General features: G+C 66.0%; 53 protein-coding genes and 3 pseudogenes (1 of these 56 running past the window's edge). 14 read left to right on the top strand and 42 right to left on the bottom strand.

Annotation, left to right across the window (positions count from 1 at the left end; genetic code table 11):
• From Q7W02_26535 to Q7W02_26490, 10 genes are all read right to left on the bottom strand, one after another.
• Positions 1-736, bottom strand: the 5' portion of a protein-coding gene (locus tag Q7W02_26535; GenBank protein MDO8479688.1) for a tyrosine-type recombinase/integrase. 506 nt of this gene lie to the left of the window's left edge; only the first 736 of its 1,242 coding nucleotides appear in the window; its start codon is at positions 734-736; the stop codon falls past the left edge of the window.
• A 632-nt stretch (positions 737-1,368) separates the two neighbouring features.
• A complete protein-coding gene (locus Q7W02_26530; GenBank protein ID MDO8479687.1) occupies positions 1,369-2,145 on the bottom strand; it encodes an enoyl-CoA hydratase-related protein in 777 nt (258 codons plus the stop codon).
• Positions 2,142-2,609: a MaoC/PaaZ C-terminal domain-containing protein gene (locus Q7W02_26525; protein MDO8479686.1), complete on the bottom strand. Its 468-nt coding sequence runs from the start codon at positions 2,607-2,609 to the stop codon at positions 2,142-2,144. Before Q7W02_26525 ends, Q7W02_26530 begins: the two co-directional genes overlap by 4 nt.
• 12 nt (positions 2,610-2,621) lie before the next feature.
• The gene (locus Q7W02_26520; GenBank protein MDO8479685.1) at positions 2,622-3,815 is read right to left on the bottom strand and encodes a CoA transferase; all 1,194 of its coding nucleotides are present in this window, start codon (positions 3,813-3,815) and stop codon (positions 2,622-2,624) included.
• 50 nt (positions 3,816-3,865) lie between these two features.
• A complete protein-coding gene (locus Q7W02_26515) occupies positions 3,866-4,984 on the bottom strand; it encodes an ABC transporter substrate-binding protein (protein ID MDO8479684.1) in 1,119 nt (372 codons plus the stop codon).
• Positions 4,985-5,016: 32 nt separating this feature from the next.
• Complete coding sequence (locus Q7W02_26510) at positions 5,017-5,853, bottom strand: ABC transporter ATP-binding protein (protein ID MDO8479683.1); 837 nt, start codon at positions 5,851-5,853, stop codon at positions 5,017-5,019.
• Entirely contained in the window at positions 5,780-6,544 is a 765-nt protein-coding gene (locus tag Q7W02_26505; protein ID MDO8479682.1) for an ATP-binding cassette domain-containing protein, read from the bottom strand. The genes Q7W02_26510 and Q7W02_26505 overlap by 74 nt, the downstream gene beginning before the upstream one ends.
• Entirely contained in the window at positions 6,535-7,560 is a 1,026-nt protein-coding gene (locus tag Q7W02_26500; GenBank protein MDO8479681.1) for a branched-chain amino acid ABC transporter permease, read from the bottom strand. The genes Q7W02_26505 and Q7W02_26500 overlap by 10 nt, the downstream gene beginning before the upstream one ends.
• Positions 7,557-8,414 carry a branched-chain amino acid ABC transporter permease gene (locus Q7W02_26495; GenBank protein MDO8479680.1) on the bottom strand — a complete coding sequence of 286 codons (858 nt, stop codon included), beginning with the start codon at positions 8,412-8,414 and terminating at the stop codon, positions 7,557-7,559. The genes Q7W02_26500 and Q7W02_26495 overlap by 4 nt, the downstream gene beginning before the upstream one ends.
• Before the next feature lie 25 nt (positions 8,415-8,439).
• Positions 8,440-9,489: a glycoside hydrolase family 88 protein gene (locus Q7W02_26490; GenBank protein ID MDO8479679.1), complete on the bottom strand. Its 1,050-nt coding sequence runs from the start codon at positions 9,487-9,489 to the stop codon at positions 8,440-8,442.
• 242 nt (positions 9,490-9,731) lie between these two features.
• Here Q7W02_26490 and Q7W02_26485 point away from each other — a divergent pair, with 242 nt between their 5' ends.
• From Q7W02_26485 to Q7W02_26465, 5 genes are all read left to right on the top strand, one after another.
• Positions 9,732-10,256 (top strand): Lrp/AsnC family transcriptional regulator, encoded by a 525-nt coding sequence (locus Q7W02_26485; protein ID MDO8479678.1) that lies wholly within the window; start codon positions 9,732-9,734, stop codon positions 10,254-10,256.
• A gap of 637 nt (positions 10,257-10,893) precedes the next feature.
• Positions 10,894-11,793, top strand: a complete 900-nt coding sequence (locus Q7W02_26480) for a dihydrodipicolinate synthase family protein (protein ID MDO8479677.1) — start codon at positions 10,894-10,896, stop codon at positions 11,791-11,793.
• A gap of 113 nt (positions 11,794-11,906) precedes the next feature.
• Positions 11,907-13,301, top strand: coding sequence for an FAD-dependent oxidoreductase (locus tag Q7W02_26475; GenBank protein MDO8479676.1), 1,395 nt, complete (start codon positions 11,907-11,909; stop codon positions 13,299-13,301).
• A 244-nt stretch (positions 13,302-13,545) separates the two neighbouring features.
• Positions 13,546-14,622 (top strand): MaoC family dehydratase N-terminal domain-containing protein, encoded by a 1,077-nt coding sequence (locus Q7W02_26470; GenBank protein ID MDO8479675.1) that lies wholly within the window; start codon positions 13,546-13,548, stop codon positions 14,620-14,622.
• 150 nt (positions 14,623-14,772) lie between these two features.
• On the top strand, positions 14,773-16,017 hold the full coding sequence (locus tag Q7W02_26465) for a CoA transferase (GenBank protein MDO8479674.1): 1,245 nt from the start codon (positions 14,773-14,775) through the stop codon (positions 16,015-16,017).
• Between the two features lie 65 nt (positions 16,018-16,082).
• Here the strand turns inward: Q7W02_26465 and Q7W02_26460 are convergent, their stop codons facing one another.
• From Q7W02_26460 to Q7W02_26390, 15 genes and pseudogenes are all read right to left on the bottom strand, one after another.
• A complete protein-coding gene (locus Q7W02_26460) occupies positions 16,083-16,976 on the bottom strand; it encodes a carbohydrate ABC transporter permease (protein ID MDO8479673.1) in 894 nt (297 codons plus the stop codon).
• An 18-nt stretch (positions 16,977-16,994) separates the two neighbouring features.
• Positions 16,995-17,933 (bottom strand): sugar ABC transporter permease, encoded by a 939-nt coding sequence (locus Q7W02_26455; protein MDO8479672.1) that lies wholly within the window; start codon positions 17,931-17,933, stop codon positions 16,995-16,997.
• A 94-nt stretch (positions 17,934-18,027) separates the two neighbouring features.
• On the bottom strand, positions 18,028-19,326 hold the full coding sequence (locus Q7W02_26450) for an ABC transporter substrate-binding protein (GenBank protein MDO8479671.1): 1,299 nt from the start codon (positions 19,324-19,326) through the stop codon (positions 18,028-18,030).
• Positions 19,327-19,704: 378 nt separating this feature from the next.
• A complete protein-coding gene (locus tag Q7W02_26445; GenBank protein ID MDO8479670.1) occupies positions 19,705-20,538 on the bottom strand; it encodes an enoyl-CoA hydratase-related protein in 834 nt (277 codons plus the stop codon).
• A gap of 200 nt (positions 20,539-20,738) precedes the next feature.
• Positions 20,739-21,956 (bottom strand): CaiB/BaiF CoA-transferase family protein, encoded by a 1,218-nt coding sequence (locus Q7W02_26440; GenBank protein MDO8479669.1) that lies wholly within the window; start codon positions 21,954-21,956, stop codon positions 20,739-20,741.
• A gap of 18 nt (positions 21,957-21,974) precedes the next feature.
• Positions 21,975-22,427: a MaoC/PaaZ C-terminal domain-containing protein gene (locus Q7W02_26435; GenBank protein ID MDO8479668.1), complete on the bottom strand. Its 453-nt coding sequence runs from the start codon at positions 22,425-22,427 to the stop codon at positions 21,975-21,977.
• Between the two features lie 320 nt (positions 22,428-22,747).
• Entirely contained in the window at positions 22,748-24,454 is a 1,707-nt protein-coding gene (locus tag Q7W02_26430; protein MDO8479667.1) for an FAD-binding protein, read from the bottom strand.
• A gap of 48 nt (positions 24,455-24,502) precedes the next feature.
• Positions 24,503-25,330, bottom strand: coding sequence for an enoyl-CoA hydratase-related protein (locus Q7W02_26425; protein MDO8479666.1), 828 nt, complete (start codon positions 25,328-25,330; stop codon positions 24,503-24,505).
• 749 nt (positions 25,331-26,079) lie between these two features.
• A pseudogene (locus Q7W02_26420) lies at positions 26,080-27,378 on the bottom strand (IS1380 family transposase).
• A gap of 118 nt (positions 27,379-27,496) precedes the next feature.
• Positions 27,497-27,946: pseudogene (locus Q7W02_26415) on the bottom strand (CoA transferase).
• A 253-nt stretch (positions 27,947-28,199) separates the two neighbouring features.
• Positions 28,200-29,219 (bottom strand): ATP-binding cassette domain-containing protein, encoded by a 1,020-nt coding sequence (locus Q7W02_26410; protein ID MDO8479665.1) that lies wholly within the window; start codon positions 29,217-29,219, stop codon positions 28,200-28,202.
• Complete coding sequence (locus Q7W02_26405; GenBank protein MDO8479664.1) at positions 29,216-30,235, bottom strand: ABC transporter ATP-binding protein; 1,020 nt, start codon at positions 30,233-30,235, stop codon at positions 29,216-29,218. The genes Q7W02_26410 and Q7W02_26405 overlap by 4 nt, the downstream gene beginning before the upstream one ends.
• A complete protein-coding gene (locus Q7W02_26400) occupies positions 30,225-31,388 on the bottom strand; it encodes an ABC transporter permease (protein ID MDO8479663.1) in 1,164 nt (387 codons plus the stop codon). Before Q7W02_26400 ends, Q7W02_26405 begins: the two co-directional genes overlap by 11 nt.
• Positions 31,388-32,377, bottom strand: a complete 990-nt coding sequence (locus tag Q7W02_26395; protein MDO8479662.1) for an ABC transporter permease — start codon at positions 32,375-32,377, stop codon at positions 31,388-31,390. The genes Q7W02_26400 and Q7W02_26395 overlap by 1 nt, the downstream gene beginning before the upstream one ends.
• A 53-nt stretch (positions 32,378-32,430) precedes the next feature.
• On the bottom strand, positions 32,431-34,485 hold the full coding sequence (locus Q7W02_26390) for an ABC transporter substrate-binding protein (GenBank protein ID MDO8479661.1): 2,055 nt from the start codon (positions 34,483-34,485) through the stop codon (positions 32,431-32,433).
• A gap of 242 nt (positions 34,486-34,727) precedes the next feature.
• Here Q7W02_26390 and Q7W02_26385 point away from each other — a divergent pair, with 242 nt between their 5' ends.
• On the top strand, positions 34,728-34,973 hold the full coding sequence (locus Q7W02_26385) for a hypothetical protein (GenBank protein MDO8479660.1): 246 nt from the start codon (positions 34,728-34,730) through the stop codon (positions 34,971-34,973).
• Entirely contained in the window at positions 34,949-35,494 is a 546-nt protein-coding gene (locus tag Q7W02_26380) for a hypothetical protein (protein ID MDO8479659.1), read from the top strand. The genes Q7W02_26385 and Q7W02_26380 overlap by 25 nt, the downstream gene beginning before the upstream one ends.
• Before the next feature lie 694 nt (positions 35,495-36,188).
• Here the strand turns inward: Q7W02_26380 and Q7W02_26375 are convergent.
• The 6 genes and pseudogenes from Q7W02_26375 to Q7W02_26350 all read right to left on the bottom strand — a co-directional run bounded on the left by Q7W02_26375 (position 36,189) and on the right by Q7W02_26350 (position 41,424).
• Positions 36,189-36,458 carry a hypothetical protein gene (locus tag Q7W02_26375; protein ID MDO8479658.1) on the bottom strand — a complete coding sequence of 90 codons (270 nt, stop codon included), beginning with the start codon at positions 36,456-36,458 and terminating at the stop codon, positions 36,189-36,191.
• A 5-nt stretch (positions 36,459-36,463) separates the two neighbouring features.
• A pseudogene (locus Q7W02_26370) lies at positions 36,464-36,604 on the bottom strand (prepilin-type N-terminal cleavage/methylation domain-containing protein).
• A gap of 296 nt (positions 36,605-36,900) precedes the next feature.
• Positions 36,901-38,022: a CoA transferase gene (locus Q7W02_26365; protein ID MDO8479657.1), complete on the bottom strand. Its 1,122-nt coding sequence runs from the start codon at positions 38,020-38,022 to the stop codon at positions 36,901-36,903.
• 14 nt (positions 38,023-38,036) lie between these two features.
• On the bottom strand, positions 38,037-39,095 hold the full coding sequence (locus Q7W02_26360) for an acyl-CoA dehydrogenase family protein (GenBank protein ID MDO8479656.1): 1,059 nt from the start codon (positions 39,093-39,095) through the stop codon (positions 38,037-38,039).
• Positions 39,096-39,100: 5 nt separating this feature from the next.
• A complete protein-coding gene (locus Q7W02_26355; GenBank protein ID MDO8479655.1) occupies positions 39,101-40,249 on the bottom strand; it encodes an acyl-CoA dehydrogenase family protein in 1,149 nt (382 codons plus the stop codon).
• A gap of 11 nt (positions 40,250-40,260) precedes the next feature.
• Positions 40,261-41,424 carry an acyl-CoA dehydrogenase family protein gene (locus Q7W02_26350; GenBank protein ID MDO8479654.1) on the bottom strand — a complete coding sequence of 388 codons (1,164 nt, stop codon included), beginning with the start codon at positions 41,422-41,424 and terminating at the stop codon, positions 40,261-40,263.
• Between the two features lie 59 nt (positions 41,425-41,483).
• Between Q7W02_26350 and Q7W02_26345 the strand changes: the two genes are divergently transcribed.
• Positions 41,484-42,497: an LLM class F420-dependent oxidoreductase gene (locus tag Q7W02_26345; protein ID MDO8479653.1), complete on the top strand. Its 1,014-nt coding sequence runs from the start codon at positions 41,484-41,486 to the stop codon at positions 42,495-42,497.
• A 10-nt stretch (positions 42,498-42,507) separates the two neighbouring features.
• Positions 42,508-43,281, top strand: coding sequence for an enoyl-CoA hydratase-related protein (locus tag Q7W02_26340; GenBank protein ID MDO8479652.1), 774 nt, complete (start codon positions 42,508-42,510; stop codon positions 43,279-43,281).
• A gap of 27 nt (positions 43,282-43,308) precedes the next feature.
• Here Q7W02_26340 and Q7W02_26335 read toward each other — a convergent pair whose 3' ends face one another.
• From Q7W02_26335 to Q7W02_26310, 6 genes are all read right to left on the bottom strand, one after another.
• Positions 43,309-43,641 (bottom strand): type II toxin-antitoxin system prevent-host-death family antitoxin, encoded by a 333-nt coding sequence (locus Q7W02_26335; protein MDO8479651.1) that lies wholly within the window; start codon positions 43,639-43,641, stop codon positions 43,309-43,311.
• A gap of 59 nt (positions 43,642-43,700) precedes the next feature.
• Entirely contained in the window at positions 43,701-44,099 is a 399-nt protein-coding gene (locus tag Q7W02_26330; protein ID MDO8479650.1) for a VOC family protein, read from the bottom strand.
• A 204-nt stretch (positions 44,100-44,303) separates the two neighbouring features.
• The gene (locus Q7W02_26325; GenBank protein ID MDO8479649.1) at positions 44,304-45,626 is read right to left on the bottom strand and encodes an SIR2 family protein; all 1,323 of its coding nucleotides are present in this window, start codon (positions 45,624-45,626) and stop codon (positions 44,304-44,306) included.
• A gap of 157 nt (positions 45,627-45,783) precedes the next feature.
• On the bottom strand, positions 45,784-46,275 hold the full coding sequence (locus Q7W02_26320; GenBank protein MDO8479648.1) for a hypothetical protein: 492 nt from the start codon (positions 46,273-46,275) through the stop codon (positions 45,784-45,786).
• A gap of 82 nt (positions 46,276-46,357) precedes the next feature.
• Positions 46,358-46,966 (bottom strand): hypothetical protein, encoded by a 609-nt coding sequence (locus Q7W02_26315; GenBank protein MDO8479647.1) that lies wholly within the window; start codon positions 46,964-46,966, stop codon positions 46,358-46,360.
• A 378-nt stretch (positions 46,967-47,344) separates the two neighbouring features.
• Entirely contained in the window at positions 47,345-47,956 is a 612-nt protein-coding gene (locus tag Q7W02_26310) for a methyltransferase domain-containing protein (protein MDO8479646.1), read from the bottom strand.
• On the opposite strand from Q7W02_26310, the gene Q7W02_26305 reads away from it, so the two are divergent.
• Entirely contained in the window at positions 47,924-48,091 is a 168-nt protein-coding gene (locus Q7W02_26305; GenBank protein MDO8479645.1) for a hypothetical protein, read from the top strand. The two genes, Q7W02_26310 and Q7W02_26305, sit on opposite strands and share 33 nt — an antisense overlap.
• Before the next feature lie 57 nt (positions 48,092-48,148).
• Here the strand turns inward: Q7W02_26305 and Q7W02_26300 are convergent, their stop codons facing one another.
• The 4 genes from Q7W02_26300 to Q7W02_26285 all read right to left on the bottom strand — a co-directional run bounded on the left by Q7W02_26300 (position 48,149) and on the right by Q7W02_26285 (position 52,816).
• The gene (locus tag Q7W02_26300) at positions 48,149-49,012 is read right to left on the bottom strand and encodes an NAD(P)-dependent oxidoreductase (GenBank protein MDO8479644.1); all 864 of its coding nucleotides are present in this window, start codon (positions 49,010-49,012) and stop codon (positions 48,149-48,151) included.
• 16 nt (positions 49,013-49,028) lie between these two features.
• Positions 49,029-50,015, bottom strand: coding sequence for an aldo/keto reductase (locus tag Q7W02_26295; GenBank protein MDO8479643.1), 987 nt, complete (start codon positions 50,013-50,015; stop codon positions 49,029-49,031).
• Between the two features lie 14 nt (positions 50,016-50,029).
• Entirely contained in the window at positions 50,030-51,484 is a 1,455-nt protein-coding gene (locus tag Q7W02_26290) for an amidase (GenBank protein ID MDO8479642.1), read from the bottom strand.
• Positions 51,485-51,568: 84 nt separating this feature from the next.
• Positions 51,569-52,816 carry an MFS transporter gene (locus Q7W02_26285; protein ID MDO8479641.1) on the bottom strand — a complete coding sequence of 416 codons (1,248 nt, stop codon included), beginning with the start codon at positions 52,814-52,816 and terminating at the stop codon, positions 51,569-51,571.
• 119 nt (positions 52,817-52,935) lie between these two features.
• Between Q7W02_26285 and Q7W02_26280 the strand changes: the two genes are divergently transcribed.
• Genes Q7W02_26280 through Q7W02_26265 form a run of 4 tightly spaced genes read left to right on the top strand, consistent with a single transcriptional unit; the run spans position 52,936 to position 57,168 of the window.
• Positions 52,936-54,132, top strand: coding sequence for a CoA transferase (locus tag Q7W02_26280; protein ID MDO8479640.1), 1,197 nt, complete (start codon positions 52,936-52,938; stop codon positions 54,130-54,132).
• Positions 54,133-54,134: 2 nt separating this feature from the next.
• Positions 54,135-54,992: a MaoC family dehydratase N-terminal domain-containing protein gene (locus tag Q7W02_26275; GenBank protein MDO8479639.1), complete on the top strand. Its 858-nt coding sequence runs from the start codon at positions 54,135-54,137 to the stop codon at positions 54,990-54,992.
• A gap of 20 nt (positions 54,993-55,012) precedes the next feature.
• Entirely contained in the window at positions 55,013-55,987 is a 975-nt protein-coding gene (locus Q7W02_26270) for a hypothetical protein (protein MDO8479638.1), read from the top strand.
• Positions 55,984-57,168 carry a hypothetical protein gene (locus Q7W02_26265; protein ID MDO8479637.1) on the top strand — a complete coding sequence of 395 codons (1,185 nt, stop codon included), beginning with the start codon at positions 55,984-55,986 and terminating at the stop codon, positions 57,166-57,168. Before Q7W02_26270 ends, Q7W02_26265 begins: the two co-directional genes overlap by 4 nt.
• 43 nt (positions 57,169-57,211) lie before the next feature.
• Here the strand turns inward: Q7W02_26265 and Q7W02_26260 are convergent.
• A partial coding sequence (locus tag Q7W02_26260) for an OB-fold domain-containing protein (protein ID MDO8479636.1) occupies positions 57,212-57,371 on the bottom strand: 160 nt, incomplete at its 5' end.

Below are 57,371 nucleotides of genomic sequence, written 5' to 3'. Positions count from 1 at the left end.
GCGCCACGGGGCTGGGGCGATCACAGGCCTCGAGGATGCGCTCCACATCGGCATCCGGGAGGTCGCGGGGGAGCGTGGCCAGCCGCCACGTGGGCATCGTGGGAACGGCATCGACGAGGTCTGGCGAGCACCGACCGTGCGCGACGAGCCACCGCAGGAAGCATCGGACGATGGTCGTGACCCAGCCGGCCGACGCGGGCGCGTGCTGCCGGATGTACTCGAGCACGAACCGGCGCACGCCCGCGGCATCGAGCCCGGTGGGATCGTCGCCCACGGTGGCGAGCAGGGCCTGGACCACCGGCACCGAGCGGGCCATCGTCGTGGCGGCCAGGCCGCGCCGGTCGCGCATCCACACGCCGTACTCGGTCACCAGCGGCGGACGGGTCGCCTCCGGCGCGGACGTGGTCACGACGTCCGTGTCGCGCAGGTACCGCAGGAACGCGTGGATGCGGAACGGCACCCGCTTGTGGCCCCTGCGCTTGCTGCCGCGGCATCGGCACCGGGGCAGATGACGCACAAAACGCGCGAGCAGATCCTCGTCGAGATCCACGATGGCAACGCCCCGCCGCGCGGCCCACTGGCCCAGGTGGTCGGCGGCGTACAGGTAGACGCCGCCCGTCTCGGACGAGTAGCCGTCGGCGCACATGGACTCCGCGAAGCCGTCGAGAAACGGCCCCGCAGGCCCGCTGCGGAGACGGTGCAGAGTGAGGGGGTTCTTGAAGCAGCGCTCGAGCACGGTGTCCGCCTTGGGCCGAAGCCCGGTGAATGGGGACCCCAGCGTGCCCGAATTATGCGGCCCGGGTCATCCCCTCCGAGGTGGCCGAAGCCGCGGCATTCTCAGCGTTCCTCCCGACCACGTGGGCGCCGGGTCCGCATAACTCCCCGGTCCGCATAGTGCCGCTTATGCGGAGCTCCGCATAACCGGCAGACCTGCTCCAGGCGCGCCCGGTCGTTGGAACTCGGCGGTACCGCGCGAGGGCCTCGTCAGCGCGCTCACGGATGAGCCGGCATTCCTCGGCGTGCACGTAGGTCGTGATGATCCCTTCCCCACGCCCGCCAAGGCAGTCGAACTGGGCCGCCAGCAGCTCGCCCCGGTTACCCGCGGTGATGAGCACGGGCGGGTGGGCGAGATACACCATTCCCGCTAGACGACCCGGTCCCGCGCGCGGCAAGCGCCCCAGCACTGCGGCGGCCGATCGGAGGTCCAGCGGGCGAACCGACACGATGTCACTGAAGAAGACCCTAGGAGGCTCAGCGGCAAGATGGCAATCATCACGGGAGGAGCACACGGGATGGGTGAAAGCGAGGCGAGCTGGTGGATCGCCGGCGGCGGCATGGCCTTTGGCTGGCTGACGATCACGCCGGTGGTTATCGCCCCTTCCAGCTCGGCTCTCGCTTGGCGAGAAATGCGTCCATCCCTTCGGCTTTGTCTTCGGTCGTCGTGAGGATCGCTCCGTACGTCGCCTCCAGGGCCAGCCCTTCCTCGAGCGGCATCTTCAGGCCCTCGTGAACGGCCCGTTTACCGTAGCGGACGGCCAACGGCGCCCGCGATGCCAGCACCTCAGCAAGCTCCCGGGCGGTCTCCCAGAGCTTGTCCGGCGGCACGACCCGATTGAGAAGGCCGATCTCGTATGCCCGCGCGGCTGAGATCGGCTCACCGGTCAAGACCATCTCCATGGCCAGCCCCTCGCCGGCGATCCTGGCAAGCCGTTGCGTCGCGCCATAACCCGGGATGACTCCGAGTTTGATCTCCGGGACCCCGAACCTGGCCCGGGTCGAAGCCACGCGCAGGGTGCACGCCAGGGCCAGCTCGCAGCCCCCGCCCAGTGCCCACCCGTCGATGACGGCGATCGTCGGCTGCGGCAGCGTCTCGAGCCGGCTGAGCCACGCCTGGCCACGCTGGCACAGGTCGAGGCCAGCGGGACCGCGTACCGTCCGGAGCTCCTCGATGTCGGCCCCCGCAGCGAACGCCCGCTCGCCAGCGCCGCCTACCAAGACGACACGTATGCCCGGGTCGGCAGCAAGCTCGCCCAGATAGCCATCGAACGTCTCGATGACCTCGGCGTTGAGCGCGTTGAGACGCCCTGGCCGATTGACGGTGATCGTCGCGATCTGGCCGGCTCGCTCGAGCCTGACGACGCTCATGACTGCACGCCGGCACCGTACGGCAGGAACTTGATCAGATGGTCGCCCACGAGGACCACCTCGCCGTTCTGGTTCAGCACCTTGAGGCTTGCGTGTGTCCGCTGGCGTTCGCGATCGATGCGGACGATCTCGTAGATCACGCGGATCGTGTCGCCGAAGAATACCGGCTTGACGAAGCGAAGGCGGTCGTAGCCGGCGGCCACGCCGTCGATCTTGTGCTTAATGCCGAACATGGCGGCCGCGGCAGAGGTGAAGCCGACGATCAGGGCGCCTTGCGCAATACGCCGGCCGTATACCGATGCCTGCATGTACCGCTCATTGACATGGTTCGGTGAGAAGTCACCGGTGATGCCGGCGAACAGGTACACGTCACTCTCACTGATCGTCTTCTCGAGGGTCACGCCATCGCCGACCTTGATGTCGTCGATCGATGCGCGGACACTGTCTGGGCTTTCCGCGACCATGTTCAGCCTCCCTTATCCGAGCGACCCGTCCGCTCGAAGCGCAAAGATCTCTTCATCCTGGTATCCTGCTTCCCGCAGAATCTCCTCCGTCTGCTCCCCGAGCAGCGGTGCCGACCGCAGCGCGATCGTCTTGACGGCCGAGAGCCGCAGAGGGTTCCCGACGGTTTTGACCTTTCCGTGGACCGGATGCGTGAACTCCACGAGCGTGCCGTTTGCTTCCAGCTGCGGGTGGCGGAGCGCCTCGTCCAGCGTCAGGACTGGCGCACAGAGCACGTCCTGCTCGTCGAGCCGCTTCAGGCACTCGTCGGTGCTGAGCCGCGCGAAGCCCGCCTCGAGCAGGGGCCAGAGCAGATGCCGGTTCCGCATTTGATTCGCGAGGCCGTCGAACTCAGCACGCGCTGACAGGTCTTCGAGGCCGAGAGCCCGGCAGATGTCGGCAAGAGGGTTGGGGCGAAACACACCCACGACGGTCACCGCACCGTCGGTCGTCTGGAACGTTCCGATCAGGTACTGCGTCACCCAGTTGACCTCGCGCTTCCGCAACAGCCACTGGGTCGCCTCTTGCATCTGCATCGCCACCATCGTGTCGAGCAGCGAGACGTGCAGTTTCTGCCCCTGGCCTGTGCGCTCGCGGTGAAAGAGCGCGAGGAGAATACCCTGAGCGAGAATCATGCCCGCCGAGAAGTCGCCGAGGGCCGTGGGATAGAGCTGCGGGCGGCCGTCCGCATCCGGGTTTCGCGAGACGGCGCCCGACAGCGACTGGGAGAGCAGGTCCTGGCCGGCCTTGCGCATGAGCGGGCCCGAATCGCCAAAACCGGAGCCGCAGGCGTAGATCAACCGTGGGTTGTCCTGCCGTAACGTCTCATAGCCGAGTCCCAGCCGCTCCGCGACGCCTGGCCGGTAGTTGTGAACGAACACATCGGCTCCGCGAATGAGCCGGCGGACGGCCTCGATCGCCGACGGCCTGCGAAGATCGAGCGCGATGCTCCTCTTATTGCGGTTGAGGCTCATGAAGTATGCGCTCTCGCCGTGGGCCTCGGCGATGAAGGGATCGGTGGTGCGGCTGATGTCACCCACGCCGGGCCGCTCAACCTTGATGACGTCGGCGCCGAAATCACCGAGAATCTGCGTGGCACACGGGCCGAACTCAACCTGCGTAAAATCGATCACCCTAATGCCGCTCAGTGGAAGGGACGACGTGCTCACTTGGCTCGCTTTCTCCGGGATCGTTCGCGGCCGCCAGTCATGGGCGGCGGCTAGAGATTCTTGAATGTCCCGTTACGGATGGTCACGAAGAATAGCGTCCCCGGGCCCCAGCCGTCGTGGTCGGTCTTGGAGAACTGGATCGGACCCGCCGCGTAGCCTTTCACGGGGCCGATGCTCTCCATCGCGTCTCGCAGCGCCGCGCCGGTGGTCGCTCCGCTCTGCAGAGCCGCCACCACGCCGGCCATCGCGTTGGCCCCCAGCAGAGCGCCGAAGCCCGTCACCCCCCCGTGGTCCTTCATCAGCGCGAAGAGCTCGGCGAGGGGGCCCGGCTCATCGGGGTTCACGAGCGCCGGGGCAATCAAGCTCTCCGCCGCCTTGCCGGCGTTCTTGATGATCTGGCTCTGGACGATGCCCGCCAGTCCATAGACCGGCACGTTCAGCCCGACCTCCTGGACCTTGCGCAGGAAGGCGCCCGCCGAGCCGGTGGATGCCGTGGCCAGGAAGATGGCATCCGGCTTCGCGTTGCGGATCGTCGTGGCGACAGCCGTCAGGTCGGTGGCGGCTTTGGGGGCCGACACGTTCGCGACGATCTGAAGGTCGCCCTTGTCATGCGACAGTTGAGCGAACATCTCGGAGGCCTGCTTGCCGTAGGCGTCCTCTTCCGAGAAGATCGCCGCGCGCTTGTGACCATCAGCCACCATCCGGCTGCGGCTGGCCGGCAAATCGACGGCGATCGGCACCGACATCCGGAACACCCACTTCGAGAACGGTTCGTTGGGGTCGGTCACCGACTGCGTACCGACCATCGGGAAGACCGGCACTTTCTCCCGCATCGCGAGCTCTGCGAAGGAAAGCGTTTCCGAGCCCGTCGTGGCCCCGATGATGGCGATCACCCGGTCGTCGAGAATGACCTGGTTGGCCAGCCGCGCAGCCTCGGTGGGGTTCGTCTTCGTGTCACGAACGATCAACTGGATGGGCCGGCCCTTGATGCCGCCTGCAGCATTGACGCGCTTCGCAACCGCCTCGATAGCGCGGCGCTCTTCGGAGCCGTACGCGGCGGCCGGCCCCGACAGGGCGATGAGCACTCCGATCTTCAGTGGCTCCGCCGCGGCGGCGACCGGCTGCGTCGGCGCTACGACAGCAGCCGTCACGAGGAGGGCCGTCGTCACGGCCAGGAGCGTGCGAACAGTGTTCGTCATGACTACTCCTTTTCCGGGGCCTCTGGGCCCCTGCTGCGGGTGAGGTACGTCTTGCCGATCCGTTCCCGGTCCCGAAGCGCCTCACGGCCACCCTCCAGCGCCGTCTGGCCCGCCACGATCAGCACGAAGCGGTCGGCAACCTGCTCGACCAGCGTGTGGTTTTGCTCGACGAGAAGCACTGGCAGCCGGCCGGCGCGCAGCCCGAGCAGCACGGATGCCAGCGCCTCCACCACCTTCGGCGCGAGGCCCTGTGCGGGCTCGTCGAGCAGCAAAGCCAACGGGCGCCCCACGAGGCCCTTGGCGATCGCGAGCATCTGCTGTTCGCCCCCGCTCATCGAGCCGGCCGCCATGCGCCATCGCTCGCGGAGGATCGGGAAGAGCTCGAGCGCCTCTTCGATCGCTGCCGCCCGCTGGGCCTCGGGCGACAGGCGAGCGCCCAGCCGGATGTTCTCCGCCACGGTCAGGGTCGGGAAAAGGCCGCGATTGTCGGGGACGGTCGCCAAGCCGATGCGCGCCCGCTGATAGGCGGGCTTGCCGGTCAAGCGCCGGGGGCCGAGGTAGACGTCCCCTGTGCCGTTGATCACCCCGCCGATGGAGTGCAGGAAACTCGTCTTCCCGGCACCGTTGGGTCCGATGAGGGCGACGATTTCGCCGGGGTTGACCGTGATGCTGATGCGTCGGCAGACGATAAGCGGCCCGTACTGCGCCGTGATGTTCTCGCACCGCAAGTTCGACTCCGACACGGGGGGCGATTCGATCGCGGGTTCAGGCAACGCTGTGCGCTCCCAGGTAAGCAGCGATGACGCGTTCATCAGCGACCACGACGGAGGGCCGGCCACTTGCGATCACCCGCCCGTTGACCAGCGCGATCAGCTCTTCGCCAAGATCGGCCACAAACGGGACGTTATGCTCGACCAAGAGCACGCCGATGCCTCGCTTCGCGGCAGCTCGAATGGCCGCCGCAAGCAGCAGCCGGTCGTGATCGTCAAGCCCGGCTGCCGGTTCGTCAAGGAGCAGATACTTGGGGTTGCCGGCGAGCGCGCGCGCCACTTCCAGAAGCCGTAGCCGAGCCAGAGACAACTCCCCCGCGCGCACATGCGGGTCGGCCACCAGCTCGAACTCCTCGATCAGGTGCCTGGCTTGGGTCCGTATACGCGCCTCCTGCTGCCGGACCTCGGGTAAGCCCAGAAAGGCACCGACGAAGCCCTGCCGGATCGTCGGGTAGAAACCGACGAGGACAGCATCGAGGGCGCTGGCATCGAGATCGAGGCGCGGGGTCTGGAAGGTGCGGCCGATGCCAAGGCGTACCCGCTGGTCGGGCCGCAGATCGGAGATGTCCTCCCCGTCAATGAAGACCCGGCCGTCCTGCGGGCGGAGGATGCCCGTGATGGAGTTGAATAGGGTTGTCTTGCCTGCACCGTTGGGCCCAACCAGGCCGACGATCCGGCCTGCCTCGACGCTGATCTCGACGTCCTCGAGCGCTCGCAGCCCGCCGAATTGCACTCCGACTCGGTCGACAGTCAGCGCCATCTCCCGCTCCTGACCGTGTCCGATGCCTGATTGTCGGCTCCACCGACAGTCAGTGGGGCCGGCGCCAGCCCCCTCGGCCCGTTGCGCCGGAAACGGAGTGACAGCAGGCCGTCGGGGAAGAGGAGCAGGACGAGCACGAGGATGGCACCGAAAAAGATGCCTTGCGTCTCAGTGCCCGGCAGAAAGTCGCTGGCCAGAATGAAAATGGCAGCGCCCACGACGGGCCCGAGTACGGTCTTGCGACCACCGATGACCACCATGAAGAGGGCGTTCGCTGATACGTGGATGCCGAGCGAGTCCGGCGCGACGTAGCCGACGTAATGGACGTAGAACCATCCGGCCAGTCCGGCCACGCCGGCAGTGACGGCAAAGAGAATCGCCAGGTCCATTGCGACACTCACGCCCATGGACTCGGCCAAGATGCGGTCAACTCTCACGGTGTTGAGCGCGCGCCCCCGAGCCGTACCGAGGAAGGTGCTGTAGAGGACGACGGCGATGAGTACCAGCAGCCAGATCGCGACGTGTGACCAGAACCGCGACGTCTCGATGCCGGGGAGCCGCGGGATGCCAGACAGTCCGACATACTCGCCGGTGAGCCACCCGCCCCGCTCCACGCCGACCAGGAACACCGTATTGAGGGCCAGTGTTGCGAGTGCCAGCGACAGTTCGGGTAGTCGAAGGATCGGCCGGGCGATGGCAAACGCGAAGGCGGCCGGCATCAAGATGGCGGGGAACACCGATGTGAGTGGTGACCACCCGAAGTGGCTGGCCAAGATCGCGCTCGTGTATCCGCCCATGGCCGCAAACGTTCCCTGGGCGATGGAGATAGTGCCGCCCTGTCCGTACATGAGGCCGAGCGGCAAGGCGATCAGGGCGAGGATCCCGACCGTCGCCGACGTGCTGTACAGAGAAGGTCGAGCCTGCGCGAGGACGGTGACGAGCATAACGCCAACCACGAGGGCCAGCGCCGAGCGATGCCGCCGAAGGAAGCCACGGGGGCCGCTATCGTGGATCACGGCCGTAAGCCCGTGAACGCCGCGCTCGGCATCCGGCCACTGGCCAGCACGATGACGATGAGCGCCGACGGCACCGCGGCCGCCCAACCGCTGGGCAGGTACGCTTGACTGATCGCCTCCACCACGCCGAGCAGCATGCTTCCGGCAAAGGCTGCCGCCGGCCCCTTGCGACCCAGGACGACGGCCGCGCTGAACGCGATGGTCGTGAAGGCGAAGGTTGAGAAGTAGGCGAGCCCGACGGTCATGACGGCGAGGACCCCCGCCACGCCGGCGGTCGTCGCACCGACGACGAATGTGAACAGCTGAGTGCGTCGCACGGCGATCCCCACCAACCCAGCCGCCCGGTCGGAGATCGCGCAGGCCCGCATCTGCAGGCCCAACGGCGTGTACTTGAGGAGCACGGCCAGGCTCGCCATGAGGATGAGGCTGACGGCCAGGTTGAAGGCGCCCTGGTAGGGGATCACGCCGCTGCCGAGCTTCCAGCTGCCCTCGATACGGGGCAGGAAGCGGCTGTCGCTACCCGCCACGGTCAGGAGCGCCGACTCGATGACGATCAGGAAGCCGAACGTGGCAAGCACGATCAGGATCGCGTCCTTTTGGGGCCGCAGGGCATGGAACCCGACGAACGTCGTCCCGACGATAAGCCCCAAGCCTGCAGCGGCAAGGATACCAACGACCGCCCCGAGCGGTAGTCCGAGCATGGCCGCGATCATCCCGGCCGTCACGGCATACGCCCCCGTCGAGACATCGATGACGTCCGTGGTGAGCCAGACGACACTCATCGGCACAGCCATCAGCGCATAGATGCCACCGAGGAAGACGCCGGCGATGATGAACTCAAGGATCAGATCCATCGGAGTGGCTCTGCGACCGCCGGTGTCAGCGGCGTTGCGGCGCGGCCACGAGATGTTCGCGGAGCACAGCCGCCGCCTGCAGGAAGAAACCCTGTCCGAAAAGCGTGGTACCAAACGGCACGCCGGGCCCACCCGGCGGCACGGCAACTCCGGGCACGGCGCCATCCTCGTCGACGGAGCCAGCGACCACTTCGAACGCGCGGAGGGCCGACGGGATGTAGTCCGCGTCGACCACTTTCTGCCTGACGCCCCGTCCAACCGCGTAGGCGTACATCAGGCTCGCCGAGGCTTCGACCTTCGAGTCGGGGTCGTCGAGGATGTGGCGAAGATAGCCCGAGCTGTCCTGGCGCGACCGCATCGCCGCCAGCGCCCTCTGCCCCACCTCCGACGCGGCCTTCGCCCGCGTATGCTCGGGGACGAGATCCAGGAGATCGACGACGGTCGCGATGAGCCAGCCGTTGCCGCGCGCCCAGAGCGTGGACTGGGGGTACGAGTCGGGCACTTCCCGCCACGCGTGGCGGGCGAGATGCTTGTAGGGGTCCACGAGGTGTTTGACGTGGACCTCGAACTGCGTGAAGGCCTCGTCGATGTACTTGGCGCTGCCCGTGATGCGGCCCAGGCGCGCCAAGAAGGGGCACATCATGTAGATGAAGTCGATCCAGAGCTCGGGCCCCTCCTTCCGCGCCCAGAAACCGCCGTCACTTGTGCGTGGCGTCCTGAGCAACGCGTCCGCCTGGCGCTGGGCGGCCGTGAGGTAGCGAGGCTCCTTCGTGCGCTCGTAGAACGCGAGCAGCGGATAGCCCAGGCTGCTCGAGAGCGGCGCCGTTGGCGTGAACGTCGCCACGTGGCCGACGCTCAGCTCGAGCCGGTCGCTGTAGCTGAGGTGCCCTTCAGACGTCTGCGTGTCGACGGCCCGGTCGATCCACCGACCGACAGCGGCGATCGAATCGGAGTCTTCCGATGCGAGGACCCCAGTGATCGCCGGCGCCTTCTCCCAGCAGTCGCGCTCGTACGGGTGCGTGATGGTGTAGCGGATGACTCGCTTGACGACGCCGTCCAACTCGTCGGCCCGCATCGGTTCCTCCTAATCGCGACACAGCGCTGATCGGGTCACCGCGCCCCGGTCCCTCCCTGCCGCAGGGACCTTCGCGCGTACACCATGCCGGCAGACATCCTGACATGTCAAGCCATATTTTGGCTGGTTCCACCATTGTGGTGGCGTGATATTGTTGAATCAGCAATGAGACGCTGATTTTTTGTGGTGTCAGCCATATTACGGCGTTCAACAAGGAGGGGAACCGCGTGGACAGCCTCCAGGTGTCAGACACCGACATCCAGATAATCCGTTGCCTGCAGGATGACGCACGGAGCTCCGTGGCGAAGCTCGCCGGGCGGCTCCGCATGCCGGAGTCGACGGTGCGCCATCGTCTCAATGCGCTCCTCCGGCATGGCCTCATCGAGTTCGTGGCCATGACCAACCCGCTCCGGCTCGGGTTTCAGATCTGGGTCATCCTCGAGATCGAGGCGCAAATCCCGAAGATCCGGTCCGTCGCGAACCGTCTCGCCGCCGTGCCAGAGATCTATTTCGTGGGTGTCACCACCGGCAACTACAACGTCTTCGCCGCTGCTGTGTTCCGTTCGAACCACGAGCTCGTGGACTTCATGACGCGCCGGCTCGCCGGGATTCCCGGGATCGTGCGGACGACGACGGCGAACATCGTCGACGTCGTCAAGCGCACCATCGAGTTCCGCCTACCAGCCACCCCGCGCCGTCCACTCGCGGCGCCCGGATCCCGCCGCGCGCGCCGGGTGCTGCCCTCGAACGGCAAGAATGGGACCTGAATCCGGGTCTCAGGCGTGGCTGCGATGAGGACGGCCCCACCCGCGGCACGGCAGCTTCGCGCTCAAGCCCCTGCGCAAGGACGTGGGCCTGGCCACTGAGCTCGCGCGCGAGTACCACGTGCCCCTGATGATCGCCGCGCTCGCTGAGCAGCCGCCGGCGGCGGGCGCGCATGCTATCCTGACGGCCACCATGCCAGACCGATTCTCTACGAGGCCCCGCGGCTACCCGGCCCCGCGTCGAGGCCCTGGCCCATAGGAATTATAGGGTCCTACAGCCTTCTTGCTGCCTGGCGCCTAGCCCGTTGGTCTCGCCCGCGGACCTACTCCGAATCTCAGTTTGTTTCCACGCCTCCTTGACAAGGCCTCTCATGCTGTACTAGCGTGGGCTTGAATCGATGAAGATTTTCGAGGTCCTGTGATCTGTCATGCTTGAGTGGTGTCTTATAATAGCTGAAAAGGACGACCCCATACCGTCGCAAGCGGGGTTTCTGGCATCCGATGCCTCGGCCACTTCCCGGCGGCCGTGCATCAGTTACCGTCGCGCCCCCATGCGGCGGCGCTGCACGCTGATAAACATCAATCGCCAAATGAGAGCTACGCTGACTTCTTGCTTCACCGAGAGAGAGGGAGCATCACGATGATCGCATTTCATGGCGTCTTCCCCGCCATCATTACGCCTATGACGCCGGAGGGCAAGCTGAACGAAGCGGTCCTTCGCGAGGTGATGGAGTTTAACATCCAGGCCGGTGTGCATGGTTTCTGGGTTGCCGGTGGCACCGGGGAGAGCGTGCTGCTGGACGATGAAGAGAACATGCGCATTGCTGAGATCGCGGCTGACCAAGCGCGTGGCCGAATAACCAATATCATGCATGTTGGGGCGCTGACCACGGCCCGGGCGGCCAGGATGGCAGAACATGCCGCGCGGGTGAATATCGATGCCATCTGTTGCGTGCCGCCCTTCTTTTACAAGCCCAGCGACGCGGCGGTTGTCGAGCATTATCGGGTCATTGCCGCGGCGGCCAACCTGCCTTTCTTCGTCTACAATCTGCCACAGTGCACTGGCACGGAGATCACCCCAGAGTTAATGCGGAAGATTCAAGAGCGTGTTCCTCAATTAGCTGGTTTGAAGCATTCGGCCTTGACTCTCTCGTACGTGCGCGACTTCACCAAGATGGGGCTGGCCTGCATCATCGGGAACAGTGCGCTCATGCTCCCGGCCTTGACGCTGGGCGCCACTGGCTGCATCGATGGTCCGCCTAATATGGCGCCTGAGTTCTGGATCGAGATCTGGCATGCGTATCAGGCCGGCGATCTCAAACGAGCCGAAGATGCGCAGGACCGGGCCACCGAAGTGACGAATCTGGTACGACGGTTTGGCCTCCATGCCACCACCAAGGTGGTGCTGAGCGCGCGACTTGGTATCGACTGCGGTAATCCGCGTCCTCCAGGGCTGCCACTGACGGCTGAACAATGCCAACAAGTGCTCACGAGAGCCGCCGAGCTGGGCCTGGCCCGAGCCACTGTCGGTGCTCACTAGAGCCAGGCTGGGCGTACTAGCGTTGATGTTGCGTGTGCCCCCCTCTCGGAGGGGGACAGGGTCCATCACGGCTCCACATCGGGCGGGGAACCCCCTCACACAGGAGTCACGACATGTCCGAGCGGGAAACAATCACTGAACCGGCCAGGGAAATCCCGGTCTTTCGGAAGTGCGACGTGTTGGTCGTTGGTGGTGGCCCCGCGGGCAGCGCCGCCGCCGCTTCGGCAGCCCGCATGGGTGCAGATACTGTCCTGGTTGAACGGTACGGTCACCTAGGTGGTATGTCTACAGGGGGATTTTGCCTCTGGATTGATCGGATGACCGGCTGGGATGGGCAGCAGGTGATCGCGGGATTTGCCAACGACTTGCTTGACCGTCTGCAGGGGGAGGCGTTGCTGGGTCCTCCGGCCAATATCTGGGGCTCAAAGGACCCGCAGCTCGTCGAGTACTGGCAAGATCGCCATGCCGCGTTTCACGGCACCATCACCTGGTCGCCGACCATCGATCCTGAAATGCTCAAGATTGCCTCGTTTGATCTGTTGGGGCAGCGGGGCGTCAAGCTGCTCATGCACTCTTGGGCCGTCGCCCCGATACAGGAGGGCCATGCGCTGCGTGGCGTGATCTTCGAGAGCAAGGCTGGGCGGCAGGCGCTCCTCGCGAAGGTCGTGATTGATGCGACCGGCGACGGCGATATCTTTGCCCTGGCCGGTTCAGAGTTCGCCACCGACGTCGTCGAAGAAGACATTCACCACATGATGAACGTGGCGTTTCTCTGGGATGGTACGGATATGCAGCGCTATCTGGACTTCCGCCGTGAGCACCCAGAGGAGTTTCGCGCCATTATGCAACGCGGACAGGAGTTCGCCGTGCACGATCGGCCCCATGCCATGCCACGCAACGATATGGCCTTGTTCATGGGGCCCCGCTTGAAGGGGTACAGCTGCCTCGATATTGAAGACTTGACCACCGTCGAGATCGAGTCTCGTAAGCGCATGTTGACCATGCTCGACTTCTATCGGCGCCACGTGCCGGGCTTTGAAAATGCCCGGGTCATGCAGACAGCTCCGCAGATGGGTGTACGCCACAGCCGCAGGCTGAGGGGAGTGGCCAAAATGACGCGCGACGATTGGATGACGGGCAAGCTCTACGATGATGAAATTGCTCTCTCCCCGCCTCCCAATCCCCGCCATCCCAACGTATCAATCCCGCTGGGATGCATGATACCCGCGAGTCTCGACAACCTTCTGGCTGCAGGCCGGAACCTGTCGTGTGATCCGGTCACGCACATCTTTATGCGCGAGGTGCCCAATTGCTGGGCTATGGGGCAGGCCGCCGGGGTTGCTGCGGCCGTTGCCGTCAGCGCCGGGGTGCGCGTGCGCGACGTTGATGTGCATGCGGTGCAACGCCAGTTAGTGAGAGAGGGTGTGGCGCTGCACAAGGAAGTGGGAGGCTCGATTCGCCGGGCGGACGTTGTCACGAATCAAGTCGTCGCCATGGGAGGTTTGTGAGCAGAGCTCTCATGAGTCATCCCCTGGCTCTCGCCGCCCGGGGGAGGATGCGAGCACTCCGCCCGCCGCTCTGTTGCGCCAGCACCGCACACGTTGAGGCGATGTCCAGCCGACGGCCCCGCGCCTCCACCATGGCGACTACGGTCTCCAGCGGGACGCGCCGACCAGACCAGCCAACTCGCCCATGTCTAGCGCACACCGAGCGCGCTGGCCTGCAATCGCCGAGCGGGAGTGGACCGCAGGCGTGTCATCACTGGATATCCCAGCTCAAGAAGAGGGGGCACGGATGGATGGCTCATTAATCACCGACGCCATGCGGGATATGATCGGGAGGTGGCAGGGAGAACCACATGTCGGCGGCCAGGTCCACCTGGACGATATCCGCAGGTTCGCCAAAGCGGTTGGCGATAACAACCCTCTCTGGCTCGACGTGGACTACGCCATGGGAACGCGCTGGCGAGGCATCATCGCACCACCGACTTTCGTCGATCGCTTCACGCCGTTCTATGTCTTGGCCGATGATAATTCCCAGGGCTATCTAGGAGGGCCGCTCCCCATCACGCGGCCCTTCAAGCATGGCTTCAGCGCTGGTGACGAATACGAGAGCTTCAGACCTGTGCGGCCCGGCGATTTCATCACGCTCACCACCAGGCTGGATGACGTCTTTGAAAAGCAGAGCCGCCCAGGCATAGGCCGCATGCTGTTGCTGAGATATGTCAAGGCGTACCGAAACCAGCGGAACGAGGTCGTGTCGGTGTGTCGATGGACGTCCGTGTGTTACGAGGGCCCGCCCGAGGGAGAACAGATTCCTGACACGTCCCAAACGCCAGCGCGCGCGCCCGCCATCGTCAACCCTGTCTCGCCCACCATCGAGACGGAAGAGCAATGGGCCGCGCAAGAGTCTTTCGAAGATGTGAAGGAGGGATGTGAGCTGCCATCGCTGAGCAGACTGCAAACGCAGAAGCGTTTTGTTCGGTATGCCCAGGCCAGCAATGATCTTTCAGACATCCACTATGACTATAAACTTATGCGGTCGCGCGGGATGCCCGACGTCATAGGACAGGGCGCGTTGAGCGCGGCGTACATTGCCAACATGGTGACGAATTGGTGTACCCCGGACGGCTTTCTGAAAAAGCTCAGTGTCCAGTACCGGCACTACAGCTTTCCGGGAGACGTGTTAACCACCAAAGGCGTGGTGACCAGTAAGCTACAGGAGCATGGCGACAACCTTGTGGCATGCGATGTCTGGGCCGAAAACCAGTACGGCCGTAAGGTGACGATTGGACAAGCAGTGGTCAGCCTGCCCGCACGCGAAAGGTGACCGACGAGGCGCCGTGGAGGCACAATATGGTCGGGCGGCAGGTCCGAATCAACGATTGCCCGAGCATCGACGCAGGGACCCGTGGGAATCATCCTATTATAAGCAGACAGTCCTGGGCATAGTGGCCCAGTAATGGAAGGAGGAGCGCGCGTGGCACTGCCATACGAAGGCGTGCGCATGCTTGACTTTACACAGTTGGAGCAAGGTCCTTCCGCCACTCAGGTCATGGCGGATTTCGGGGCAGACGTGATCAAGGTAGAGCGCATCGATGCCGGAGAGATTGGCCGCCGACAGATGCCGCAGATTCACGGCATGAGTTTCTACTTCTTGGCCAACAACCGTAACAAGCGCAGCCTGAGCCTCGACCTCCAGCAGCCAGAAGCCAAGGCGATTATCTACAAGCTCGTCAAAGCCGCTGATATTGTCGCGTCCAACTTTCGCCCAGGAGTCATGGATCGCCTGGGACTCGGTTACGAGAAGTTGAAGGCGATCAATCCCCGGATCATTTGGGCTGCTGCCTCCGGCTATGGCCTGACAGGTCCGTATGCGAAGCGTATTGGACAGGATCTGCTGGCCCAAGCTATGGGGGGACTGATGTCGATGACGGGCGAACCGGACGGTCCCCCCACCGCGACCGGTACCTGGATAGCGGACTATCTGGGTGCCATGTTGTTCGCGCAGGGCATGATGGTGGCGTTGGCTGCCCGGGAAAAGACCGGGCGTGGCCAGATCGTCGACTCTAACCTCCTGAACGGCATGATCGCCAGCCACCTCCAGGAGAACGCTGCCGTTCTCAATGTGGGCCAGAAGTACCCAAGACCCCCGCGCGGCGGCGGGCATGCGGGAAGCGGCCCGTTGTACGGCGTCTACGAGTGCAAAGCCGGCAAGTACTACGCCCTCATGGGTGTATTCGTCGACAACCCCCTCGACCAGCTCAGCAAAGCCCTTGATATCCAGCCCTCGCTCGCCGAGGATCCACGCTGGAAGGGCGTTGACATGAGAAGCGACGAAGCGTGGCAGCTCAGGCCCCTTTTGGAGAAGGCGTTCAAACAGTTCACCCGGGAGGAAGTCGAGAAACGATTTGCGGAGCACGATCTACCTCCCGGCCGTGTGTACGATCTCGACGAGGTCTTCCAGGATCCACAGGTGGTGCACAACGATATGGTGCTCACGGCCTCGCACCCGGCCTATGGACGCGTCAACCTGACCGGATTCCCCGTCAAGCTCTCCGAGACTCCGGCCACCTTGCGCCTACCGCCACCCACCGTGGGTGAGCACAACCTGGAGGTCTTGCGCGAGTGCGGGTACTCTGGCGAGGAGATCCGAGCTCTGCAAGCCCGGGGTGTGGTCGGCTCCGAACACCTCAAGTCGGCACCCCACGGCGCCGCCGCCTGACTCGCGGGTCACCGTGGCGAAGCTTCGCTCTGGTGTACCCGTGTGCCGTTCACTAACGCTCGGAGTCATCCTTTCAACCCGGTCCTGCTCATCCCCTTGATAATAAAGTCCTGGGCAAAGAAGAAGACCAGCAGAGGAAAGAGAACTGCCACCATCACGGAGGCCATGACCACTCCGTAGTCCATAGACGCGTACGACGAACGAAATTGCACCAGAGCCATGGGCAACGTCATCATATCGTCGCTCGAGACCACTATCAACGGCCAAAGAAAGGAATTCCAGTTCGTGATGAAGGAGAATATGGCCAATGTTGCCAAGGCTGGCTTGCTGAGAGGAATGATGATCCGCAGGAAGATATAGAAGTAGCCCGCCCCATCGACGAGCGCGGCTTCCTGCAGTTCCTTGGGAATACTGACCATAAACTGCCGAAGAAGAAATACCCCAAACGCGTTGCCGATACCTGGTAGCACGAGCGCCATATAGGTGTCCAACCAGTTCATCTTGTACATGAGAAGATATAGCGGGACCATAAGCGTGTCAGAAGGCACCATGATGCTGGAAAGGACCACAAGGAACAGAAAATTTCTGCCTCTAAACTCGAGCCGGGCAAAGACAAACGCGGCAAAGGAGCTCGTGGTGAGGACCAACAATGTATAGGACACGGCCGCAATCAGGCTGGTCTTGAAGGAGTTGAAGATGTTGACTGCTCGTGCCGGGTCGATTAACTCATGGTAATTCGCTAGCGTGGGTGGGTTGGGTATCCAGCTCACCCGGGGCGTGAGGATCGTCCATTCATGCTTCAGCGAGGTCACGAGCATCCAGAGGAGCGGCGCTCCCCACAGCAGAGCCAGCAAGACCAGGAGGACGAAGAAGGGAGTCGCTTTTATCCCTTTGAGCGCCTTGCTGCGCGCAGTGGTGGTTGACACGCGGCCGAGTCCTTGACGCCGGAGGTGCAGCATGGTGGGTCCCCTTACGGGTTATCGGTCATAGGCGCTCGAGAGACGGAGATATCTGAGCTGAAACAGGGAGAAAGAGAGAATAAGAAAGAACAGAATCCAGCCGATAGCCGAGCCCGACCCGAGGTTGTAATAGGAAAACGCCGTTTCATACAAATACTGGAGCAACACCCGAGTGCTGCCGTAGGGGCCCCCTTGGGTGACCAGATATACTTGGTCGAACATGCTGAAAGTGGCGATGAGTCGGATGATGATCACAAATACCATCACCGGGCGGAGAAGGGGAAGGGTGATATAGCGAAAGCATTGCCAGGATCCGGCTCCGTCGACACGGGCGGCCTCATAGAATTGATCCGGGATATCCTCTATGCCAGCTAAGAAGACCACCGTGGCGAGTCCCACACGCCACCAGACGGTGATGAGAACAATGACACAGATGGCGACGACGGTGCTCGTTTCCAAGGAAAACGACTGAATCCCGAGCTTGCCAAGGTAGTAATTGACGAGTCCAGAAGGCAAAAAGATAAATTGAAAGAGTATGGCCGTTGCCGCACCGCTGATGAAGTAAGGGGTGACGAAGACGGCTCGAAAGAGAGCTTTCCCTTTGAGGGGATAACTCAACAAGAGGGCAAGGCCGAGGGCGACGATCACGACCACCGGGACATTGAGAGCGACGAAAAGGAGTGTGTTTTTTAGGCTGGTGAGAAACACAGGGTCATGGAGAAAGAGGTTAATATAGTTTCTGAATCCCACGAAATTACTGGTCCCCTTTATGAGGTGATAATCGGTGAAGCTGAGATAGAACCCGTGCAGGAGAGGCCAGACGAAGAGAAGCAAGAAGGGGATAGCGAAGGGAAGTAGGAAGAGAAAGGGGAGGATGTCTGTCGTGCGGAGCTTGATTCTTCGTCGCTCGATCTTGTCTCCGGTCATCGGCAGAGTGACGTCACGATGCTGTGCCATAGTCGACCCCTGAAAGCGGGCGGAAGGGGGAAGGGCCCAGCGGGGCTCTCCCCCTTCGCGTCCGCGTCATCAGCGCGGCTAGTGTCTCCTGAGGTTATTTTGCCAGAGCGGCGTTTACGCGTTTCTCGGCGGTGGTTAACACCTCTTTGATGGGGATATCGTTCCGCCAGATAGCCTTGGAGAACTCGGCGAAGAAGATATCCTCTGCCTCACGCATTGCTTCTACGGCTGGCAGGAAGCGGATATATTTCTGTTGTTCCGTCCAGAGAACCAATGTCGTGATCTTCGGGTCACGCTGTTCGCGTGCCCAGGCCTCGATCGGCTTACTGATGGTGCCATACGCGGGGAACCAGAGCTTATTGCCCTCTTTGAAGAACCAGGCGGTGAACTTCAAGGCCGCTTGAAACTGCGCTTTGTCTTCCGATCTCCGAATCGGGTAGATCCAGACATGGTTGCTGCCGTAGATGCTCTTCACTTTGTCAAAGATCCAGGGAATCTTGGCCACATCGAAATGGGTTCCCTTCTCTGCATTCTGCTGCAACATCTTGCTGACTTCCCAGGGGCCATTGATGTGCATCGCCTGGCGGCCGGCATAGAATTCGTCCTGGGGGGCCGTTCCCCGTCCTGGGTCGGGGGGACAGACTTTATACTTGAAGATGAGGTCTCGTCCGAACTGAAGCGCCGCTTCCGCTTCCGGCGTATTGAACGCCGCCTTTTTGCGATCGGAGGTCAGATACTGTCCTCCGTTCTGCCAGATCCAAGTATGATAGTCGGGATGGGTTCGTGTTCGGGGACAAAACCCCCACTGATCGATCTTGCCGTCACCATCTAGATCCCTGGTGAGCTTCACAGCGGCGCTGACGAACTCCTCCCGGTTGGTCGGGGGCTTATTCGGATCCAACCCGGCGGCCTTGAACATGTCCCTGTTGTAATAAAGATTCACGGTACCGGTGGATTCAGCAATGCCGAGTCGCTCACCCTCAAATACCCCCAGGTTCCAGGGCGTCTCGTAGAAATCCGCCTTCTTAATGCCAAGCTTGGCGAGTTCCTCATCCGTCAGACGGTGGATTTTGCCCTTGAAGGCCGGGACCTCCCAGTCATGGAGCGCGAGGAGAGCCGGTGGTGCCCCGGCAACCATCGCGGTCGCCACTTTGGTGGTGAGGTCAGCTCCCCATCCGGGCACGCGAAACGCGACTTCGACATCGGGGCTCTGCTTGTTGAAAGCCTCCACCACCGAGGCCATGACCTTTCCATCCGGTCCGGTGTAATAGGTCCAAAACTCGATCTTGGTCTTTTGTGCCGCCTCGGCGGTCGCTCCCCACACGCCGAGGCAGAGAATACACAAGGCAACAATGGCCGCGTTCTTTCCCATCACTCGGACGTTACTCGTCATGTCGGTTCTCCTTTGCGACACCATCGTACGCACATACCTCTCTCCGCTCTCCTCTGACGATAGAAATGATCTTGCTCTTCGACACCGGGGTCCTCCTCTGTCCCCAGGCGCCTGGTGTTCTTCCTGAGTCCTCGGTGGCTGCGCGAGCCGTTGCCGGCGGCCTCTCCGCGGCCACCGCGCGCGATTGCGAACAGGCGAGGACCTCACTTGGCGTCCTGCGATCGCTCTTCATCTGGTTCCGGACTCGATTCCGACTCGATTCGATCTCTACCCGCACGAAAGCACCTCTTGCGTACAGGAAAAGCAGCGTATTGTCCACAGGAAAATCGGCCGATTCGGACATCGCCCGTCAGCGGCCGGAGGAGGAGGCCAGTAACATTATTGCCCTTTCCAAACTGGCTTCCGCTTCTCCACAAACGCCCGCGGCCCCTCCCTCGACTTCCAGTCCTCTGATTCGCGCAGCTTGGCCCCCACTCGATCGTCGAGGTCCCACGCCCGTATCCCCTGGGTGTCCGGGTATTCAAGGGGCAGATCCAGGCTCTTGGTCACCATCTCCTTAATAATCCGCACTGCGACCGGCGAGTTCTCGTTGACCTTGTCCGCCATCGCTATCGCTTCCTGCATGAGCTGGGCGGGGGGCACCATCTTGTTGATCAGCCCCATCCTCAGGGATTCCTCGGCGGTGATGTGTTCCCCCGTGAGGAGCATCTGCATGGCTAGCTTGGGAGGAATGTGCCGCGGCAGACGATGGACCCCACCGGACCCGGGATAGCCGCCGATGTTTCTGATTTCCGGCATCCCGAAGCTGGCCGTGTGCGATGCGATGGCCATATCGCAGGCCATGGCGATCTCCAACCCGCCGCCCAGGCAGTAGCCGTTGACGGCTGCGATGATAGGTTTCCAGATCTCCCGGTGGACCATCCCGCCTTCTTGGAAACGGGAATCGCTGGCCTCTCTCTTTGAGTTGGTCATCGCCCGCTGCTCTTCCGTCAGCGAGGCCATGGCCTTGATGTCAGACCCGGCACAGAAGGCCTTATCACCCGCGCCGGTCAATATGGCGCTCCACACCTCGGGATCCGCCATGAAGTCCGTCCAGATGTCATAGAGCTCCGCGTTGGCGGCGTAGTTCACCGCGTTCATCACCTGGGGGCGATTGATGGTCACAAACGCGATCCTTCCCTTCTTCTCGTAGAGGGCGTACTCGTATGCCATGGTAACCTCCGTCCTTCCCCAAACGTTGCCGGGGCTGCGACGTTGTGAGCAGCCGGGTTTCGGTCCCTTTGTCTGCCCAGGTGACCCGGTGTCCCTAACCTCTGGCGCGCAAGAGTAGGTCGCGGCGACGTCACCCCCGACGCGTCGAAGTCGTCGGCCGGTGGTTTCCCACCCAGGCGCGGTCGTATACCGACGTGCGTTTAGACGACGTGTTCTTTCTCCAATGCCGCGATCTCTTCCTGGCTGTAGCCGATAGACTTCAAGATCTCCTCGGTATGCTGCCCTAGCGTAGGTGGGGCCGTGCGGACTTGCGCGGGAGTCTTGGAGAGCTTATAGGGTACGCCCGGCAACTTCAGGGGCCCGATCGGGCTTTGCACCGTCACGACCATGTCATTGTGCAAGACCTGCGGATCGTTGAAGACTTCGGGAAGACGCCTGACCGGTGCCACCCACAGGTCCTCTTTCTCCATCAGTGATAACCACTCGGCAGTTGTCTTCCGGCTCAACGCCTGCTCGATGATGCGCTCCATCTCGGCGCGATTCTGGTCACGCTTCCAGTCCGTATCAAAGCGCGGATCGTCAGCCAGATTCGGGAGCCCCAATACCTTCGACAAGGCCGGCGTCTTGTGGCCACCGGATATGGTGATATAGCCGTCCTTCGTCCTATAGATGCCGTAAGGGGTCGGAAGGTAGGGACAGGCGTGCATGGGGGTGCCGCGTTGGGGCTCGATGCCTGTATTCAGGAAATGCACTGCCACCTCTGAGAGCGCCGCGATGGTGCCGTCCAGGAGACTCACGTCGACTTGCTGTCCCTCACCCGTGAGCTGTCGATGATACAGGGCGGCCAGCACCCCAACGGCCCCATACACGGCTCCCATGAGGTCTGAGATGGAAAACCCGATGGCCATCGGACGCCCGTCCGCGGTGGCGTTGACGGCATCGAATCCACCCAGAGCTTGCGCCAGCAGGTCCTGTCCCGGTTTGTGAACGTAAGGGCCATCCGGTCCATAACCCGTGGCCGAGGCATAGATGATCGAGGGATTGATCTTGCAGCAATCGTCGTAGCCGAAGCCAAGGCGCGCCATCACGCCGGGCCGAAAGTTCTGGTAGACCACGTCGGACGTTTTGAGCAGTCGACGGACGATCGCTTTGCCTTTTTCCTGTCTCAGGTCGACTCTGATGCTCTTCTTGTTCCGATTGTGAGCCAGGAAGGTGGCGGCCATGAAGGTACTGTCCTCCTGCGTCTTGCCATAGCCGCCATGTAGGCCGTAGCGCACATCCGGACGGCTGCCGGGCAGATGGGGTCTTTCTACTTTGATGACCTCGGCTCCCAGGTCCGCGAGCATCTGCGTCGCGTGAGGCCCCTGCATCATGATGGTGAAATCCGTAATTCTGACGTTCGCCAAGGGTAGGGTCATCGCAGGGAGCCTCCCGAATCACTCGCACTTGCGTTTCACCATGAGGCGATGTTCCCCTCGGTGGACGACCTCTCCGCGCTGATTCATCAACTCGCAGGCGAGATACACGATACCCTGGTCTGGCTTCCGGGTTTCCCGCTTCCTGGCCACCTTGAAGTGCACGGTCACCGTGTCTCCGATCCGGATCGGGCCGGCGAAGTCCCAGGTCCAGCCCAAGGAGGCGAGCCCCTCCACGCGAAACGCATCTGTCCGCCCCTTGAGCCCGTCGGTAATCGCCAGTCCCAACAGACCATGGGCAACCCGCGTCCCAAAAATGCTGGTCTTTCCATACTCCTCGTCCATATGGAGCCGACTGAAATCGCTGGATATCCCCGCGAACTGCACGATATGCGCCTCGGTGATCGTGATCGAGGGCGAGACATGGGCCTCACCCACTTGAACATCTTCGTAGTGCCGTCGTCCGGTGCTCATGCGTTCTCCTCCCATCGGCTGCGGCCATTGCCCTCGGATATTCCGGTTCCCGGCGGACGCGAGCTCCGGCGTGTCTATGTCTTGTCGAGGCCACCCCCTGTCATGAGCGACGTTCTCGTCTGTTTCTTAAGGTGTTCTTGGCCCCCATCGTCGCTAGTGCCCCCGGTGTGATCACACCACTGATCATCCCCACGATGAGGGCGACCGTGAATCGGGACCGGAGCGGTCGTGTCCGCGGCGTACGCCAATGCTGGATCATGACGCTTCCCCCTTTCATGCTGTCTCTGCCCGAGGTACCCGTCGCTCCAGCACGGCAATGCTTAGCCCCACCGGCGCCCCCACATGTCAGTCGTCCTGGGCTTCCACTCGGGATCGATGGCCCGCGTGTCAGTGCGCATCTGCCCGTCTCGCCTGCTGATCGAGACGACCTTCAGCCAGCGCGAATCGTCCTGGTCTGGGAACTCCGACCGGTAATGGCCTCCTCGGCTCTCCTCGCGCACGACGCAGGCGCGGGCCACCATCTCCGCGGCGCGGAGACCGTTACGGAGCTCCACCGCTCGTGCCAGCTCCAGCGGCGTCCGAATGTCGAGGCGGGGAAGGTCCTCATGGCGCACGCGACCGATCTCCCGCAAGGCTCCCTCGATCCCTTCGCGTGAGCGTGGCAGCAACAGTTCATTCCAGGCCAGTGCCGCGAGCGCCTCCACGGCTTGCCCCACGTGCACCCCCCCTGGCCGTGGGCACCGCAAGGCGCTCTCCAACCTGGCCACCTGGTCCTGATCAATGGACAGATGGTCCGCCTCCGCCGCCCGACGCGCTGCCCGGCGACCGGCGCGAGCCCCGAACACCTGCGAGGCCAGCAGCATGTTGCCGCCCATGCGGTCGGCCCCATGCGGGCCCGCCGCCACCTCGCCCACTGCAAAGAGGCCCGACACGGTCGTCTCTCCGGCCGCATCGATCCGCAAGCCACCGTTACAGCAGTGATGACAGACGCCAATCTCAACGGGACCACGGTCCCATTGAATGCCCCGGTAGCGGTACCACTCGAGAAGCTCGGGCCGGATCTGGTAGCCGGGGTCATGCACCTCCACAAACACCCCGCCCCTGGGGGTCCCACGGCCCGCTTTGGCTTCGCTGACGATGGCGAGATCGATGTAGCGCGAAAGGCGATCCCGAGTGCTGAAGGGATGGTGCAGGCGTCTCTGATCTATGCACGCCTTGACCGTGGCGCCCGCGGGTGCGTATCGCGCCAGGAACTCCTCGCCCCGGACGTTGGTCACACGTGGATAGGACTCCCACATCCAGCTGTGGACGAGATTGACCGTCGGGGAAACGGTGCCGATGAAGATTTGATGGAACTCCATATTGAACAGCTCAGCCCCGGCTTCGTAACCCACCGCGTAACCATCCCCGGTGACGCAGGAAGGATGGAAGTTGAGCGAGAACAATCGGCCGAGTCCCCCCGTGGCCAGAATGGTTGAAGCCGCCTTGATGGCCAGCACCTTGCCGCTCTCCTCGTCCACGGCCAGCGCGCCTACGCAGGTGCCGTCTCTGACCAGGAGATCGGTGACCACGGTTCTTTCCCGCACCGCGATGTCGCTTCTGCGAACAACGCTCTGCAACGTCACTACGATGGGGACGCCATGCGTCCTGACGCCGTAGCCCTCGGCGAACGTCGGCACCATGCCCCACTCCTCGAGGGCGCGGCGCGTCTCAAGGGCCTGATCCACCAGGACACGGACGAGTCGGGGGTCGGCCATGCCGAGACCGCACTGGAGGATATCTTCGTACGCTTGGTCCGGGTCGAGTCGGTCGCCGGGCGTCCTCTGCGGCAGGCCGACCGGACGCATGGACCCGGTCTCGGAGACCCCGACGGCCGTCGCGCCTCCTCCCCTGACCCCGATCGCGCCGAACCGGCCCTTGACGGCAAGCACGACCTTGGCCCCCGCCAGATGGGCCTCATAGGCCGCCCGCATGCCGGCGCCACCCGCGCCCACGACCAGCACATCGGTTTCAAGGAGCTCGGCCATCCGCTCTCCTCCTCGCGTCCCGTTCAACGCTCGGGCCCGCTGCCAATATCAGCGGCCTTTCCAGACCGGCTTTCGTTTCTCCACGAACGCCCGCGGCCCCTCCCGGGATTTCCAGTCCTCCGACTCGCGGAGCTTGGTCCCCACGATCTCCTCCAGCTCCCAGGCGTGTCGCCCCTGGTCATCCGGATATTCGAGCGGTAAGTCCAGGCTCTTGGCGACCATCTCCTTGATGACCCGCACGGCCACGGGCGGCCTTTCATTGATCTGATCGGCCACGGAGATGGCCTCGGCCATGAGCTGGGCGGAGGGAACAACCTTGTTGACCAGCCCCCACCGATAGGCTTCCTCCGCCGTGATGGGCTCTCCCGTGAGGAGCATCTGCATCGCAACCTTGAGCGGGACATGTCTGGGAAGACGGTGAATCCCGCCAGAACCCGGATACCCTCCGATGTTCTTGACCTCGGGCGTCCCGAAGCGGGCGTGGGCGGCGGCGATGATGATGTCGCAGGCCATCGCGATCTCCAGCCCGCCCCCCAGGCAATAGCCGTTGACGGCCGCGATCACCGGCTTCCAGATCTCCCGGTGGACCAGGCCCCCGAACTGGATGCGGGAGCCGCTCGCCTCTCTCACGGAGTTAGGCACCCGGTCCTTCTCCGGCAGCGTGGCCATGTGCTTGATGTCGGCCCCGGCGCAGAACGCCCGCTCCCCTGCGCCCGTCACGATGGCCGTCCACACCTCCCTGTCTTCGAGGAAATTCGTCCAGATGTCGTAGAGCTCCTCGTGGGCCGGGTAGTGCAGCGCATTCATCACTTCGGGGCGATTGATGGTCACGAAGGCCGTGCGCCCTCGCTTCTCGTAAAGAGCGTATTTGTACATCTCGACCCCCCTCCCTGGTCCGGTATGCGTGGCCAGTCCGCTTAGGAGATGCCCTCCGCGCCGGAAGTTGTCAAGTCGAATGAGACAGTCGTGCTGTTGTTCTATGAAAATGCCACCCCTCTAATCGCTATAGCCAATCTACCATCCGGTAAGGCTGCATTGCGGTATGCTAGGCGGCGCTCGCGCCGGGTCCAATGAGCCATGCGCATCATTTTTATGGGCCAATCGGGAGGGAGTGGGGCATGTCGACTTTGACGTCACCCCGGGAAACTGGCCCGCCGGCAGTGGGAATGTTCCGGCAAGCCTTGAGGTCCGGAGCGGCTCACAGCCTAGGCGCCATGGCCGAAGCCCGGACCAGACTTGGGGAGCGGCTCAATGAGGTGTTCGGGAGGTTCTCCGACGGGGCCCACGCAGGGGTCTCGAGGTAGGGCCTGAAGAGGGTCTTAGCCGAGATTTCCGATATGGACCCACGTCTCCTCTCCCTGGTGGCGTTGAACGGGCGGATCACCCCGTCGCTCAGCTCGTTCATCCTTTCCGGCAGGTTGAGGGAAGTCATGCTCGCGACGCATGGACCGTCCGCGGCCTCGCGCTTGTGAGTTTGGTCAATCCGACGGCCCTGTTCAGAGACACCTCCGCTGCTTCGACCCCTGCTGCTCATCGGCCCCGCTCCTGCTGTGGGGCTCTCGATCACGTGGGGTGCCACGCGAGTCGCTCGATGCGCCCGAGGATCTGCCCAAAGAGGGTCCTGGTCAAGTGGCTTTCGGCGACAGTGGCTTTCGGCGAGCGCGTTCGGCCAGCTGGAGGATACAGTACCGCGCATGCCGGAGGAGGCGCCCGCCGGTCTTGAACAGCCGCTGCTGCAAGCTCGTCAGCGACCAACTCTGCATGGTCAGGGGGAGAGCGAGCCGACGCAGGAGGGTGCCGAGATTGTCGGTGATGACCCCGAGGAGCCACCGCACCTCGTCGGCCCGGAAGCCGTGGCACGAGAGACGCGTCCACCGGGCGGCTTCTTTGCCCTCCGTGATCCACTGCTCCGCCGTCCCGCGCTGGTTGTAGAAGTGAACGACGGCCCGGTTCGTCCCGGTCAGGGTGGTGACGATGAAGCCCACCCGGGGAAAGAGTTCGCCCAGGTGATGCTCGACCTTGGCGATCACCCGCCGCGGCCGGTCCCAGGAAGCGGCCTGATACTGGACGCTGCGATACCGGACAAGCGGAGCGTAACTTGGTCTGCCGCGGGGCCGGACGAGCAGATCTTCGATGGCCCGCTCCAGGACGTCGTTCGCCGGGAGGCGGATCGCATACTTCACCCCCCGGCGTTCCAGCGCCTCGTAGAGGGCGGGCAGGGCAAACGCCGCGTCGGCGCGGACGACGATGGTTGGCCCTCCGGCTTGGCAGCGATCAATGACGGGGAGGAGGACCTTATCCCACCCGTCAGCACTGTGGACGTTGCCAGGCCGGAGCGTGGCGGCCAGGCAATCGCCGTCTTGATTGAAAACGAGGGGGGGGGGATAGCAGACGGACTCGAAGTGGCCGTTGTAGGCGGACTGCTCTTGGGCCCCGTGGACCGGACTCTCGGAGCTATCGATATCGAGGATCACGCGCCGGGTCGGTGATCGCGTCGCGGCGTGCTAGATCAATGTCGTATTGAGGCGAGCGAGTCCTTGGTAGTTCCGCTCCTCAGCGAGGACGTCCGTCTCGAACCAGTGCAGGGTAGAGGTGAGGGCGACACTGGTCTCCCTCCGCTCGCGCGAGGCCAGCATCCGAAAGGCCGGGTTTTCGGCCAGCCGCTCGGCGTCGTTGGTGTCCTCGTAGCCCGCCAGGCGGTTGTAGATGGACTGGCGGAAGAGGTCCGGTAACGGAAATTGACGATTGTGCCCGGTGCGGGGGTCGGTGAGGTGCCGTTCGATCAGGGCGCCCAGACCAAGTCGTTCGTCCAACTCGCGTGACAACAGCAGCCCTGCGTCGGAGGTCACCGTCGCGCCATGGAACTCGACGCGGAGTTGAGGATTAAACGAGAGGCGAACCGGGCCAGATGTCGCGTCACCCATTGGGTGGTGCCCTCCGCGTCAGCGAGGAGCCCCCGAGAGCCGCGTTTCTTGCGGATGTTGAGCAATTATGGCCTGGTCCATTCACGTCTCAAAACGAAAATGTGGGCTTAACTGTTCAGCGCGGATCGTGGATCAGCTCGGGGCGCTCCACCGCCTCCAGGATCCGCTCGGCGATGGACTGGGCGCTGCCCGACAGCACCACCCAGTGCCCGTCGGCGGTCCTGTAGGTGTTGCGCGGCGCCGAGTCGGCGATGCGGTTGCCCGTGCGGCCGCGCACCGTGCCGAGCTGATCGTACTCGAGCAGCATGGGCTCCATGAAGCGCATCAGCCCGTCGTAGAGCGCGAGGTCGATCTCCTGGCCCTCCCCGCCGTGATGGTCCCGGTGGTAGAGCGCGATCATCACCGCATAGGTGCCGAAGGCCGCCGCGATGCCGTCGGCCAGGGCCAGCGGCGGCAGCGTGGGCGGCGTGTCCGGCTGGCCCGTCACGTGGGCGAATCCGCTCATGGCCTCGGCGAGCGTGCCGAAGCCCGGGCGCGGCGCGTAAGGCCCCGTCTGGCCGAAGAGCGTAGATAACATAAAACCCGTTCTCAGTCATGGCCCGCCTCGCCCGAGGGTCCTCCCTCGGGATCTGCCTTGTCACAGAAGAGGTCGGAGTCGTCGAAGCGGCAATCCCTCAGGTAGACCGTCCGGCCCTCGAGCGTGGGCAGGCGCGGGGCCCGCGTCTTGCGGGTCCCCTTCGGGGCGAAGCCCGTCGGGCTCAGGACCGCGATCTTCTCTCCTATGGTCGTCTCCTCTCCCTCGGCAGGGGCCGCGTGGCGCGTCAGTCGACCCCGGCGAGCTGGAGCTCGCGGGCGCGGTGACAGGCGACGAAATGCGCGGGGGAGATCTCCTGCCAGGCCGGCGCCTGCGTCCGGCACACCTCGATCGCGTGCGGGCAGCGGGGGTGGAAATAGCAGCCGTCCGGAGGTGAGGCGGGATTCGCCACTTCCCCTTGCAGGACGATGCGCCGCGAACGCGTGCGTGGATCCGGCTCGGGAACCGCAGATAGGAGCGCCGCGGTGTAGGGATGCTTGGGCGCCGTGAAGATCCGCTCGGTCTCCGCCAGCTCCACGATGCGCCCGACGTACATCACCGCCACGCGGTCGCTGATATGCCGCACCACGCTCAGGTCGTGCGCCACGAAGAGGTAGGTCAGCCGGAACTCGGCCTGCAGATCCTGGAGCAGGTTCAGGATCTGGGCCTGTACGGAGACATCCAGGGCGGAAACCGGCTCATCGGCAACCACCAGGCGGGGTCGCAGCGCCAGCGCGCGGGCGATGCCGATCCGCTGGCGCTCACCGCCGCTGAAGGCATGGGGGAATCGACGCATGTACTCGGGCCGGAGCCCGACGCGGCGGAGGAGCTCGGCTACGCGGTCCTCGCGCTCCCGCCGGCTCTTCACGCCGTGGACCAGCAGCGGCTCTCCCACGAGGTCGAGCAGCGTCATGCGGGGATTGAGCGAGGAGAAGGGATCCTGGAAGATCATCTGCATCTCACGGCGCAGCGCCCGCAGCTCCGTCCGGCCCAGCCGGCCGATCTCGACCACGGAGCCGTCGGTGACCCGCATGAGCATCTCCCCGCCGGTCGGCTCGATGGCCCGCACGATGCACCGCGCGGTGGTGGTCTTGCCGCAGCCGCTCTCCCCGACGAGGCCCAGCGTCTCCCCTTCGTCGATGTGAAAATCGACGCCGTCCACCGCGCGGACGTGGCCCACCGTCCGTCTCAAGAAACCCTTCCGGATCGGAAAGAGCTTCTGGAGCCCGGTGACCCGCAGCAAGACCTCGGGAGGGAGGACGTTCACGGGTAGAGGAAGCAGCTCACCGTGTGCTGGTCCCCGACCGGCCGCAGGGTCGGCTCCTCCTTGTCGCAGCGCCCCGCCATGAAATCCGGGCAGCGCGGGTGGAAGGGGCAGCCGGATGGCCGGTCATAGGGGTGCGGCACCGTGCCCGCGATCGGCGTCAACCGCTCTCGCGATCTCGAGCGCATGCGTGGGATGGATCGCAGGAGGGCCCTGGTATACGGGTGCTTTGGAGCGTGGAAGATCTGGTCGACCGTCGCCTGCTCGACCACCCGGCCGAGATACATCACGGCGACGTCGGTGGCCATCTCGGCGATCACCCCCAGGTCATGGGTGATGAGCATGATCGCCATCCCGTCTTCGCGCTGCAGCTGGCGCAGGAGCGCAAGGATCTGGCTCTGCGTGGTCACGTCGAGCGCCGTCGTGGGCTCGTCCGCGATCAGCAGGGTGGGATGGCAGGACAGCGCCATCGCGATCATCGCCCGCTGGCGCAGGCCCCCGCTCAGCTGGTTTGAGAGCTGATCGACCCGCTGCTCCGGTAACGACACGCCGACCCGCCGCAGGATCTCGATCGTCTTCTCCCGCGCCTGGCGCCGGCTCATCTGTTGATGGAGCATGATCGCCTCGACGATCTGGCTGCCCACCGTGTGGACGGGGCTGAACGAGGACATCGGCTCCTGGAAGATGAGCGCGATCTCCGCCCCGCGGATCGCCCGCATCTCGCGGCCGTTCGGCGCGAGCTTCGCCAGGTCCACCACCGGGTCGGTGGCGCCGGCGGCGGCCTGCCGGCGGAACCGGATCTCGCCGCCGACGATCCGGCCCGGCCGGTCGACGATCCCCAGGATCGATCGGGCGGTGACGCTCTTGCCGCAGCCGCTCTCCCCCACGATGCCGAGCGTCCCCCCGGGGTAGAGGTCGAAGCTCACCCCATCGACCGCCTTCACCGTCCCCTCGTCCTGGGGAAAGTAGGTCTTCAGATCCCGGACGGACAGGAGCGTCGGCCGAACCTCAGCGGCCATAAGGGTCCGCGGCATCCCGAAGCCCGTCGCCGAGAAAGTTGAACGCCATGACCGCGATGATCACGGGCACCGCCGGGAGCATCAGCCACGGCGAGATGGCCACCGTCTGGACGTTCTGGGCCTGCTGCAGTAAGACCCCCCAGCTGATCGCGGGCGGGCGCAGGCCCAGGCCCAGGAAGCTCAGCGAGGTCTCGCTGACGATCATCGCGGGCAGCGCGAGCGTCGTCGCCGCGATGATATGGCTCATGAACGACGGGACCATGTGCACGAAGATGGTCCGCATCTGGCTGCACCCCACCAGCCGCGCGGAGACGACGAAGTCCTCCTCGCGCAGGGCGAGAAAGCGTCCCCGAACGACCCGGGCCAGCTCCGTCCAGCCCAGGAGGGAGATGATGATCGTGATGGCGAAATAGATTTGTAGAACTGACCAGTCCCGGGGGAGCGCCGCCGCCAGTCCCATCCACAGCGGGATCGTCGGGATCGAGCGGAGAATCTCGATGACCCGCTGGATCAGCGTGTCGACGCTCCCGCCGTAGAAGCCCGAGAACCCGCCGAGGACCACGCCCAGGACCAGGCTCATCGTCACCCCGACCAGGCCGATGATGAGCGAGATGCGCGTGCCGTACATCAGCCGCGACCACAGATCGCGCCCTTGCACGTCCGTGCCCAGCAGGAAGACCGTCTTGGCGGCGTCGCGGCCCCCGTCGACGCCGATCAGGTGTCGCGTCGTCGGGACCAGGCCCAGGACCCGATACTCGAACCCCTCGGCGAAGAACCGGATGGGGATCTTCTCGCTGGGGTCGGCACGATAGACGCGCTTGAAGCTCTGGGGGTCGCGGGCGCCCTTGACCGCGTGGACGTAGGGGCCGAATCGCCCGCCGTCGAACCAGTAGACGCGCTGCGGGGGCATGAGCGAGCGCTGCGCCTCGGACGCGTTGGGGTCGGCATACGCGAGGAAGTCCGCGCCCAGGACGGCCAGGTAGAAGCCGACGACGACGAACGCGCTCGCCACCGCCACCTTGTGCTTGCGGAACCGCCACCACATGAGCTGCCACTGCGAGGCCACGAAGATGCGCTGGTCGGTCGCGGCCGCCGCGCCCGGCCCGTGTACGGGAGCGCTCGTGGGATCGAGGGCCACCTCGGGCTTGGCCATCACGTGTCCTCGAGTCGGATGCGCGGGTCGATCCACACGAGCAGGATGTCCGAGACCAGGGTGCCGATCACCGTCATGACCCCCAGCAGCAGCACGATGGTGCCCGCCAGGAACATGTCCTGCGCGATGAGGGCCTTCAGCAGGAGCGGCCCCACCGTCGGCAGTCCCAGCACGATGGACACGATGATGCTCCCCGACACGATGTACGGCAGGGTGTAGCCGATGGTGCTCGCGAAGGGGTTGAGCGCCACCCGCACCGGGTACTTCAGGATCACGGTGAGCTCAGGAAGGCCCTTGGAGCGCGCCGTCACCACGTACGGCTTACGCAGCTCGTCCAGCAGATTGGCCCGCATGATCCGGATCTGCTGCGCGGTTCCCGCGAGACCCAGGATCAGCGCCGGGATCGGCAGATGCTTGAGCAGGTCCCAGACCCGCGCCAGGCTCCACGGCGCGTCCTGGAACTCCACGGAGAACAGTCCCCCGATATTGGCATTGAACAGCGTGAAGCCCAGATAGAGCAGCACCAGCGCGAGGAGGAAGTTCGGGACGGCGAGGCCGATGAAGCCCACGAAGGTGGCGACGTAGTCACCCACGGAGTACTGCCGGACCGCGGAATAGATCCCGATGGGCAGGGCGAGCACCCAGGTGAGGAACAAGGCGGCCACCGAGACCACCACCGTCAGCCACAGGCGCTCGCCGATCACCTCGGTGACCGGGCGTCGCCACTCCATGGACGTGCCGAAGTTGCCCTGAGCGATCAGGCGCATCCACTTCAGGTACTGGACGTAGATAGGCTGCCCAAGGCCGTACTGGATCCGGAGGTTCTGCGCCTCCTCGTCGGTGACGACGCTGCCCATCGACGCCATCTGCGCGACGTAGGAGGTGACGTAGTCGCCCGGCGGCAGCTGGATGATGGCGAATGAGAGGACGGAGATCGCCCAGACGGTAAAGATCGCGAGCAGGGCGCGACGGCCGATGTACGCCAGCATGACGGGCCCGGGTCACCGCCGACGGACGGCGGTGACCCGGGCGCCCCCCGAGCTTACTTCTTCCAGAAGAACGTCACCGGGCGGGAGATCGTCGGGGTCTTGCCGTCCGGGCTGTTGTATTGACGCGACGGAATGTTGCCCATGTTCGTCTTGACCACGCGCACGCCCATGGAGGCCGGGCCCATGCCGATCACGCCGATGATGTAGACCTCCTCGGCGGCGATCTTCCAGACCTCCTTGCCGAGCTCGATCCGCTCCTTCTCCGGCACCCCGTACGCGCGCTTGAACTTCTCCATCAGCTCCTTCATGCGCGCGGGAGGCTCTTTCCCCTGCGTGCCCGCGGACTGGAACCACCGCCCGTAGAGCGGCCCCGAGGTCGCGACGCCGCCGAGGTCGAAGGGGAACACGTGGAGCGGGAAGGTGAACAGGTGCTCGCTGCCGTCGTTGTTCCACGCGCCGAGCTGTTGCTCGTTGGCCCCGGTGCGCTTGAGCGCCAGGCTCCGCTCCACCTCCTGCACGGTGAGGTCGATGCCGATCTTCTTCCACTGCTCCCGGATCATCTCCGAGATCTGCGTGAACTGGAGGAACTGGCCTCCCAGCGTCATGATCTCGATGCGTAGACGCCCCTTCCCGTCGGTGCGGAGGCGATAGCCTTCGGCGTCCTTCTTGGCGAGGCCGACCTTGTCCAGCATCTCGTTGGCCTTCTTGACGTCGAGCGTGGACCAGAGCTTCCGGTACTGCGGCCCCGGGTTGTACTTGTTGCCGTCGGCGGGCACCACCGAGCTCGGGGTGCCGGTCCCCAGCCAGAAGGTCTCGTTGATCTGGTCCCGGTCGATCCCGAGCGACAGCGCGCGCCGGAAGTCAGCCGTGTTCATCCACTTCGCGATCTCCGGGTCCGCCTCGTAGCTCAGATTGAACTTGATGATCATGTCGCCGCCGTAGTCGCCCGGGTCGAGGTAAAGCTTGTAGCCGCCCTTCTGCTGGTTCTCGATGAACACCGGCACCTTGGCGAGGTCGAGGTGTCGGGCCTGGTGGTCGTATTCGCCCGCGATCGCGCGCAGGTTGATGACCTCGAGGTTCTCGCCGAGCGTCAGCACGACCCGATCGATGTAGGGAAGCTGGTTGCCCGCCGTGTCCACGAAGACGCTGTAGGGATTCCGCTCCAGCGTCCACGTGGGCGTGTTGATGGGCGTCACGGTCTTCCACGGTGTGATGACCGGCAGCTCCGGATTGAACGCCCAGTCGTTCTTGAACAGGAACATCCGGACCCAGCTGTCGAACTTCGCGTCCTTGACCTTCTTGTCCAGGTCGGCCTGCGCGACGTATTTCGGGTGGAACTGTTTCAGGTAGTGGGCGGGCGCATACCCGCCCAGCCCGAGCGCCCCCCGCCAGGCCTGTCCGCCGAGGTCCGTGGAGCCCGCCAGCACGTCGGGAAGCATGAAGTACGGATCGGGGAACTTGAACTTCACCGTGTAGGTGTCGACCTTCTCGACCACGCCCTGCTTGCCGTTGATCGCCATGGCCGCGGAGGGTGTCGGAACCAGGTCCTTGTTCCGGTAGATGTCCTCGAACCAGAAGACGAAGTCATCCGCGGTGAACGGTTTGCCGTCGCTCCATTTCATGCCCCGGCGCAGGTGCAAGACGAGCGCGCGCCCGCCGTCCTGCATCTCGTAGCCCTTGGCGATGTTGGGCGTGACCTTGTCGCCCGTGTAGTCCCAGAACAGCAGGTGGTCGGGCCCCGAGCAGCACCGGTAGCCGTTCCAGAAGTCGGCCGGGCCCGTGAAGCCGGCCCGCCACGTGCCGCCGTACTTGCCGATCTCATGGAGGGGCTTGATGACCAGCGGATCCTGCCCGATGCGCTCCGCCACCGGCGGCAGCTTGCCGGCCTTGACCAGCGCCGCCAGCTGCGGGGCCTCGTGCAAGGTCTTGGGGAACTTCGCGGGGTCGGTGACGACCTCCGGCCCCTCCAGCTTGCCGATCAGCGCGCTCTTGCCCACCTGGGCAAGGGCCCCCGCGGCGACCACGGTGCCGAGCGCCCCCACCACAAGGGCAATCGTCAGTCGGCTCCGGATCGTGCGTGTCCGCGGCGTACGCCAGTGGTCGATCATGACGCGTCCCCCCTTTTAAGATGCTCGCCTCGGCGTTGCTACGTGCTCTGACCACGGCGCCCTGCCCCGGCCAGGCAAGTCATGGCCTCCTGCGGGCCACCATCGTGCCAGGGGAAGATACTGCCCCGGCGCCCGCGCACCGTCAAGCCCTGCGCGGGCGAGGCGCTGCTGTTCTATGAAAATGTCACCCCGTAACTGTTCAGTAAGCATGTCACTCCATGAAGACATGGGAGACATGCACGATGAGCCGAAAGGAAGGGCCGCGGGCGGGGCTGCGCAAGGCCGCCCTGGCCGGGAAGATCACCAATGCCGACGGCGCCCTGGCTCGGCAGGCGAGCGTCCGGCAGTTTCACCGGGTCACGGTCCGCTTCGCCGCCGAGGGGGCGGCCGGCCTGCGGCATCGCCGGCGGGGCCAGGCGTCCCCCCGCCGCCTGGCCGCCGACGTGCGTGCGCGGCCGCGCTCGTGCAAGGCCCCGACGCCGGGCTGAACGACTGCCACCTCACCGAGAAGCTACAGGAGGTGGAGGGCCTGCCGCTCAGCCGGAGCGCGGTGCGGCGCCTCCGCCGCACGCTCGGCCTGCCCGCCACGCGCCGTCGCCGGGGGCGCCAGGTCCGCACCCGGCGGACGCCGGAGGCGCAGATGGGCGCCCTCGTGCCACTCGACGCGAGCCCCTTCGCGTGGCTGAAAGCCCGCGGCCCGGCGCTGGCCCTGCATGGCGCCATCGACGACGCCACCGGCACGGGCCTGGCCTTGACCTTCCGCCCCGCCGAGGATCTGCACGGCTACGGCGTCCTGCTCCACACGCTCTGCACCACCGACGGCCTGCCCCGAGCCCTCTATGGCGATCGCTTCGACGTCGTCGTGCGCAACGATCCCCACTGGACCCTCGAGGAAGAGCTGCGGGGCACGCAGGACCCTACCCACTTCGGGCGCATCCTGCAGGCGCTCGGCATCGGCGACAGCGCCGCCCACTCCCCGCAAGCCACGGGCCGCATCGAACGCGTCTAGCACACCCTGCAAGATCGCCTCGTGAGCGAGCTGCGCTTGCGCGGGATCAGTACGCCGGAGGTGGCCAATGCCTTCCTGCCTGCGTTTCTCGCCGCCCTCAACCCCCGCTTCGCCCGCGCCCCTGCTGAGGCCGCGGCGGCCTGGCGCCCCGCGCCGCGCGATCTGGCGGCGGTGCTCAGCTGCCGGTCCACGCGCACGGTCGCCCAGGACAATACCGTCCGCCGCGGCCCCCGCCGGGTGCCGCGGCCCCGGCAGCGCACCTACGGCGGCCGCCGCGTCGAGCTGCGCGAGGGCCTGGATGGCCGCCTGTTCGTCTTCACCGACGGCGCCTGTGTCGTCGTGCAACCCGGCCCCGCCGCCGACTTCGTCCTTCGGCCCCGCCACTCGCCGAGTGCAGACCGCAGCCAGCGCCTCCGCGCCTCGCAAAGCCTCGGTGCCGAGGGGGACCGCGATCCCCCTACGTCCCGAAACCCCCCTTCTTCTCCTCGCGCGCCTCGCCCGCGCTCGGCTGCGGCTGCCCGCACGCCGAGCCCCACGCACCCGTGGCGCGCCACACCACCCCCAACGCACCCCGAGCCGGGGGGTGACATTTTCACTGGACAGCGACACGCCTGGGTGGGCGGGGGGAGCGAGGGGATTAAACGGGCCGCCCGAGGGACTTCCTCTGCCCCTCCGGCGCGCGCAGGACGGGGGGTTACGGGACGGTGATGGTCGTGCCGTCACCCGTGGCGGTGATGGTGAACGTCCCGGCGGTCGTCGACGCGTAGGTGTAGGGAACCCAGGCCGGCGTGCCACCCGGAGGCTCTGGGGGCACGCGGGCCATGAAGGGGCCGGCGCTCTGGTTGACACCGTTGATCGCCGGCGCAGTCAGATCGGTCAGGGCCGCGGGCAGGCTGCCCATGTGGGCCGCGTAGATGCTCACCTGCGAGGCGAGCGTCCGCGTGTCGGCCTGAGCCTTGGCCACGCGGGGCGGGTCTGGACGTTGGCGTACAAGGGGATGGCGATGGCGGCCAGGATGCCGATGATGGCCACCACGATCATCAGCTCGATGAGCGTGAAGCCGCGCTGGTTGGCCAGTGTCGTCCGCTTCGTGTACCGGTCCTTCGACATGACGTTCTTTCTTTTGGGCCTGTGTAGGCCCGTCATGCGCGTAGACAAAGCGGTCGATTCCAATGATCACTCACGCATGGGGAATGCCAGTAATTTGCAACCCGCATGCCGTCACTCCGGCGAGGTCTTGCTACCTTTGAGAGGACACGGCAGCCGTGAACGACTCAGGAAGGGGAATTAGCGGCCCGGGTCCTCGCCCCGGCGCACGCAGGCGGCTCGGTCACTGTCAGCGGCTGACAGCCAATGGTGTCAGACCGACGATTCGCGACAGCCGATAGGGGATCCGCAGGCGCGGGTCAGCCGCCGCGGATTTCGCGGGTGTGCTCGCCGGCCTTGGGCGGCGCGAGGCGGATCCCCGGCCGCGCGCCGTCGAAGGACAGCGGCAGGGCCACCAGCTCGTAGTCGTCGCCCGGCATCGGTTGGATCATCCCGATGGCGGCGGTCTGCGGCTGGGCCACGGCTTCCGGCAGGGTGTGGATGGGCGCGCAGGGCACACCGGCCGCCTCGAGGAGGTCGATCCACTCGCCCTTGGAGCGCGTCATAAGGATGCGCTCGATCTCCGGCAGGAGAAGGAACTTGCTCGCGACGCGCGCCGCGTTGGTCGCGAAGCGTGGGTCCGTCGCCCATTCGGGATGGCCCAGCACCTGCGCCAGCTTCGCGAAGAGCCGGTCGTTGCCCGCGGCGATGATGAGGGGCCCCGTCTTCGTTTCGAAGCCCTGGAACGGCACGACGCGGTGGCTGCCCGTCCTGTGACGCTCCGGGATCTCACCCGAAGCGCGGAAGGACGCGAAGTGGCCCTTGAGCCAGGCGAGCCCAGTCTCGAAGAGCGAGGCGTCCACGATACAGCCGCGCCCTGTCTGCTGGCGCTGGACGAGCCCGGCCAGCGCGCCGATCGCGGTCCACATGCCGGTGCCGTAGTCCAGGATGGAGGTGCCGATGCGCGTCGGTGGCCCGCCCTCGTCGCCGTTCATCATCATGAGCCCCGAGAACGCTTGGACCATGGGCTCATAGCCGGGCTTGAGCCTGAGAGGCCCCGTGGCGCCGAAGGCCCACACCGAGCAGTACACGAGCCGCGGGTGTTTGGCCGTGAGCGCCGCGGCGCCCAGCCCCTGCTCCTCGAGCGAGCCGGGTCGCAGGTTCTGGACGAGGACGTCGGCCCGGCCGATGAAGTCCACGAGCCACTCCACGTCGGCGGGCTTCTTGAGATCCAGCGTGACGCTGCGCTTGTTCGCGTTGACGGCGAGAAAGCCCGGCGATACGCCCTTCCAGAATGGCGGGCCCCAGCGCCGTGCGTCGTCGCCCTCCGGCCGCTCGATCTTGATGACGTCGGCGCCCATGTGCGCCAGGATCTCGGCGGCGATGGGCCCGGCCAGGTTCTGCGCGATCTCGACGACCGTAATGCCTTGCAGTGGAAGCATCTCTCTTTTCCGGGTTAGCGCGAAGTGAGATAAGGCCAGAGGGCGTCGGCGCCGCGCGCAGCGACCTCCCGGCCGAGGAGGGCGGCCCAGTAGACCTCGGCGCCGAACTCCGCTCGCCAGGACCAGAGCCGCCGCGTGACGAAGTGCAGCGAGTGCTCGTACGTGAAGCCGATGGCGCCGTGGCACTGGTGCGCGATGCCGGCGCCGAGCCCGGATGCTTCGCCCGTGCGGATCTTGGCGCAGGCGATCTCGAACCCCGCGTCTCCCTCATCCATCGCCGCGAAGGCGCGCTGCGCCGCCATGCCGGCGGCGGCGGTGTGGCCGGCCAGGAGCGCCAGCTGGTGCTGGATCACCTGGAAGGATGCCAGCGGGCGGCCGAACTGGACGCGCTCCGTCACGTACTTGACCGACTGCGAGAGCAGGAATTCGAGGCCGCCGGCCATCTGCGCCGAACGCGCGAGCGCTCCGGCCGACCTCAACGCGTCGGTGGGAAGGCCCGCGCCAACGAGGGCTGCGGTAACCACGGGCGCGCCGGACCACCCAAGCGTGTCGCGGGGCTCGAGGGCGAGGTTGACGTCGGGCTCGCACTTCGCCGACCCGCGTGCGACGAGGCCGATCATGGGCCCATCGTCGCTGTCGGCGGCGACCACGACGTGCCCCGCCGCCGCTCCCCACGGCACCCGTCCCGCGACGCCGTCCAGCACCCAGCCCGCACCGGCCCTCGTGAGCGAGAGCCGATCGGCAGGACGAACGGGCGCGACGGTGAGCGGCCCAAGCGGCACGTCGAGGCCGCTCTCGGAAAGAAGCCAGGCTCCGATCATCGTCTCGGCCACGGGCAGCGGCACGGCGAAGCGGCCGCAGGCGGCGAGCACGACCTGCGCGTCACCCCACGCGCCGCCCGCGCCGCCGCGCGACTCGGGGATCTGCGGCAGGGTCAGCCCGTTCTCCTCGAGCATCTGCCAGAGCGCGGCGGGCCATGCACCTTTCTCGGCGGATTCGATGAGCGCGGGGGTGACCTGGTCGGTGAAGAGGCGGGCGCAGGTGTCGGCGAGAAGCGTGCGCGTGTCGTTCATGTCGGTCACCGGAGCCCCAGGCCGCGGGCGATGATGCCGCGCAGGACCTCGCGCGTGCCGCCGCGAAGCGAGAAGGACGGCGCGTGTTCGACGAGGTAGCCGAAGACGCGCTCGAACTGGCTGCCCGAGCCCAGGCGCGGCTCGACCCCGAGGAGCGCGTGGACCACCTCGGGGATTTCCTGCTCGAAGCTCGTGCCGACGTCCTTGACCACCGCGGCCTCGAGGTTCGGATTCTGACCGGCCTGGAGCATGCCCGCCACGGACAGGGACATCTGCCTGAGCGTCGCCATGTGCGCGGTCAGCCGTCCGATGACGACCGCCGCGCGCTCGCCGGGCTCGGCACCTACCTCGCGGATCAGCTCGATGATGAGCCGGATGGAGGAGAGGTACCGCTCTGGGCCGCTCCGCTCGAAGGCGAGCTCGGTCGTCACCTGCTTCCACCCGTCGCCGTCCTTGCCGACCAGCATGTCGTCCGGCACGAAGGCGTTCTGGAAGTGCACCTCGTTGAAGTCGTGCCCGCCGGCCAGGTCGATGATCGGCCGGATGCCTATGCCCTCGGACTTGAGGTCGACCAGGAACTGCGAGAGACCCTCGTGCTTCTTGTCCGGGACCACCTTGGTGCGGAAGAGCGCGATCGCGTAATCGGAGATGTGCGCGTTGCTCGTCCAGATCTTGGTGCCGTTGACGCGGTAGCCGCCCTCGACGCGCTCGGCCCGCGTCCGTATCGAGGCCAGGTCCGAGCCCGAGTCGGGCTCGCTCATCCCGATGGCGAAGGCCAGCTCGCCTTTCGTGATCCTCGGCAGGAAGCGCTGGCGCTGCTCTTCCGTCCCGAAGCGGAGCAGCAGCGGGCCGCTCTGCCTGTCGGCAACCCAGTGCGCGGAGGTGGGGGCGCCCGCGGCGAGCGTCTCCTCGAGGACGACGTAGCGCTCGAGCGCGCTCCGCTCGTGGCCGCCGTACTTCTTCGGCCACGTCATGCCGATGAAGCCGGCCTCGCCCAGCCTGCGCGAGAAGTCGCGGTCGAAACCGCCCCAGGAGAGCGCGCGCTTGGTCGCGCTCGTCCCGCCGAGCGTGCGGGCGAGGAAATCGCGGATCTCCGCGCGGACCTTCTGGGCTTCCGGGGGAAGCTTGCCCAGCTGGAAGTTGAACGTGGCCACGGAGCGTCCTCCTACCGGAAGAGAGACCGGGCGATGACCATGCGGTGCACTTCGGACGGGCCCTCGCCGATGCGGCGCACGCGGGCCTCTCGGTACCAGCGCTCGAGCGGGAACTCCTTGCTGACGCCGTAGCCGCCGTGGATCTGCACCGCGGCGTCGATCACGCGCCCGAGCACCTCGCTCGAGTAGAGCTTGGCGATGGAGGCCTCGACGCGCGCGTCCTCGCCGCGGTCGGCCTTCCACGCGCCCTCCCACGTGAGCCAGCGCGCCGCGCGAATCTCCACCTCGGCGTCGGCGAGCATCCACTGGATCGACTGGCGCTGGGAGAGCGGAGCGCCGAAGGTCGAGCGCTGCTTGGCGTGCGCCACGGCCATCCGGTGCGCGGCGACGGCCACGCCCAGGTTACAGGCCGCGTAGGGGAAGCGCTGCTTCACGAGGAGATCGAAAGCCAGGTCGAGCCCCTGCCCTTCCTCGCCGATGAGGTTCTCCGCCGGGATCTCGCAGTCCTCGAAGACGACGTCGTTGGGAATGGCCGAGGTCCGGATCGTGCGGATGGGCCGCGCGGTGAAGCCGGGAGCGCCGCGCTCGAGAATGAAGCACGAGATGCCGGCGCGCCCCTTGGCCTTGTCGGTGCGGGCCCACACGATCCCCCACGGCGCGTCGTGGGCGCGCGAGATGAACACCTTGCGCCCGTTCAGCACCCAGCGGTCGCCGCGCTTCTCGGCGCGCGTCTGGATAGCGCCCGCGGGATCGGAGCCGCCCGACGGCTCGGTGATCGCGAAGAAGGTCTTTGCCCCGTCGCGGATGGCCGGCACCGCGTACTTCTCGATCTGCGCCTTGCTCCCGGCCCAGATCGCGGGCGGCGGGTAGCGGCCGAAGACACCGCAGCCGGGGTTGTAGAGGCCCATGCGGTGCTGGGACATCTCCTCGAGCGCCACGCACATGCTGAAGGTGTCGAGCCCGCCGCCGCCATACTCTTCCTTGGCGCCGAGGGCCCAGAGCCCCGCCGCCTTGGTCTTGGCAGACAGGCGCGCGAAGTCTTCGTCGGGGATATCGGGCGCGTCGGGGTCCAGCCGCTGCTCGAGCGGGATGATCTCCTCCTGGATGAAGCGGCGGATCTGCTCGCGGAGGATGCGGAGCTCGTCGGGCAGCGTGAATCCGGGAAACAGCGTCATGGGCGGGAATTCTATCACCATCGAGCGGCGCGCGGCGAAAGCGGCTAGACTCCGGGTCTATGGGAAAGAAGCGATGGTCGCTGTCGGTGCCGATGGACGGCTTTCCGCTCCCGGAACTAGCGGATGTCGCCCGCGAGGCGGAGCGCCTGGGCTACACGGACGCATGGTCGTTCGAGGTGGACGGCGTGGACGGCTTCACCCCGCTTGCCGTGATCGGGACGGCCACCGGCATGCGGCTCGGCACCGCGATCGTCAACGTCTACACGCGAGGGCCCGCCACGCTCGCCAACACGGCCGCCGGGCTCGCGGATCTTGCCCCCGGCCGCTTCATCCTCGGCATCGGCTCGGGCTCCCAGCTGATCGTGGAGTCGTGGAACGGCGGCGCCTTCGTCAAGCCCGCCACCCGCGTGCGTGAGACGGCGCAGGTGCTCCGATCGATGCTGGCGGGCGAGCGCGTCGTCTTCAAGGGCCAGACCATCTCGGTGGACGGCTTCAGGCTGACGCGCGTGCCTTCGAGCCCCGTCCCCATCTACATCGCGGCCCTCCGCCCCGGCATGCTCAGGGTCGCCGGCGAGGTCGGCGACGGCGTCATCCTCAACTGGAACTCGCCCGAGGATGTCCCGAAGTCCGTCGCGATCGTGCGCGATGCGGCGCAGAAGGCCGGCCGCGACCCCGAAGCCATCGAGGTGACCGCCCGTCTCGTCGTCAACCTGGACACGCTCGGCCCCGAGTCGGACCAAATCATCCGGCGGCATATCGCCGCCTACATGAACGTGCCCGTCTACCGCGCCTACCAGGAATGGCTCGGCCGCACGCCCGCGCTCCAGCCGATGTGGGACAAGTGGGCGGCCGGGGATCGCAAGGGCGCCGTCGCGGCCATCCCGTCGACGGTTGTCGAGGAGCTGATCGTGCGCGGCCCCCTGCCCGCGATCCGGGCGCGGGTACAGCGCTACCTCGACCACGGCATCGACACGGCCTTCCTTCAGTTCCAGACCAATGACCCCGACCCGGCGCGCCGGCGCGCTCTCGTGCTCGACGCCATGCGCGGGCTGGCGCCATCCACCCGCTCCTAGGAGACACGCCATGTCAGACGAGGTGCTCTGCGCGGTAGACGGCGGCGTCGCCACTGTCACGCTCAATCGCCCCGGCCAGCGCAACGCCATGAACATGGCGCTCCTGGCAGCGCTGCGCGCCCGCTTCGAGGAGCTGGACGGCAACCGCGACGTCCGCGTCGTGGTCGTGCGAGGTGCCGGCTCCGCCTTCTGCTCCGGCATGGACCTCAAGGAGATGGAGGAGCGGCGCGGCGTTCCGGGCGACCCCGAGAGCGGCGTCATCGAGGTCCTCCAGCGCGTCGAGCGCTCGAGACATCCGACGATCGCCATGGTCCACGGCGACGCGATCGCTGGCGGCTGCGAGCTCGCGCTCCACTGCGACCTGCGCGTCGCCTCGGAAGTTGCGCGCTTCGGCATGCCGCTGGCGCGGATCGGCCTCGTCGTCCCCTTCACGCTCGGCCAGAAGCTGGTCGAGGTGATCGGCCCGGCCCACACGCGGCACCTCCTCTTCACCGGCCAGCCCATCGACGCCAAGCGATCGCTGGAGATCGGCATGGTCCACCAGGTCGTCGGGTCAGCGGAGCTGGAAGCTGCGACCTATCAGCTGGCGCAGAGCATCGCCCGCAACGCGCCGCTGGCCCTCGCGGGAATCAAGGCGACGATCCTCCGCGCGGTGTCGCTCCGCGAGAGCATCCCGCACGCCGACCTCGACGAGGCGTCCGCGCGCGCGCGGCAGAGCGCCGACGCGAGCGAGGGCCGCCGCGCCATGCTGGAGAAGCGCCGGCCAATCTTCCGCGGCGAGTGAGCCGAGGCTACCAGCTCGCGCTGTCAATCATGACGGGAGATCCTCGAGCCGGACACCGCGCCCACTCCTGAAGGCTGCCCGCGCTTCCGCGACTCGCCGGAGGAACTCCGGATGATGCTCCAAACGATAGTCGAACCAGTCATCCTCCGTCCCGAATCCGATCAGGACGCCGGCAGGCCTTCCGTGCCGCGTGATGAGGATCTCCTCGGACTCCGCCAGGCGCAGGAATCGCGAGAGGTCGTCCTTGACCTCAGCCAGCGCCGCCTGGCGCACCCGGCGTCCCGCGGTCGGCAAGCCAACGCGCCGCTTCAGCTTTCGTGACGATGGCGAGGACTTCAACCGCTTCGCGCGTGACGTCATAGAACACTCTCACCTCTCCAACCCGGAGGCGAAACTGGGGGCGGGTCAACCCCGATCACTCAGGGGAACCACTGCCTGAGCTCGATGTGGTAGCCGTTGGGATCGCAGATCTCCGCTCTGGCGTACTTCTCCCGAACTTTCGGCCCCCAGACGATCTCGATCCCCTTCGTTCTCAGGTACTCGACCGTTGTCTGCATGTCGTCGACTTCGAGCGCCATCATACGGTATCCAAGGTGCTCGTTTCGTGGGGCGGGCTCGACGGAAGCGCCCTCGTACGAAATGAGCTCGACTGTCGTGCCACCCAGGTCCAGGTACACAAGGCTCATCGGCACGCCAAGAGGCGAGCCGTCGATCCGGTCGCGTGATCTGATCTTGAACCCGAGTACCCCGGTGAAGAACTCCACGGTTCGCTCCGGCTGGTCCGTGACAATCTCCACGTGGTCGATCCTCTTGAACATGAGAGAGCCCTCCTGGGTGTCCTATTTTGCCTGCCGTAGTCCGAGTGTCTCGCTCATCGCGTTCAGGCCTCCACCGTCTTGGTGCCGTCGAACGACCAAGCTCACCTGCCGGGGCCGCTGCAAGAGTTTGATGTCGCGCAAACCCAGTAGGGCGGCCCCGGTCAGGTGCAGCACCTAGTTCGGCAAACTTCTTGGCATCGCTGCCTACACCTTCCATTCATCCAGGAGTTCCCCGAAAGACCTCACACGCTTATAGCTCTGCGCCCTCGGAAGAACGGCTTTGATGCGGCTAGCTACGTTAGCACACGGGTCTGCGATTTCAACAAGCCGCAGGGCCGAATTTGCATCCGCTGCCGCGCGGAAGAGCATCCGAATCGACGTGTCGGCAGGTGCCATGCTGAAGCCAATGAACACGATCCTCTCCGCAGCCGCGAGGGCTTGCAGCGCGAGTCGGTACAGCAATTGCGGTAGCCACATGGTTGAACTGCCGAGCGGTAGAGGACTTCCCGTTGGGTCGTGGAGGAACTGGGCAGAGAAGTTGTATTCTGCCTTGTACGTGCTGGGCGGGATCATAAACCGCTCGTAGTACCCTCCGGGTTCCCCTTCCACGACCACTCGTTTGAAGAAGTTGTCAGTAGCTTGGAAGAACGCTGGACGAACGTCGCGAATGCGGTTCCCTACACCAATGGGTTCCGGGACAGTGCGGTAACCCTCGACGAAACCGGGGGGACCATCCCCCGTACCCTGGACGAACCGAAAGTGCCAGTTGCTGGAGCCGTGAAGCTTCAGCACCTTAAACGTTGAGGGATGGTTGGGAGCATCCCCGGCAAAACGCAAATCACACTTCTCCGAGGTCGGTCGAAATCCGTACCCCGTAAGGTAGGACCAGTCCGCTGGGCGCTCCCGGGTCAGGTGCTGTTCGACCAGGAGGTCGTAGTTGAACGTGATGACGGTGTCGCCCTTTTCAAAGTGCCGTGCCAGGCGAGAAAAGTTCGACGTGTCCTCTTCCTCCGACAACACCCCAAGTGTATGGGCGATGGCGTCGAGTAACTCCATCTTGACGATCCGCAGGAAGTTCTCATGGAGGTGGGGGAAAGGCTCGCTGCCGTAAGAAGCCGAGTAGCACGCACGCATCCAATCTTGATACGGACCGCGCAGCAACTGCGTGACGGCATCCCGGTAAGGCCCGGAGAAATACTCCTGAAAGAATTGGGTGCCCGAACCCCGGTCCCCGCTCGCTAGCATTAGGTGATCGGTGATGCGGCTCTCGAACTCGATCGCTGCGTAAAGCTCTTCGACATTGGTCCGGTCCCAGTCGGCGTGAAGTCTGCCAGCCTTTAGAGTGATATCCCGAACGGGCGCGAACCGAGCCAGGTAAAGGGCCAACGCCGGGAGGTAGGAATCCTCCCTTTCGCAAACGATCTCTCTGATCCGCTCGACTAGTTCGTTTGTACCAGGGAACTTTGTCCTGCCTCCGGGCTTTGCCCCGATTGACGCGCCGGCACCCAAAACGAAGACCGTTGACACGCTCTATTCCTCCATGCCAAAGAGTTGCAAATCCACGGATTTCAACCAACAAACCAGTCCGCCGAACCGTTTGACATGAGCGGACCGCAACGGTGCCGCTGCCCGTGACGAAGCGAGCAAACGTGCCCCGCCGTTGTGGGTCCGTTCGATGGAAGGGTTAGGCGTCTTCATCGGGAAGCGTCAATGCGCTCGCGATTTGCGCATAGTCCGCGTCGTTGAACGTCTGGAACTTACCGGCGCGAAACGAGAACCGCTGAACTCGAATTGCGTCACCGTACCGTTGTAGGAGCTCATCTACGAGTCCTTCGAACAGAGCCTCCGCGCTGGGCACCATGCCTTGTTGAACATAGAGCGCCGTCTGGGCTCGACTTGTCGAAGGTACAGGTATGCAATAACCCGGGATCCCATAGACAGGTGCCAAAGCGAGTTCCTGAAATCTATCGCACTTGTACAAGCGGAGGATGACGCCGTCGGGTGCATCGTCGCGAAGTGACCCGATCAGCGCTCGCATTTGCTCGCTATCGCTCAGCCCCGTACCCAACGGCTGGCTTGGCCAGTTCCGTAGGGCGCCGAACAGGAACGGAATCGTGAGTGCGAAGCGGTTCGAGCGCTGCCAGTGCTTGAGCAACTTGAACCATGCGGGCTCCATCTCTTCTCCTGCTGACGCCTAACGCCCGCGGTGAGCGGCCGCCGCGAGCGAATGCGAGCCAGCGGTCCGCTCGACCGCGGGCTTAGCGAGCCGCTCTTCCCGCCGCCCGCTCGACCGCATCGCTGACGCGCGAGTATTCCACCGGTAGTCCGGCCAATCGCTCCAGTGATTTGAGTGTGATTGAGTGCTGACTTCGACTCCTACCGTCGAGAACCGAGGTGGGAAGCACGTAGAATCGCCACTGGCCGAGGTCGAGGGGATCGATCGTCGCCTTGTCGACATGCGCCAATAGCGCGAAGACGTAGACGTCGGCCTGACGGCGTGCTTCCCGAGCCTGCACGTTCGTGTCTGCGTCCCACGCCAACGTTTTAGGAACCACAAAGCTCACAGGCGACAGTGCCCGTTGGTGCCAACTCTGAACGTGCGCGGCCGACTTCACCTCCACCTTGATGCCCGATGGAGTCACGAGATCGAACGCGGCCCATTCGTCGCGGACTCCTTCTGATGCCATGCCCAGGGCACGAGCGACAACATACTCGGCCAAGCGTCCCCGGGTGACGTTGCTGACGAGATCCGACGTGCTCCATTGCCAGAAGCTGAGCAGGTCGAAGCCGATCTCCTTGCCATGCTCGTGGAAGCGGCCCGCTCCTGTCTTGCGCGTCGTCGTAAGCCGCCCCAACATTTTATCCATGCGCCATGTCTCGCTAAGTGAAATTCGGCTGAACTGCATAGCGCCACCGACCGAGCCCGGGCCGACAGCCTAGCACGGCCCTAGGCATCATAGTTGTGGCGCGGTTGGGTTGTGGAAACGCTGGCTTCGCCGGCAAGGTTAGGCGGCCGGGCGCCTTGCTATGCAGACCTAGGATATTCGATATGCGAGGTCTGCGTATCGGGAGGGGGTCCCGGCGCGGGATCAAAGGGTCGTCATCCGATCTGCGGGGCTCTGGACACCGGCGGGACCCCGATTGAGAACGTGCGTGTCGGCAGTCGCCCCGAGAATCACGGTCTGGAGGATAACCCCTGCCCGCGACCTCCTCAAGGCTGTGGCGGGGCAGCTACGGTGACCGCTCTACGCGGCGGGCTTGTCGGCCACCAGGATGGCGACGGGGTAGGCATAGCGGAGGCGCTCGCCGGCGCGCGCCAGCGGGATGCCGAGGCGGTCGTCGCCGAGCGAGGCGGTGAAGATCTCGCGGATCTTGTCGGCGTCGCCCGGCAGCGGGAAGGAGCGCCCGAGCAGGCTCTCCAGGTTGCTCTCGAGGCCGTAGCCGCTCACGCGCGGGGCCGGCAGCCCCGCCGGGGCGAACAGGCCCGTGAGCTCCGTGAGCGGCATGGCGCGCACGTGCGAGGGGTCGCGGAGCTTTTCCATCCGGTTGAACTCGGCGGCCTTGGCGGCGTCGGGCGAGGCCTCGGTGTCGATCACGGCCACCCTCCCGCCCGGCGCGTAGACGCGCTTCATCTCGGCGAGCGGGGCCTTGGGGTCGAGGAAGTGGCGGAAGGCGAAGCGTGAGGTCACGAGGGAGAAGGAGCCGTCGGCGTACGGCAGCGGCAGGACGTCGCCCTGCTTCCAGCTGACGTTCGTGAGCTTCTTCTCCGCGGCGAGCGCTCGCGCGCGCACGAGCATCGCCGGCGTGAGATCGATGCCCGTCGCGTGGCGGACGACTTTGGCGAGCGCGCAGACGATGATGCCGCCGCCGCAGACGACGTCGAGGACGGTGTCCTAGGGGCCCGCGTCGGTGAACTCGACGATCTGCCGCAGCGCCTGCTCGTCCATGATCCCGGGGGCGGTCGAGAACGGTCGGCCTGGCGGCTGAACTGATCGAGGATCATGTCGCGGTGGCTCGGGCTCGTCATGGTGCCTTCCGGGGCCCGGCCGCTATCGCTTCGCGGCGCGCGCGATCGCGGCGATCTTGTCGGCGAAGTTGACCTGGCTGTCGTCTTCCGGCGCGTAGCCGATCTTCTCGCGCGCGTTGGCGATGCTCCAGAAGCGGTGCGTGTTGCCGCTGATGCCGTAGACGATGAGAAACGGCACGCCGTGCGCGTCGGCGATGTTCTCCGCCTCGACCATGCGGATGGCCTGCTGGATTTGATCCCGGCGCGAGAGATAGGCGCCGAGGGCCCGGTGCATGACCTTGATGTCGCCCGGCTTGACCTGGTCGATGTCGTCGTCGCGCGGGCCGCCGATGCGCCACTGGACGATCTCGAGCTTGCGGCCGTCTACCTTGCCGGTGGCGAAGACGAAGCCCAGCAGCTCGTAGGCCGCCTTGGCCCAGCCGTACCAGTTGTCCGACCGGTGCGGCATGTCCGGCGTCACCATCTCCATCTTGCCCGCCCAGATCAGCCGCTCGTAGTAGTCGGCGGCGTGATTGGAGGAGGCGACGACGACGCGGCGGACGCCCTCCTCGAGCGCCGTCCGGTACACGTTGTAGGCGAGTGCGATGTTCTTGTGCTCGGCCCAGAACTTGGCGTCGCCGTTATCCTGCCAGGTGGTCGCGTCCAGGCCCGGGGCGCTGACGAAGCCGCAGTGGATGACGGCGTCGGCGCCCTTGAAGTGCTGCCGGTACGCGTTACGGTCGGGATTCGTGAGGTCGGCGACCACGAGGCCGGGCACCGGCTTGCCGTCGCGCGTGGTCGGGCGGACGTCGATCGGCACGAGGTCCCACCGCTCGCCCAGTTCCTTGAACATGCGCTGGGCGACGTAACCCGCCGCCCCGGTCAACACCACGCGCCGCTTGGCCATGGTCGGGATCGCCCTCCTAGAGCTGGACGGCTTTCATCTGTGCCTCGGGGTAGCGCGTGCCCTTGGCCGCGCCGGGCGGCATGGCCTCGTCGAGGCGCGCCAGGTCGTCGCGGGTCAGCGCCACCGCGAGCGCGCCCAGGTTCTCTTCGAGATACTCGAGGCGCTTGGTTCCGGGGATGGGCACGATGTCCGCGCCCTGCGCGAGCAGCCACGCCAGCGCGAGCTGGGAGGGCGTGCAGCCTTTGCTCGAAGCGATCTCCGCGATGCGGGCCACCAGCGCCATGTTGTGGTCGAGGTTGGCGTCCTGGAAGCGCGGGTGCTGCCGGCGGCGGTCGTCCTCCGGGATGTCGGCCGTGCGCTTGATCGTCGCGGAGAGGAGTCCGCGCCCCAGCGGCGAGTAGGCGACGTAGCCGATGCCGAGCGCGCGGCAGGTGGCGATGCTGTCCTCCGCCGGCTGGCGGTAGAGCAACGAGTACTCGCTCTGCACGGCGGCGATCGGGTGGACGGCATGCCCTCGCCGTATCGTCTCGGGCGCGGCTTCTGACAGACCCAGGTGCCGGACTTTCCCACGCTCGATGAGCCGCGCCATGGCGCCGACGGTCTCCTCGATGGGCACCTTGGGGTCCACGCGATGCTGGTAGTAGAGATCGATGACGTCAACGCCGAGCCGCTTGAGGCTCGCGTCGCAGGCTTGGGCCACATACCCTGGCCTGCCGTCCACGAGGTTGCCCTTGCCGTCCGGGTTCTGGACATTGCCGAACTTGGTGGCGACCACGACGCCCTTCCGCCGTCCCTTGAGGGCGCGACCGAGCAGCGTCTCGTTCTGCCCCCAGCCGTACATGTCCGAGGAGTCGAGGAAGTCGACGCCACGGTCGAGGGCGGCGTGGATGACGCGGATGGACTGCTCGTCGTCGCTCTTGCCGTAGGTGCCGGACATGGACATCAGGCCGAGCCCCATGGCCGAGACGCGGAGTCCGCTCTTCCCAAGCGTGCGATGTTCCATTGGACGATCCTCGCTCATGCGTAGTCCGGCGGGGGAACGAAACCCTGGTACTCGCGCTCGAGCAGCCGCGCCATGTGGATGCACACGCGGTCGCCGTACTGCGGGCCGATGATCTGCACGCCCACCGGCAGCCCCGCCTTGGTGAAACCGGCCGGTGCCACCGTGGATGGCAGATACGCCATGCCCGAGTAGCCGGCCCAGAAGAGCTGGTCGGTGGTGGGCACGCGGTGGCCGTTGACCTCGATGGTCCGCTCCCAGCGCTCGCCCTGCTGGTCGTGCGGGAAAGCCGCCGACGCCGCCGCCGGGCAGAGGAGCAGGTCGTACTGCTTGAAGAACTCGGCCCACTTCCAGCGCATCTTGTGCCGCGCCTCGTTGGCCGCGAGCCAGTCGCGGTGCGAGCCGGTATTGCCGCGGAGCATGCGCGCGTAGTAGCTCGCGTCGTTCGCGCTCAAGCCGCGCACGGCCTGGACGTTCTTGTCGAACTCCTCCTGCGTCTGGCGGCCGGACGTCGCAGCGCGCAGCAGGTGGATGTAGACGCGCTGGGCCTCGCTCGTGTCGATGTCCGGCCGCGCCCTGTCGCTGACGCGCGCCTTCTTCTTCGCAAGGAAGTCCGCCACCGCCTGGACCCTCGCCTGCACCTCGGCGTCCACCTCGGAGTTGGGGTCGGTCAGCATGACGGCGACCTTGAAGTCGCGGAGCGCCTTCTGCCGGGGCGCCGGCAGCGTGAGCCTGTACCCGGCCGCGTCGATCTCGTCGGGCCCCGCCATGACCGCGAGCCCGATCTCGAGATCCTCGGCGCTCCGCCCCAGCGGGCCGATGACGGAGATGTCGCCCTGCGCGAGACGCCCAGGCAGCGCCTGGCCCCGCGGCGGGACGACGCCGAATGTCGGCTTGTGGCCGTAGACGCCGCAGTAGTGGGCGGGGTTCCGGATGGACGAGCCGATGTCGCTGCCCGCGTCGATGCCGGTCAGCCCCGCGGCGAGCGCCGCCGCCGAGCCGCCCGAGGATCCCCCCGGCACCTTCGACAGGTCCCACGGGTTGTTGGTCGTGCCGTAGATCGCGTTGTAGCTCTGCCAGTCGGCGAGGTAGATCGGCACGTTCGTCTTGCCGAAGAGCACCACGCCCGCGCCGAGGAGGCGGTCGACGGCAAGCGCGTTGCGCGGCGGGAAGTTGTCCTTCAGCTCGGGCACGCCCCACGTGGTCGGCATGCCGACGACGTCGTAGGACTCCTTGATCGTCATCGGCACGCCGTGGAGCGGCCCCCACACCTGCTTGCGCGCGAGCGCGCGGTCGGCGGCCCGGGCCCGCTTGCGCGCGCCCTCGACGTCGGTGGCGATGATGGCGTTGAGCGCCGGATTGTGCTTCTCGACGCGCGAGAGGTAGAGATCCAGCAGCTCGAGGCAGCCGATCTTCTTCCGGCGGATCTCGGCCGCCAGCTCCTTCGCCGAACGGAACGGTGTGGTGGGCATGGGCACTGTCTCCTCCTTGCGTTTCCGGGCGATTGTAGCCTAACTGCGTTCCGGCGCAAGCGCCCGCTCGGCGCAGCCGGGCGATCAGGCCCCGCCCCTCGCGCGCTCGCACTCGCGATGGATCGCGCCGCCCGCCAGCGCCATGAGCAGGGCCACCAGCGCAGAGAGCGCGGCGAAGACCGCCCACGCTGCGCCGTAGGAATCGCGCGCCTCCAGCACCACGCCGAAGACCGGCGCCCCCAGCATCAGGCCCACCACGATCGCCGTGAACGCCACGCCGCTGAGCAGACCCGACTGGCGCGGCCCGCCGGCCTCGGCGCTCGCGATGAAGTAGATCCCCACCCATCCGTGCGCGCCGATGCCCGCCAGAAACGCCAGCGCCATCGCCGCCGCGGGCCGGGGCGTGGGCGCCACGGCGTACGAGGTGAAAATGACGGCGGCGATCACCGAGGAGAGCACGAGCCACAGAGGCCGGCGCCCCCCCAGCCACCGGTCGCTCGCCGCGCCCAGCCCCAGGCGCGCCGCGGCGCCGCCCGCCTGCGCCGAGGCCACGAGCGCGCCCGCCGCGATCGCCGTGAAGCCCAGCGCCTCCACACCGTAGAGCGGCAGGTAGCTCAGCACCGCCGATTGCACCATCCCGAGCGCGACGCCGGCGCCGAACAGCATCAGAAGCGCGGGCCGCCGGAGCCACCACCAATTACCCGCCGGCGCGGCGCTCGATTCCCCACCCTCGCCCGGGCGCGCGACGGCCAGGGGCGCGAGCGGCCGCCAGCTCGCGAGCACGGGCGCGCCCATCATGACCGCGCAGGCAACGACGGCGGCGCGCCAGCCGAGGACGGCGGCGATGCGCGGCAGCACGAGCGCGGAGATGACGCCGCCCACCGTCAGCCCCATCTGCTTGATCCCCATCGCGACGCCGCGTTCGCCCGCCGGGAAGAGATCGACGATGGCCTTGCCCAGCACGGGGTTGACCACACTCCAGCCGACGCCGGCCAGGAAGATACAGGCGAGGAATATCCCGAAGCGCGGCGCCGCCGCGGCCAGCGCGAGCCCTGCTGAGCCCAGGGCGAGGCCGCCGAGGAAGGTCGGCCGCACGCCCCAGCGATCGGCGAGATGCCCCGCCGGGAGCGAGAAGAGCAGGCCGCCGAGGTAGACGGACGGCACGACGAACGCGACGTCGAGGCGCGTGAGGCGGAAGCCCTCGACGAGGCTCGGCAAGAGCGGCGAGACACCGAGAATGCCGAAGGCGCCCATCCCGTACGCCACGGTCAATAGCGCGAGGAGGAGCCATCGGCGCGGCGGCGCGGGCGCGTCGCGGAGGTCGGGCGGCACAGCGCCAGATGGTAGCACCTCCGCGCGCGGACATGACGGAACCGGGAGGCGAAGCGATTTCGGATGGACACGACGGGCCGCGTTCGTCTAAGCTCACCCCGCCGTTCCAAGGACTCCTCATGCCAGGACCTCTCGCGGGCGTTCGCGTTCTCGACGTCACCACGGTCGTGCTGGGCCCATGGGCGACCCAGACGCTGGGCGACCTGGGCGCCGACGTCATCAAGGTCGAGCCGCCCGAAGGCGACACGACCCGCCGGCTGGGACCCGCGCGCCACCCGGGCATGGCGGCGTTCTTCCTCGCCTGCAACCGCAACAAGCGCAGCCTCGTCCTCGACCTCAAGCAGAACGCCGGCCGCGCCGCACTGCTGCGGCTCGCGTCCACGGCGGACGCGATGCTGCACAACTTCCGCCCCGAGCCGGCGGCGCGCCTCGGCCTCCACTACGAGGCGTTCCGGGCCGTCAACCCGCGGCTCGTCTACTGCGCGACGTACGGCTTCCGGGCGCGTGGCCCGTACGGCAACAAGCCCGCCTACGACGACGTCATCCAGGCGGCCGCCGGCCTCGCGTCGCTCCAGGCTTTCATCGCGGGCGAGCCGCGCTACGTCCCGACGATCGTCGCAGACAAGACCAGCTCGCTCGCCGTGCTCTCCTCGGTCCTGGCGGGCCTGTTCGAGCGCGAGCGCTCCGGCCTGGGGCAGGCCATCGAGGTGCCGATGATGGAAACCGTCGCCGCGTACGTCATGGTCGAGCATCTCTACGGCGAGACGTTCATCCCGCCGCTCGAGAGCGCCGGCTACAAGCGCATCCTCAGCCGCTGGCGGCGCCCGTTCCGCACGAAGGACGGCCATCTCGCCGTGGTGCCCTACACCGACGCGCACTGGCGGACGTTCTTCCAGATCGCGGGGCGCCCCGAGCTGCAGGACGACCCGCGCTTCACGACGCTCGAATCGCGGCTGGCGAACATCAAGGTGCTATACGAGGAGCTGGGCAAGATCGTCGCCACGCGCACGTCGGCCGAGTGGCTCCAGGCGCTCGAGCGCGCGAGCGTGCCGGCGACCGTCGTGAACACGCTCGAGTCTCTTCTCGCCGACCCGCAGCTCGAGGCAACCGGCTTCTGGAAGGTCGTCGAGCATCCGAGCGAGGGCACGCTGCGCATGCCCGACATCCCCACGACGTACAGCCGGACGCCCGGCGAGATCCGGCGCCTCCAGCCGCGCTTGGGCGAGCACAGCGTCGAGGTGCTGCGCGAGGCCGGGTTCAACCAGCCCGAGATTGACGACATGCTCGCCTCGGGCGCCACGGCACAGGCGCGATGACCATGGCGAGATCGCTCGCGCTCTCCCGCGACATCGTCGGCGTCACCGTTGGACCCATCGCGCACGACATCGACGCCCGGTGGCTCATGGCTTACGCGGCGGGCCTCGGCGAGACGGACGCGCGCTACTACGACACGCTCGCTTCCGGTGGGCCGGCCGCCCACCCGCTCTTCCCCGTCTGCTACGAGTGGCCGGCGATGCTCGCCCTCCGCGAGCGGGCTACCCAGGAGGAGATCGCGATCCGCGGTGTCCACGCCACCCACGACCTCACCCTGCATCGCCCGCCGCGCGCGGGGGACAGGCTCTCCACCTGCGCGCGTGTGACGGGGCTCGCGCACCGGCGCGCGGGCACGCTCATGACCGTCCGCCAGGAGACCGTCGACGCCGAGGGGCGGCCGGTCAGCACCACGGACTACGGGAGTGTCTATCGCGACGTCGGGTTCGAGGGAGAGGACTCCGGCTTCCGGCCTGAAGTGCGCGGCGGACTCGAGATGCCGGCAGGCGCCGTCGAGCTTCCCGTGGCGGTGCCTGCCGCGCTCGCCCACGTCTACACGGAGTGCGCGCGCATCTGGAACCCGATCCACACCGACGTCGCCGTCGCCCGCGCCGCCGGGCTCCCGGATATCATCTTGCACGGCACCGCCACCCTCGCCCTCGCCGTCTCGCGAGTCCTCGGGCATCTGGCCGCCGACCCCCGCGCGGTGCGACGACTGAGCGCGCGCTTCACGGGCATGGTGCCCCTGCCCGGACACTTCACCCTGCGCGTGGCCGAAGCTGCGGAGGGCAAGGCCTTCGCCTTCGATGCGAGAGGCCAGGACGGCGCATTCGTGCTGAGCGGTGGAGCCCTGCGCCTTGCCTAGACGGTAGATAAGGCCGAGATATGAACCCGGATGTCGTGAGCGCGATCGCCCGCCTGAGAGCGGAGAATGTCCTCTCCGGCGGGCAGGCCGCCCTCTTCGACCGCGTGGCCCAGCGGAAGCTCGTCTCCATCCGCCTCGAGATCAGGGCGCTCCTCTACGTCGGCGTCCTCCTCCTGACGACAGGAGTCGGGCTCCTCGTCAAGGAGCACCACCGCGAGATCGGGCCGTGGGCCGTCGCCATCGGAATCGGCCTTGCCGCGGCCGCCTGTCTCGTCTGGGTGATTCGCAAGGCGGCGCCCTTTTCGTGGGGAGAGGTCCAGTCCCCGAACGTGGCCTTCGACTACATCCTCCTCCTGGGCCTCCTCCTCTTCGCTTCGGAAGTGGCGTACGTCGAGGTGCAGTTCACGGTGCTGGGGCCCAATTGGGCGCACCACCTCCTGGTCGTCGGGGCGGTCTATCTCGCGGCGGCGTACGTGTGGGATTCGCGGACTGTCCTCGGCCTCGCCCTCACGACGCTCGCCGCCTGGCGGGGCGTCTCGCTCAGTCTGATATCCGGCTCGCTCTGGGCGGCCGATGCGGGCCGCTTGCGTAGGAACGCCATCGCGCTGGGCGCGCTTTACGTGGCGGCAGCGGCGCTCTCCGTTCTGCTGAAGCGGAAGCTCCACTTCGAGGAAGTCTTCGCCAATGCGGGACTCCTTTTGCTCCTCGGCGCGCTTCTCTCCGGAGTCCTCGATGACGGGTCTGCCTGGGGTTGGTGGCTCGCCGCGCTTCTCGTGGTGGCGGGCGTCGTCATGTGGCTCTCCTTCCATCTCGGCCGCTCCCTCTACTTCGCGCAAGGAGTCGTGGCGGCGTATATCGGCCTCCTGCGGGTCCTCTTCGAGCCGTTTCGCTACGGCGGAAAGGTGAGCGGCCTCCCATTCCTTCTCGCCGCTCTCCTGGGCTTAGGAGTGCTCGCTTTCATCTTCGCCGCTCATCGAAGGATGAAGGAGCGATGAGGCAGAACTCGGCCGCTTGGGAGCGGGCCGCGGAGGTGCACGAAGCCGCGCAGGGCTGGCTGCGGGTCGGGGCCATCGACGAGCCGACCGACCATGCGATCCGCAGGGCATTCCCCGATCCTTGCGTCACGCCGTCGGCGGTGTGGCGCGTGCTGACCGCCTGCGTGGTCACGGCCGTCATCCTCTGCGCCTTTGAGGCTTTCTCGATCGCGTTCCGACCGGGCAAGATCGGGCACCAGGCCTTGCTGTTCCTGTTCGCCGGCGCGGCGCTCGTCGCGGCTGACTGGCTGGAGGCATCGCCACGGTTCGCAAGGCGGGGCGCGGCTGGGGCGGCGTCGTTCCTGGGAGTTGGCTTCCTCATCGTCGGGTTCGGGCTTTTCCTCCTCGAGACCATGATGATGCGTTTCGACGACGCTATCGACGCGATCCTCATCGCGACTTTTCTCGCGTGGGCCGCGGGCTGCCGGCGATGGGGGAGTCCGCTCTTTGCCGCGTTGTCGGCCGTCTCGCTGTTCCTCTTCCTCGGACGGCTGCCGTACGGGCGCGTTCTTTGGGTTCTGGTCGGCGCGGCGCTGGCCGGCTTGGCCGCTCGTCGGTTGGACGAGGCCTCCTGGGCGCCGTCTCATCGGCGCGCGGCGGCAGTCCTCGTCGTCGCAGGGATCGTGGCCGCGTACGCTGCCGTCAACGTGTACTCCCTCGATAAGCATCTTCTGGAGGATCTCGGGCGATTCGCCGCGAGGCGCATCGCCCCATCGCGGGGCCTTGTCGCTCTATCGGCCCTCGCGACCGCCGCCGGCCCGCTGGCGATCTTGGCGTGGGGCGCAAGATCGAGGAGGACCTTCCTCCTCGACACCGGAATCGTGCTCCTCGCCCTGTCGCTCGTCACGCTGCGACACTACGTCCACATCGCGCCGCTCTGGGCGATGCTGATTCTCTCCGGCGCGGCGCTCGTCATCCTCACCCTGGCCGTTGAGCGGGCGCTCCGGCGCGCGCCGGCGGGAGACATCGCGGGCTTCACAGCCGACCCCCTGTTCTCGGACGAGCGGCGGCAGCACGCGCTCCAGGTCGTCCCGGTAGTCGCCGCCTTCACGTCGGCGGCGTCTCGGCCCGCCGCTCAAGAGAAAGACTTCACCGGCGGCGGAGGGAAGTTCGGCGGCGGCGGAGCTGGGGAGAAGTTCTGACTATGCCCGAGCTTGATAGAGGGCGGGGAGCGGCGCCCGCCGATCAGGCGGGCGTGAAGGTGGGTACGGGCGGCCCGCCTTCGGTGGGCTTGAACACGAGCCTGACGCGCTGGCCGATCCGGATGGCGTCGAGATCGCAGTCGACGAGGTTGGTCATCATCGTCACGCCTTCGTCGAGCGTCACGTACGCGATGGCGTAGGGC

It is taken from the genome of Candidatus Rokuibacteriota bacterium, from assembly GCA_030647435.1.
Classification (GTDB): Bacteria; Methylomirabilota; Methylomirabilia; order Rokubacteriales; family CSP1-6; genus AR37.
Note: the sequence above shows the minus strand (reverse complement) of the source record. Positions and strands in the feature narration are given on the sequence as shown.

Bases quoted from the DNA above. Each gene is read 5' to 3' on its own strand.
- Q7W02_26495 (MDO8479680.1), bottom strand. From the start codon at position 8,414: ATGGATCTGATCCTTGAGTTCATCATCGCCGGCGTCTTCCTCGGTGGC.
- Q7W02_26490 (MDO8479679.1), bottom strand. From the start codon at position 9,489: ATGCGGGCCGACGAGTTGGACGGCGTCGTCAAGCGAGTCATCCGCTAC.
- Q7W02_26390 (MDO8479661.1), bottom strand. From the start codon at position 34,485: ATGATCGACCACTGGCGTACGCCGCGGACACGCACGATCCGGAGCCGA.
- Q7W02_26435 (MDO8479668.1), bottom strand. From the start codon at position 22,427: ATGAGCACCGGACGACGGCACTACGAAGATGTTCAAGTGGGTGAGGCC.
- Q7W02_26525 (MDO8479686.1), bottom strand. From the start codon at position 2,609: ATGGTCGCGGAAAGCCCAGACAGTGTCCGCGCATCGATCGACGACATC.
- Q7W02_26425 (MDO8479666.1), bottom strand. From the start codon at position 25,330: ATGTACAAATACGCTCTTTACGAGAAGCGAGGGCGCACGGCCTTCGTG.
- Q7W02_26440 (MDO8479669.1), bottom strand. From the start codon at position 21,956: ATGACCCTACCCTTGGCGAACGTCAGAATTACGGATTTCACCATCATG.
- Q7W02_26365 (MDO8479657.1), bottom strand. From the start codon at position 38,022: ATGCTTCCACTGCAAGGCATTACGGTCGTCGAGATCGCGCAGAACCTG.
- Q7W02_26360 (MDO8479656.1), bottom strand. From the start codon at position 39,095: ATGAACGACACGCGCACGCTTCTCGCCGACACCTGCGCCCGCCTCTTC.
- Q7W02_26400 (MDO8479663.1), bottom strand. From the start codon at position 31,388: ATGGCCAAGCCCGAGGTGGCCCTCGATCCCACGAGCGCTCCCGTACAC.
- Q7W02_26475 (MDO8479676.1), top strand. From the start codon at position 11,907: ATGTCCGAGCGGGAAACAATCACTGAACCGGCCAGGGAAATCCCGGTC.
- Q7W02_26455 (MDO8479672.1), bottom strand. From the start codon at position 17,933: ATGGCACAGCATCGTGACGTCACTCTGCCGATGACCGGAGACAAGATC.
- Q7W02_26405 (MDO8479664.1), bottom strand. From the start codon at position 30,235: ATGGCCGCTGAGGTTCGGCCGACGCTCCTGTCCGTCCGGGATCTGAAG.
- Q7W02_26340 (MDO8479652.1), top strand. From the start codon at position 42,508: ATGTCAGACGAGGTGCTCTGCGCGGTAGACGGCGGCGTCGCCACTGTC.
- Q7W02_26290 (MDO8479642.1), bottom strand. From the start codon at position 51,484: ATGCCCACCACACCGTTCCGTTCGGCGAAGGAGCTGGCGGCCGAGATC.
- Q7W02_26395 (MDO8479662.1), bottom strand. From the start codon at position 32,377: ATGCTGGCGTACATCGGCCGTCGCGCCCTGCTCGCGATCTTTACCGTC.
- Q7W02_26300 (MDO8479644.1), bottom strand. From the start codon at position 49,012: ATGGCCAAGCGGCGCGTGGTGTTGACCGGGGCGGCGGGTTACGTCGCC.
- Q7W02_26345 (MDO8479653.1), top strand. From the start codon at position 41,484: ATGGGAAAGAAGCGATGGTCGCTGTCGGTGCCGATGGACGGCTTTCCG.
- Q7W02_26335 (MDO8479651.1), bottom strand. From the start codon at position 43,641: ATGACGTCACGCGCGAAGCGGTTGAAGTCCTCGCCATCGTCACGAAAG.
- Q7W02_26385 (MDO8479660.1), top strand. From the start codon at position 34,728: ATGAGCCGAAAGGAAGGGCCGCGGGCGGGGCTGCGCAAGGCCGCCCTG.
- Q7W02_26330 (MDO8479650.1), bottom strand. From the start codon at position 44,099: ATGTTCAAGAGGATCGACCACGTGGAGATTGTCACGGACCAGCCGGAG.
- Q7W02_26270 (MDO8479638.1), top strand. From the start codon at position 55,013: ATGAACCCGGATGTCGTGAGCGCGATCGCCCGCCTGAGAGCGGAGAAT.
- Q7W02_26480 (MDO8479677.1), top strand. From the start codon at position 10,894: ATGATCGCATTTCATGGCGTCTTCCCCGCCATCATTACGCCTATGACG.
- Q7W02_26430 (MDO8479667.1), bottom strand. From the start codon at position 24,454: ATGGCCGAGCTCCTTGAAACCGATGTGCTGGTCGTGGGCGCGGGTGGC.
- Q7W02_26320 (MDO8479648.1), bottom strand. From the start codon at position 46,275: ATGGAGCCCGCATGGTTCAAGTTGCTCAAGCACTGGCAGCGCTCGAAC.
- Q7W02_26275 (MDO8479639.1), top strand. From the start codon at position 54,135: ATGGCGAGATCGCTCGCGCTCTCCCGCGACATCGTCGGCGTCACCGTT.
- Q7W02_26445 (MDO8479670.1), bottom strand. From the start codon at position 20,538: ATGGCATACGAGTACGCCCTCTACGAGAAGAAGGGAAGGATCGCGTTT.
- Q7W02_26265 (MDO8479637.1), top strand. From the start codon at position 55,984: ATGAGGCAGAACTCGGCCGCTTGGGAGCGGGCCGCGGAGGTGCACGAA.
- Q7W02_26450 (MDO8479671.1), bottom strand. From the start codon at position 19,326: ATGACGAGTAACGTCCGAGTGATGGGAAAGAACGCGGCCATTGTTGCC.
- Q7W02_26280 (MDO8479640.1), top strand. From the start codon at position 52,936: ATGCCAGGACCTCTCGCGGGCGTTCGCGTTCTCGACGTCACCACGGTC.
- Q7W02_26460 (MDO8479673.1), bottom strand. From the start codon at position 16,976: ATGCTGCACCTCCGGCGTCAAGGACTCGGCCGCGTGTCAACCACCACT.
- Q7W02_26350 (MDO8479654.1), bottom strand. From the start codon at position 41,424: ATGACGCTGTTTCCCGGATTCACGCTGCCCGACGAGCTCCGCATCCTC.
- Q7W02_26315 (MDO8479647.1), bottom strand. From the start codon at position 46,966: ATGGATAAAATGTTGGGGCGGCTTACGACGACGCGCAAGACAGGAGCG.
- Q7W02_26530 (MDO8479687.1), bottom strand. From the start codon at position 2,145: ATGAGCGTCGTCAGGCTCGAGCGAGCCGGCCAGATCGCGACGATCACC.
- Q7W02_26505 (MDO8479682.1), bottom strand. From the start codon at position 6,544: ATGGCGCTGACTGTCGACCGAGTCGGAGTGCAATTCGGCGGGCTGCGA.
- Q7W02_26295 (MDO8479643.1), bottom strand. From the start codon at position 50,015: ATGGAACATCGCACGCTTGGGAAGAGCGGACTCCGCGTCTCGGCCATG.